60 protein-coding genes, 3 tRNA genes, 1 rRNA gene and 2 riboswitches (1 of these 66 cut by a window edge) are annotated in these 57,010 nt (G+C 52.7%); of the genes, 5 read left to right on the top strand and 59 right to left on the bottom strand.

The features are described 5' to 3' along the window. The 35 genes from ET33_RS15030 to ET33_RS14860 all read right to left on the bottom strand — a co-directional run. Positions 1-975 carry the 5' portion of an NADH-quinone oxidoreductase subunit N gene (locus ET33_RS15030; protein WP_036682823.1) on the bottom strand. Its footprint begins 540 nt before the window's first position, so only the first 975 of its 1,515 coding nucleotides appear in the window; the start codon lies at positions 973-975; its stop codon lies beyond the left edge, outside the window. A 4-nt stretch (positions 976-979) separates the two neighbouring features. Then, a complete protein-coding gene (locus ET33_RS15025) occupies positions 980-2,611 on the bottom strand; it encodes a complex I subunit 4 family protein (protein ID WP_036682819.1) in 1,632 nt (543 codons plus the stop codon). Then, the gene (gene nuoL, locus ET33_RS15020) at positions 2,601-4,496 is read right to left on the bottom strand and encodes an NADH-quinone oxidoreductase subunit L (protein ID WP_036682817.1); all 1,896 of its coding nucleotides are present in this window, start codon (positions 4,494-4,496) and stop codon (positions 2,601-2,603) included. The genes ET33_RS15025 and nuoL overlap by 11 nt, the downstream gene beginning before the upstream one ends. 113 nt (positions 4,497-4,609) lie before the next feature. Beyond that, positions 4,610-4,927 carry an NADH-quinone oxidoreductase subunit NuoK gene (gene nuoK / locus ET33_RS15015; protein WP_010499416.1) on the bottom strand — a complete coding sequence of 106 codons (318 nt, stop codon included), beginning with the start codon at positions 4,925-4,927 and terminating at the stop codon, positions 4,610-4,612. Between the two features lie 3 nt (positions 4,928-4,930). Beyond that, complete coding sequence (locus tag ET33_RS15010; protein ID WP_036682814.1) at positions 4,931-5,458, bottom strand: NADH-quinone oxidoreductase subunit J; 528 nt, start codon at positions 5,456-5,458, stop codon at positions 4,931-4,933. Next, entirely contained in the window at positions 5,458-5,901 is a 444-nt protein-coding gene (gene nuoI / locus ET33_RS15005) for an NADH-quinone oxidoreductase subunit NuoI (protein ID WP_010499413.1), read from the bottom strand. Before nuoI ends, ET33_RS15010 begins: the two co-directional genes overlap by 1 nt. Positions 5,902-5,946: 45 nt before the next feature. Next, a complete protein-coding gene (nuoH, locus tag ET33_RS15000) occupies positions 5,947-6,954 on the bottom strand; it encodes an NADH-quinone oxidoreductase subunit NuoH (protein WP_036682811.1) in 1,008 nt (335 codons plus the stop codon). Beyond that, positions 6,954-8,057, bottom strand: coding sequence for an NADH-quinone oxidoreductase subunit D (locus tag ET33_RS14995; RefSeq protein WP_036682808.1), 1,104 nt, complete (start codon positions 8,055-8,057; stop codon positions 6,954-6,956). The genes nuoH and ET33_RS14995 overlap by 1 nt, the downstream gene beginning before the upstream one ends. A 6-nt stretch (positions 8,058-8,063) precedes the next feature. Beyond that, on the bottom strand, positions 8,064-9,266 hold the full coding sequence (locus ET33_RS14990) for an NADH-quinone oxidoreductase subunit C (protein ID WP_036682804.1): 1,203 nt from the start codon (positions 9,264-9,266) through the stop codon (positions 8,064-8,066). Then, a complete protein-coding gene (locus ET33_RS14985; RefSeq protein ID WP_028550962.1) occupies positions 9,263-9,781 on the bottom strand; it encodes a NuoB/complex I 20 kDa subunit family protein in 519 nt (172 codons plus the stop codon). The genes ET33_RS14990 and ET33_RS14985 overlap by 4 nt, the downstream gene beginning before the upstream one ends. Further along, the gene (locus tag ET33_RS14980) at positions 9,766-10,131 is read right to left on the bottom strand and encodes an NADH-quinone oxidoreductase subunit A (protein ID WP_025852942.1); all 366 of its coding nucleotides are present in this window, start codon (positions 10,129-10,131) and stop codon (positions 9,766-9,768) included. Before ET33_RS14980 ends, ET33_RS14985 begins: the two co-directional genes overlap by 16 nt. 243 nt (positions 10,132-10,374) lie before the next feature. Beyond that, positions 10,375-10,782 (bottom strand): F0F1 ATP synthase subunit epsilon, encoded by a 408-nt coding sequence (locus ET33_RS14975; RefSeq protein WP_036682802.1) that lies wholly within the window; start codon positions 10,780-10,782, stop codon positions 10,375-10,377. Positions 10,783-10,927: 145 nt separating this feature from the next. Next, entirely contained in the window at positions 10,928-12,334 is a 1,407-nt protein-coding gene (atpD, locus tag ET33_RS14970) for a F0F1 ATP synthase subunit beta (protein ID WP_036682801.1), read from the bottom strand. 140 nt (positions 12,335-12,474) lie between these two features. Then, positions 12,475-13,332: an ATP synthase F1 subunit gamma gene (gene atpG / locus ET33_RS14965; protein ID WP_036682800.1), complete on the bottom strand. Its 858-nt coding sequence runs from the start codon at positions 13,330-13,332 to the stop codon at positions 12,475-12,477. A 154-nt stretch (positions 13,333-13,486) separates the two neighbouring features. Further along, entirely contained in the window at positions 13,487-15,001 is a 1,515-nt protein-coding gene (gene atpA / locus ET33_RS14960) for a F0F1 ATP synthase subunit alpha (RefSeq protein WP_036682799.1), read from the bottom strand. A gap of 16 nt (positions 15,002-15,017) precedes the next feature. Further along, positions 15,018-15,569, bottom strand: coding sequence for a F0F1 ATP synthase subunit delta (locus ET33_RS14955; protein WP_036682798.1), 552 nt, complete (start codon positions 15,567-15,569; stop codon positions 15,018-15,020). Continuing rightward, positions 15,566-16,051: a F0F1 ATP synthase subunit B gene (gene atpF, locus ET33_RS14950; RefSeq protein ID WP_036683143.1), complete on the bottom strand. Its 486-nt coding sequence runs from the start codon at positions 16,049-16,051 to the stop codon at positions 15,566-15,568. The genes ET33_RS14955 and atpF overlap by 4 nt, the downstream gene beginning before the upstream one ends. A 91-nt stretch (positions 16,052-16,142) precedes the next feature. After that, positions 16,143-16,358: a F0F1 ATP synthase subunit C gene (gene atpE / locus ET33_RS14945; protein WP_010500439.1), complete on the bottom strand. Its 216-nt coding sequence runs from the start codon at positions 16,356-16,358 to the stop codon at positions 16,143-16,145. A gap of 85 nt (positions 16,359-16,443) precedes the next feature. After that, positions 16,444-17,214, bottom strand: a complete 771-nt coding sequence (gene atpB / locus ET33_RS14940) for a F0F1 ATP synthase subunit A (protein WP_036682797.1) — start codon at positions 17,212-17,214, stop codon at positions 16,444-16,446. Between the two features lie 26 nt (positions 17,215-17,240). Then, positions 17,241-17,606, bottom strand: coding sequence for an ATP synthase subunit I (locus tag ET33_RS14935; protein WP_036682796.1), 366 nt, complete (start codon positions 17,604-17,606; stop codon positions 17,241-17,243). Beyond that, positions 17,607-17,843, bottom strand: a complete 237-nt coding sequence (locus ET33_RS14930; RefSeq protein ID WP_036682794.1) for an AtpZ/AtpI family protein — start codon at positions 17,841-17,843, stop codon at positions 17,607-17,609. A gap of 174 nt (positions 17,844-18,017) precedes the next feature. Next, the gene (wecB, locus tag ET33_RS14925) at positions 18,018-19,160 is read right to left on the bottom strand and encodes a non-hydrolyzing UDP-N-acetylglucosamine 2-epimerase (protein WP_036682791.1); all 1,143 of its coding nucleotides are present in this window, start codon (positions 19,158-19,160) and stop codon (positions 18,018-18,020) included. Between the two features lie 28 nt (positions 19,161-19,188). After that, positions 19,189-19,818 (bottom strand): uracil phosphoribosyltransferase, encoded by a 630-nt coding sequence (gene upp / locus ET33_RS14920; RefSeq protein ID WP_036682788.1) that lies wholly within the window; start codon positions 19,816-19,818, stop codon positions 19,189-19,191. 235 nt (positions 19,819-20,053) lie between these two features. Beyond that, positions 20,054-21,301 (bottom strand): serine hydroxymethyltransferase, encoded by a 1,248-nt coding sequence (gene glyA / locus ET33_RS14915; protein ID WP_036682785.1) that lies wholly within the window; start codon positions 21,299-21,301, stop codon positions 20,054-20,056. Between the two features lie 41 nt (positions 21,302-21,342). Then, complete coding sequence (locus tag ET33_RS14910) at positions 21,343-21,969, bottom strand: TIGR01440 family protein (protein ID WP_036682782.1); 627 nt, start codon at positions 21,967-21,969, stop codon at positions 21,343-21,345. A 34-nt stretch (positions 21,970-22,003) separates the two neighbouring features. Next, positions 22,004-22,462, bottom strand: coding sequence for a ribose 5-phosphate isomerase B (gene rpiB, locus ET33_RS14905; protein ID WP_036682780.1), 459 nt, complete (start codon positions 22,460-22,462; stop codon positions 22,004-22,006). 99 nt (positions 22,463-22,561) lie between these two features. Next, positions 22,562-22,642, bottom strand: a riboswitch (ZMP/ZTP riboswitch). A gap of 81 nt (positions 22,643-22,723) precedes the next feature. Continuing rightward, the gene (locus ET33_RS14900) at positions 22,724-23,308 is read right to left on the bottom strand and encodes a low molecular weight protein arginine phosphatase (protein WP_036682778.1); all 585 of its coding nucleotides are present in this window, start codon (positions 23,306-23,308) and stop codon (positions 22,724-22,726) included. A gap of 101 nt (positions 23,309-23,409) precedes the next feature. Continuing rightward, a complete protein-coding gene (locus tag ET33_RS14895; RefSeq protein ID WP_036682776.1) occupies positions 23,410-23,973 on the bottom strand; it encodes a manganese efflux pump MntP in 564 nt (187 codons plus the stop codon). Between the two features lie 154 nt (positions 23,974-24,127). Beyond that, positions 24,128-25,189 (bottom strand): L-threonylcarbamoyladenylate synthase, encoded by a 1,062-nt coding sequence (locus ET33_RS14890; protein ID WP_036682774.1) that lies wholly within the window; start codon positions 25,187-25,189, stop codon positions 24,128-24,130. 48 nt (positions 25,190-25,237) lie between these two features. After that, positions 25,238-26,068 (bottom strand): stage II sporulation protein R, encoded by an 831-nt coding sequence (gene spoIIR, locus ET33_RS14885; protein ID WP_036682772.1) that lies wholly within the window; start codon positions 26,066-26,068, stop codon positions 25,238-25,240. A 136-nt stretch (positions 26,069-26,204) separates the two neighbouring features. Next, complete coding sequence (gene prmC, locus ET33_RS14880; protein ID WP_036682769.1) at positions 26,205-27,128, bottom strand: peptide chain release factor N(5)-glutamine methyltransferase; 924 nt, start codon at positions 27,126-27,128, stop codon at positions 26,205-26,207. Continuing rightward, positions 27,121-28,200 (bottom strand): peptide chain release factor 1, encoded by a 1,080-nt coding sequence (gene prfA, locus ET33_RS14875; protein ID WP_036683139.1) that lies wholly within the window; start codon positions 28,198-28,200, stop codon positions 27,121-27,123. The genes prmC and prfA overlap by 8 nt, the downstream gene beginning before the upstream one ends. A gap of 172 nt (positions 28,201-28,372) precedes the next feature. Next, positions 28,373-29,473, bottom strand: a complete 1,101-nt coding sequence (ychF, locus tag ET33_RS14870) for a redox-regulated ATPase YchF (protein ID WP_036682764.1) — start codon at positions 29,471-29,473, stop codon at positions 28,373-28,375. Between the two features lie 166 nt (positions 29,474-29,639). Next, positions 29,640-30,359, bottom strand: a complete 720-nt coding sequence (locus ET33_RS14865) for a peptidoglycan recognition protein family protein (protein ID WP_036682761.1) — start codon at positions 30,357-30,359, stop codon at positions 29,640-29,642. A gap of 91 nt (positions 30,360-30,450) precedes the next feature. Continuing rightward, the gene (locus tag ET33_RS14860) at positions 30,451-31,137 is read right to left on the bottom strand and encodes a flagellar brake protein (RefSeq protein WP_036682758.1); all 687 of its coding nucleotides are present in this window, start codon (positions 31,135-31,137) and stop codon (positions 30,451-30,453) included. Between the two features lie 96 nt (positions 31,138-31,233). Continuing rightward, positions 31,234-31,322, bottom strand: a riboswitch (cyclic di-GMP riboswitch). A gap of 353 nt (positions 31,323-31,675) precedes the next feature. Between ET33_RS14860 and tadA the strand changes: the two genes are divergently transcribed. Together tadA and ET33_RS14850 are read left to right on the top strand one after the other, a co-directional pair. Then, positions 31,676-32,149, top strand: coding sequence for a tRNA adenosine(34) deaminase TadA (gene tadA / locus ET33_RS14855; protein ID WP_268808320.1), 474 nt, complete (start codon positions 31,676-31,678; stop codon positions 32,147-32,149). A 116-nt stretch (positions 32,150-32,265) separates the two neighbouring features. Next, positions 32,266-32,339: transfer RNA gene (locus ET33_RS14850), tRNA-Pro, on the top strand. A 43-nt stretch (positions 32,340-32,382) separates the two neighbouring features. Here ET33_RS14850 and ET33_RS14845 read toward each other — a convergent pair. The 5 genes from ET33_RS14845 to ET33_RS14825 form a co-directional block, all read right to left on the bottom strand. Continuing rightward, positions 32,383-33,534, bottom strand: coding sequence for a winged helix-turn-helix domain-containing protein (locus tag ET33_RS14845; protein WP_235206721.1), 1,152 nt, complete (start codon positions 33,532-33,534; stop codon positions 32,383-32,385). Between the two features lie 191 nt (positions 33,535-33,725). Next, the gene (locus ET33_RS14840) at positions 33,726-35,123 is read right to left on the bottom strand and encodes an ABC transporter substrate-binding protein (protein ID WP_036682748.1); all 1,398 of its coding nucleotides are present in this window, start codon (positions 35,121-35,123) and stop codon (positions 33,726-33,728) included. A gap of 79 nt (positions 35,124-35,202) precedes the next feature. Continuing rightward, the gene (locus ET33_RS14835; protein ID WP_051775352.1) at positions 35,203-36,030 is read right to left on the bottom strand and encodes a carbohydrate ABC transporter permease; all 828 of its coding nucleotides are present in this window, start codon (positions 36,028-36,030) and stop codon (positions 35,203-35,205) included. Continuing rightward, positions 36,027-36,953, bottom strand: a complete 927-nt coding sequence (locus tag ET33_RS14830; protein ID WP_051775351.1) for a carbohydrate ABC transporter permease — start codon at positions 36,951-36,953, stop codon at positions 36,027-36,029. Before ET33_RS14830 ends, ET33_RS14835 begins: the two co-directional genes overlap by 4 nt. Next, positions 36,950-37,570 (bottom strand): glycerol-3-phosphate responsive antiterminator, encoded by a 621-nt coding sequence (locus ET33_RS14825; protein ID WP_036682742.1) that lies wholly within the window; start codon positions 37,568-37,570, stop codon positions 36,950-36,952. Before ET33_RS14825 ends, ET33_RS14830 begins: the two co-directional genes overlap by 4 nt. 290 nt (positions 37,571-37,860) lie before the next feature. On the opposite strand from ET33_RS14825, the gene ET33_RS14820 reads away from it, so the two are divergent. Continuing rightward, entirely contained in the window at positions 37,861-38,343 is a 483-nt protein-coding gene (locus ET33_RS14820) for a GNAT family N-acetyltransferase (RefSeq protein WP_036682737.1), read from the top strand. A gap of 87 nt (positions 38,344-38,430) precedes the next feature. Here ET33_RS14820 and ET33_RS14815 read toward each other — a convergent pair whose 3' ends face one another. From ET33_RS14815 to ET33_RS14795, 5 genes are all read right to left on the bottom strand, one after another. Further along, positions 38,431-38,991: a hypothetical protein gene (locus ET33_RS14815; RefSeq protein WP_036682733.1), complete on the bottom strand. Its 561-nt coding sequence runs from the start codon at positions 38,989-38,991 to the stop codon at positions 38,431-38,433. 104 nt (positions 38,992-39,095) lie between these two features. Then, the gene (locus ET33_RS14810) at positions 39,096-40,229 is read right to left on the bottom strand and encodes a hypothetical protein (protein ID WP_036682728.1); all 1,134 of its coding nucleotides are present in this window, start codon (positions 40,227-40,229) and stop codon (positions 39,096-39,098) included. Continuing rightward, positions 40,226-40,738 (bottom strand): anti-sigma factor family protein, encoded by a 513-nt coding sequence (locus ET33_RS14805; RefSeq protein WP_036682725.1) that lies wholly within the window; start codon positions 40,736-40,738, stop codon positions 40,226-40,228. The genes ET33_RS14810 and ET33_RS14805 overlap by 4 nt, the downstream gene beginning before the upstream one ends. Beyond that, the gene (locus ET33_RS14800; protein ID WP_268808319.1) at positions 40,735-41,343 is read right to left on the bottom strand and encodes an RNA polymerase sigma factor; all 609 of its coding nucleotides are present in this window, start codon (positions 41,341-41,343) and stop codon (positions 40,735-40,737) included. Before ET33_RS14800 ends, ET33_RS14805 begins: the two co-directional genes overlap by 4 nt. Before the next feature lie 157 nt (positions 41,344-41,500). After that, positions 41,501-44,278 (bottom strand): discoidin domain-containing protein, encoded by a 2,778-nt coding sequence (locus ET33_RS14795; RefSeq protein WP_081890334.1) that lies wholly within the window; start codon positions 44,276-44,278, stop codon positions 41,501-41,503. Between the two features lie 193 nt (positions 44,279-44,471). Between ET33_RS14795 and ET33_RS14790 the strand changes: the two genes are divergently transcribed. After that, positions 44,472-44,544: transfer RNA gene (locus ET33_RS14790), tRNA-Arg, on the top strand. Between the two features lie 129 nt (positions 44,545-44,673). After that, entirely contained in the window at positions 44,674-44,826 is a 153-nt protein-coding gene (locus tag ET33_RS38915; RefSeq protein ID WP_010500474.1) for a hypothetical protein, read from the top strand. Positions 44,827-44,880: 54 nt separating this feature from the next. Here ET33_RS38915 and map read toward each other — a convergent pair whose 3' ends face one another. From map to rrf, 14 genes are all read right to left on the bottom strand, one after another. Further along, positions 44,881-45,624 (bottom strand): type I methionyl aminopeptidase, encoded by a 744-nt coding sequence (map, locus tag ET33_RS14785; protein WP_036682722.1) that lies wholly within the window; start codon positions 45,622-45,624, stop codon positions 44,881-44,883. Between the two features lie 514 nt (positions 45,625-46,138). Beyond that, positions 46,139-46,282 carry a small acid-soluble spore protein P gene (locus tag ET33_RS14775; protein ID WP_036682714.1) on the bottom strand — a complete coding sequence of 48 codons (144 nt, stop codon included), beginning with the start codon at positions 46,280-46,282 and terminating at the stop codon, positions 46,139-46,141. A gap of 17 nt (positions 46,283-46,299) precedes the next feature. After that, entirely contained in the window at positions 46,300-46,479 is a 180-nt protein-coding gene (locus ET33_RS14770) for a hypothetical protein (protein ID WP_010500478.1), read from the bottom strand. Positions 46,480-46,497: 18 nt separating this feature from the next. After that, positions 46,498-46,845 (bottom strand): hypothetical protein, encoded by a 348-nt coding sequence (locus tag ET33_RS14765; RefSeq protein WP_036682708.1) that lies wholly within the window; start codon positions 46,843-46,845, stop codon positions 46,498-46,500. 264 nt (positions 46,846-47,109) lie between these two features. Beyond that, entirely contained in the window at positions 47,110-47,475 is a 366-nt protein-coding gene (locus ET33_RS14760) for a type II toxin-antitoxin system RnlB family antitoxin (RefSeq protein WP_036682705.1), read from the bottom strand. 30 nt (positions 47,476-47,505) lie between these two features. Further along, on the bottom strand, positions 47,506-48,579 hold the full coding sequence (locus tag ET33_RS14755; RefSeq protein WP_036682703.1) for a type II toxin-antitoxin system RnlA family toxin: 1,074 nt from the start codon (positions 48,577-48,579) through the stop codon (positions 47,506-47,508). Positions 48,580-48,602: 23 nt separating this feature from the next. Continuing rightward, positions 48,603-49,499, bottom strand: coding sequence for a ribonuclease H1 domain-containing protein (locus ET33_RS37445; RefSeq protein WP_081890329.1), 897 nt, complete (start codon positions 49,497-49,499; stop codon positions 48,603-48,605). Positions 49,500-50,616: 1,117 nt separating this feature from the next. Then, positions 50,617-50,706, bottom strand: a tRNA-Ser gene (locus ET33_RS14745). Positions 50,707-50,753: 47 nt separating this feature from the next. Then, the gene (gene serS / locus ET33_RS14740; RefSeq protein ID WP_036682701.1) at positions 50,754-52,034 is read right to left on the bottom strand and encodes a serine--tRNA ligase; all 1,281 of its coding nucleotides are present in this window, start codon (positions 52,032-52,034) and stop codon (positions 50,754-50,756) included. Further along, positions 52,028-52,618: a pyridoxal 5'-phosphate synthase glutaminase subunit PdxT gene (pdxT, locus tag ET33_RS14735; protein ID WP_036682699.1), complete on the bottom strand. Its 591-nt coding sequence runs from the start codon at positions 52,616-52,618 to the stop codon at positions 52,028-52,030. The genes serS and pdxT overlap by 7 nt, the downstream gene beginning before the upstream one ends. A 40-nt stretch (positions 52,619-52,658) precedes the next feature. Beyond that, positions 52,659-53,540 (bottom strand): pyridoxal 5'-phosphate synthase lyase subunit PdxS, encoded by an 882-nt coding sequence (gene pdxS / locus ET33_RS14730; protein WP_036682696.1) that lies wholly within the window; start codon positions 53,538-53,540, stop codon positions 52,659-52,661. 120 nt (positions 53,541-53,660) lie between these two features. Then, complete coding sequence (locus ET33_RS14725; protein ID WP_036682694.1) at positions 53,661-54,953, bottom strand: D-alanyl-D-alanine carboxypeptidase family protein; 1,293 nt, start codon at positions 54,951-54,953, stop codon at positions 53,661-53,663. 130 nt (positions 54,954-55,083) lie between these two features. Continuing rightward, complete coding sequence (guaB, locus tag ET33_RS14720; protein ID WP_036682692.1) at positions 55,084-56,541, bottom strand: IMP dehydrogenase; 1,458 nt, start codon at positions 56,539-56,541, stop codon at positions 55,084-55,086. A gap of 185 nt (positions 56,542-56,726) precedes the next feature. Then, positions 56,727-56,843 (bottom strand): 5S ribosomal RNA (rrf, locus tag ET33_RS14715). Positions 56,844-57,010 lie beyond the last annotated feature (167 nt).

Here is a 57,010-nt window from a genome sequence, read left to right as displayed (position 1 = left end):
GTAGCCCGAGTTGGCAATCCCGGAGTAGGCCAGCAGCCGCTTCATGTTCGTTTGCCGCAGAGCAACGAAGTTACCGACGATCATCGCAGCAGCCGCCACGACCATCAAGGATAGCAAGACGTCCTTATGGAAGGGGAGATTCATCAGATCCCCGATCGCATAGACGTTATACACGAACCGGAACAGAATCGCAAATGCCGCCGCCTTCGACACGACCGCGAGAAATGCGGTAACCGGCGTCGGCGCTCCTTGGTATACGTCCGGAGCCCACATATGGAACGGCGCCGTCGCCACTTTGAAGCCGAAGCCCGCAAGCAGCAGGAAAAAGCTTAAATAAACGAGCGGGAGCATTCCATGGGACGCTTGCCCGAGTCCCGCGTTAATCTCCTTAATCACAATCGAGCCCGTCATGCCGTACAAGAAGGACATGCCGTACAGAATGACAGCTGACGATACACCGCCCAGCACAAGGTATTTGAAAGCCCCCTCGTTTGAGCGCTTGTCTTTTTTGCGCATGGCTACCAAAATATACGAGGTGATACTGAGCAGCTCCAAACCGACGAAGATGGTGATCAGATCGCCGGACGAAGCCATAATCATACCGCCGAGCGTCGCTGGCAGAAGCAAATAATAAAATTCGCCGACATGCGGAATTTCATCTTCTTTTACCGAGCCAATGCTCATTAGCGTAATCAGCCCGGCCCCCGCCAGCAGCACCAGCTTCAGGATGGCCGCAAAATCGTCGACCCGGTAGCTGAAGTTAAGCAGCTGCTTCGGTTCCGCAGGATTGAGCTGCCCGACCGCAAATACAGCAGCAATAATAATGCCCACCAGCGACAACCAGCCCAACCAGGTCCGGTTCATCTGACGCGGCAGCAGCAGGTCCAGCAGCGACAACACCACAGCGGCGGCGACGAGTGTCAGCTCCGGAGCCAGCAGACCCAGATCACTTAGCTCAAGACGTATCGGTTCCACCGGTCTAACCCCCTATCTTCGCGGAAACGCTGTGAATGAATTGATCGAAGCTGCTGACGGTCTGATGCAGCGGATTGCTCAGCACGCCCGGGTAAATCCCGAGCACCACGATGAAAGCGACAAGCGCAATCATCGGAATCGCTTCGATCAGCCGTGCGTCCCGCATCTCCGGCAGCGTCGTCTTCTGCGGTCCGTACGTGATACCGAGCACCCCGCGAAGCACGTAGACCGCAGCCAGAATGATCCCAAGCGCTCCGACGGCCGTAATGATCTTATACTTTTCGAACAAGCCCAGGAATGCCAGAAACTCGCCGATGAAGCCCGACAACCCGGGTAGACCGAGCGAGGCCATCCCGGCTACAAGCAGAATCCCGGAAATGAACGGCACCGATTTGGCCAAGCCGCCAAGCTGGTCAAGCTCCGTCGTCTGCGTGCGCTCATAAATGCTCCCGACAAGCAGGAACAGCAGCGCCGAGATGAGACCGTGAGAGACGAGCTGGAATACGGCTCCTTCCAGACCTGCCGGGTTAAACGCGGCAATGCCGACCAGCACGATGCCCATATGGCTGATACTGGAGTAAGCCAGCACTAGCTTGAACTCCTTTTGAACGAAAGCCAGAATTGCACCGTACACGATGTTGATCACACCGAGAATCGCCAGTACGGCAGCCCACTGCACCGCCTGCTGCGGGAACAGCAAAATCCCGAAGCGAATCAAGCCGTAAGCGCCCATTTTCAGCAAAATGCCGGAGTGAATCATAACGATCGACGGCGGCGCTTCCGTATGTACTTTCAGCATCCACGTATGGAACGGGAAAATCGGCAGCTTGATGCCGAAGGCCACAAGCATCATCAGGAACAGCACCCATTTCATCGTTTCGCTTAAATAGAACGGGTTGCCCTCCAGGTCGCCTTGATTCACATACGAATCCGCGCTCTGGAACAGATGCTCCATAATGACGTTGATATCCCCGGAATAATGAATTGAAATGCCGTTATCCCCCATCGTTTGGCCGAAACCCGCCGTACTAACGAGGATGAGAAAAGCGATCAGCATAATCGCCGAACCGATTCCGTTGTAGATCAAAAATTTATTCGCCGCGCGTTCCCGGTCCATATATCCCCAAATGCCGATCAGGAAGAACATCGGGATCAGCGTCAGCTCGAAAAAGACGAAGAACAAGAACAGATCCTGCGCCATAAAGACGCCGAACATACCGGTTTCGAGGAGCAGGAACCAAATAAAATACGATTTCCAGCGTTTCTTGATGTACACCGACGCCAGCGCAGCCATCGTTGCAACAATCGCGGTCAATAAGACGAGCGGCAGCGAAAGACCGTCAATAGCCATCGTATACTTGAACTCGAAGAAGTAAGCCGTCAATTGACTGAGTCCTTGCGTCTCTTTGTTCAGCGGAACGAGGATCCACGGTACCTCTTCTCTGAACTGCATGCCTTCGAGATTATGGTTGAACTGCCCGTAAAGCCAGGCGGACAGCACCAGCGGAATGAGCGTCGCGACAATCGCCGTCGCTTTGATCCACTGGCCCTGCGTCTTGGGCATAAACATCAGGATCAGCACACCGATGAGCGGTGAAAAAGCGATGAGCGATAAAATAGGAATACTATCCGACATCGATGAACCTCCTTCCCGCAATGGCCAGTATCAAAATCAACAGTCCGAGCAGCGTGATCAGCCCGTACGATTGTACCTGTCCGTTCTGCATCCGCGACCCGAGACGTCCGAGGCCGGTTACGGTATAGGCGGCTAAACGAACGACGCCGTCGACTACATAGACGTCGAACAGGTGCAGCAAAGACCCGATTCCCTGAAGCGGACGCACAATGATCGCCTGATACAGCTCATCGATGTAATACTTGCGGTTAAGCAGCCGGTACAGCCAAGGTGCGCCAGCCGTGACGGCATCGGCCGAAATCACGCGTTTGAGATAGACGAGATACCCCAGTCCGATCCCGAGCAAACCGACGACGTTGGACATCACCATGACGAACCAGGAAGCATGCTCTTCTTCGGCATGTCCGGTCAGCCACGAGCCCAGCCACGGATTGAACGGCGTAAAGACGAAGCCGGCTACGACGGCAAGAACCGCCAGCACGATAAGCGGGAAGGTCATGGAGCCAGGAGATTCGTGAACCGGACCGTGATTTTCCTTTTGCCGGGACTTGCCCATGAACACCAGAAAGAACAGGCGCGACATATAAAATGCCGTAAAAAACGCTGCGATCAGCCCGACCCAGAACAATCCGGTATGTCCGGTGTTATACGCTTCGGCAAGAATCGCATCCTTGGACCAGAAGCCGGACAGCGGCACGATCCCGCTGAGCGCGAGCGCGCCGATGGCGAACGTCCACGCCGTAATCTTCATTTTGCTGCCGACGCCGCCCATTTCGTGAATGTTCTGCGTGTGTACCGCATGAATGACGCTGCCTGCGCCGAGGAACAGCAGCGCCTTGAAGAACGCATGCGTGAACAAGTGGAAAATGCCTGCCGTATACGCCACAGTCGTGCCGATGCCCAATGCCATCATCATGTAGCCGAGCTGGCTGACCGTAGAATAGGCCAAGATCCGCTTAATATCGTTCTGCGCCGTACCGATCGTGGCGGCGAAAATCGCCGTAAACGCCCCGACCACAGCGACCACGGTCAAAGCCGCGGGCGATGCTGTGAAAATATCAAATGTCCGCGCTACGAGATACACGCCGGCGGCAACCATGGTCGCGGCATGGATCAGCGCACTGATCGGCGTCGGACCTTCCATCGCGTCCGGAAGCCATGTGTGCAGCGGGAATTGTCCCGATTTGCCGATGGCGCCGACGAAGATCAAAATGGCGATCCAAGTCGTCATATCGCCGGAAATTTTTCCGCCGGACAGCGCATTATGAATCGAGCTGAAGTCGAGCGCATGGTTCGGCATAACCCAGAACAGCAGCAGAATGCCGAGAAACAACCCGACGTCGCCGATCCGGGTGACGATGAACGCCTTCTTGGCAGCCGCCCGGGCTTCCGGCTTGAAATACCAGAAACCTACGAGCAGGAACGAGCAGACGCCGACCAGCTCCCAGAATATGTAGAACTGCACCAGATTCTCCGAGATGACAAGTCCGAGCATGGAGAACGTAAACAGGGCGATATAAGCGAAAAACACATTAATTCGCTCGTCCCCGTGCATATAGCCTTTAGAATAAATATTGACCAGCAAGCTGACTAAGGTCACGATGACCAGCATGAGCGCATTCAAATTCGTAACCTCGAAGCCCATGTTCAACGTAACGTTGCCAAGATGGAGCCATTGCAATTTGTTCCACGTGAAATCTTCGACGTTCCCGCCGATCCGTTCCCAGAAAATAAGGACGGACAGCGCGAACGAAGCGAACACGGCCACTATGCTGATATAAGCGCCCGTCTCCCGCAAGCTGCGCCCCACCGCCGTTAAAATGAGAAACGACAGCAAAGGGAACAACGGGATGAGCCAAGCGTATTGCGAATAAGCCGATACCATGGGCTTAAGTCCTCCTCCAAGAGATTGCCGCAAGCTTGCCTAAGAACACGATCTCTGATTTCTTGTCCGGATAACCCTTACCGGCCTCCGGACAAGCGCTTGCGGAAGCTGCGCTATCGCTTCATCGAGTCCATCTCGTTGACATCCGTTGTTCCTTTGTTGCGGTACAGCGCAATCAGTATCGCAATGCCGACAGCCACTTCCGCCGCGGCCACCGTAATGTTAAACAGCGAGAAAATTTGTCCGGTTAATCCGGGGTTGACGCCCAGCTTGGAAAAAGCGACGAGGTTCAGGTTGACGCTGTTGAGCATCAGCTCGACAGACAGCAAGACGATAACGGCGTGCTTTTTCGACAGCGCTCCATACAATCCGATGCAGAATAGAATCGCTGCCAGCGTCAAGTAAGGCGTAGCCAGTCCGGTAGCTCCCATCCCTCAGTCCTCCTCTCTCTTCGCCACGATGATCGCACCGATGAAAGCGACCGTCAGAAGCACCGACATCAACTCGAACGGGATCACATGGTTGGTAAACAGCAGCTTCCCGATCTCCATCGTATTATCCTGCATCGACGGGTATTCGCCGGAAGGAAGCTGCGATTTCTGGATCGCGTAGAAGATGATCCCGAACAGTCCCGCCGCCCCGACGAATAACAGTCCGTTATGCCACGGCCGCTTCGGCTCTTCTTCCTCTTCCTTCGTATGCTTGGTCATCATGATCCCGAAAATCATCAGAATGGAGATCGCGCCCGCATAGATCAATATCTGAACGACGGCCACAAATTCCGCTTCGAGGACGACATACAGCCCGGCCAGGCTGATGAACGTCAGTGCCACGGCCACGACCATGTGGACTACTTTGGTGAAGCTGAGCATGAAAATCGCCCCGCCGATGGCAAGCAGCGCACAGATGAAAAATGCGATATTTTCGCCGCGGGACAAAAAGTCCACGATATTTCCGAACATTATTTCGCCCCGCCTTTCGGAAGCGCCGAGTTATTCTCCTTGCGCACGTTGTTATTGTTCTCGTTCAGCCACTGCAGGTTTTTGAATAAATCGTCGCGGCTGTACGTACTCAGCTCGAAGTTGTTGGTCATCACGATCGCTTCGGTCGGACATACTTCCGTGCACAAGTCGCACAAAATGCAAATTTCAAAGTTAATATCGTACGTATCGATCACTTTTCCCTTTTTCTCGGGGTCCGGGTTCGGCTTGCCGACCAGATTGATGCACTCCGTCGGGCAAATGCGCGCGCATTGGTTACAGACGATGCACTTCTCGGGGTCAAAATGCTGGATGCCCCGGAACCGGTCCGGCATTTGAAGCGGAACGTCGGGATAAGCGTAGGTCACTTTTTTCTGGGTCATGGATTTAAAGGTCACGCCCAGTCCCTTCATGATGCCCTTCATAGTCAATCACCCTTTCATCCTCGGCATCCGGCTGCCGGGTCCTTGTTACATCGCAATCGCCATATAGATGGCCGTTACAAAAATATTAACCAGCGCCAGCGGCAGCAGTACTTTCCAGCCGAGTCCCATCAGCTGGTCCACCCGAATCCGGGGCATCGTTGCGCGCAGCCAGAACAGGAAGAATACGATGAACGCAAACTTCAGCAAAAACCAGATGATCCCCGGGATAAAATCGAGGAACGGAAGCGGCGCCTGCCACCCTCCCAAAAACACGGTCGTCGTCAAGCCTGCAATGGCGAACACATAGACGTATTCGGCAAGCATGAAAAACGCAAAGCGGAAGCCGCTGTACTCGACGTGGTAGCCTGCAACCAGCTCCGACTCGGCCTCAGGCAAGTCGAAAGGCGTCCGGTTCAGCTCTGAAATGGCAGCAACGATAAACACGGCAAAGCCGATAATTTGCGGCAAAAAGTTCCAGTGCCAGAACCCGCCCGCCTGTCCTTCCACGATCGTGCGAAGGTTCATGCTGCCGGACATCATCACGACGCCTACGATGGAGATGACCAGCGGAATTTCGTAGCTGATCATCTGCGCAGCGGATCGCATTCCGCCGAGCAGAGCGTATTTGTTATTGGAAGCCCAGCCGCCGAGCACGATGCCGATGGTCGAGATTCCGGAAAGTGCGACATAGTACAGCACTCCGACGTTCAGGTCGCTGCTGATCAGCCGGTCCGTGAACGGAATGGCGGCAATGACCGTAAACGCAGGAATAAACGTAATCACCGGAGCGAGGATGAAGAGCTCACGCTCGGCTTTTTTCGGAATCGTGTCTTCTTTGATCAAGAGTTTGAATACGTCCGCGACGGATTGCAGCAGTCCGAGGGGGCCGACGCGGTTCGGACCGATCCTCAGCTGCATCCAGCCGATGACCTTGCGCTCGAAGTAGATCGCATACGTCACAAAGCCAAGCACGATCAAAAGCAGCACGACGCCCCATGCGAAAAAAATGGCCGTATTCGTCCATGTTAACGGCTCTTGCAATAAATCCGGCATCAGCTATCTACCTCCCCGACAACGATATCGATGCCTCCGAGAATGGTGATCAGGTTCGTCATCGTTTCGCCGACCAGCAGCTTCGGCAGGATCTGCAGATTGACGAATGACGGTCTGCGGAATTTCAGGCGGTACGGCTTATCTTTTCCTTTGGAAATAATATGGCAGCCGATTTCGCCGCGCGGCGATTCGATACCGGCATAGACCTCCCCTTCGGCGGGACGAAGCACACGAGGCACCTTGCCCATGATCTCGCCTTCCGCCGGGAACTGCTCGACCGCCTGCTCCAGAATGCGCAGCGATTGGTGGATTTCCTCCAGCCGCAGCAAATATCTGGCGTAGCAATCGCCGCCCGTGCTTACCGGGACGTCGAAATCGAAACGATTGTAAATGCTGTAAGGCTGGTCCTTCCGCAGGTCCCAGTTTACTCCCGTACAGCGCAGATTCGCGCCGCTCAGCCCGTAGGCAATAGCCGTCTCCGCGTCATATTTGCCGACGCCCTTGATTCGGGCCAGAAAAATTTCGTTTCCACTCACCAAATCGTTATATTGGTCCAGCTTGCCCCTCATGTAAGGGATAAACTCGCGCACCTTCTGAATCCAACCTTCCGGCGCATCCCACTTGACTCCGCCGACCCGCATATAGTTGTACGTCAGCCGGGCGCCGCATAGCTCGTTGAACAGGTCGATAATAATCTCCCGGTCGCGAAACGCGAACAAGAACGGGCTCATCGCCCCGATATCAAGCAAATACGTGCCCCACCAAACCATATGGCTGGCAACCCGCTGGAGCTCCATTACGATCAGTCGCAAAAACTCTGCGCGCTCCGGGATTTCCAGCTGCATGAGCTTCTCCACGGCATTAACAAGCACGTAATTGTTCGTCATTGCCGATACATAATCCAGCCGATCGGTATAAGGAATAATTTGGGTGTAGGTTAAATTTTCGGCCAGCTTCTCCGTTCCCCGGTGCAGATATCCCATGACCGGGATCGCTTCCGTGATGATTTCGCCGTCGAGCTTGACGACGATCCGAAACACTCCATGCGTACTCGGATGCTGCGGGCCTACGTTCAGCAGCAGTTCTTCCGTTCTAATGGCCAAACTTCATCACACCTCCGGGTCGAGCGGCTCATAATCTTTGCGCAGCGGGTGACCGATCCAATCGTCAGACATCATAATCCGGCGCAGGTCGGGATGTCCCGGAAAATCGATTCCAAACAAATCGTAGACTTCTCGTTCGTTCCAATTGGCCGTTGGCCAAATCGGAGTCACGGAAGGAATGGACGGCGATTCCCGGTCCGTCTTCACTTTCACACAATAATTGCGCTTCGTTTCCAGCGAAATGATATGGTAGGCCACTTCCATATGGGTCTCCATATCGATCCCGGACAAATTGCGCAAGTAGTTCAGCTTCAGCTCCTCATGCGTCCGCAGCAAATCCGCCACGTCCGGCCAAGCCTCGGCTTTAACTGTAACATAGGGAATATGTCCGTCTTTTTCATTAATAAAAGCTTCCTCGACCGCATCGGCGCGAAAAGCTTTCAATATCGCCACAAGCCGGTCCAGCAGCGGCTGGTTCGGCGACGGCTCCTTCGGCGCCTCGGGCTCCGCCCCTTCCGTTTTCGCGGCGCGCGCGTTCGCCCGCGCGGCTCTCGCCTCGGCGGCGGCTTTCGCTTTCGCCTCCTTCTCGGCGTCGCTCGGCGCTGCGCGCTCCGCCTCCGGCGCGTCGCCGGGCTCGCCTGCGGCAGCCTTCGCGGCCCGCGGCTTCGGCGCCTCTGCGCCAGGCTCGCTGCCGCCGGCGTCCGCTTCGCGCGGCTGGGCGCCTTCGGCGCCTGCCTGCGGCGCTGCCGGCTTCGCCGCGGCGTACCCGCCCGGCGGCTCGCCTGCGCCGCCCGCTTTGGCGACGTCGGCGCCCGGCGCTGCCGTCGGCTCGCCGCTCATCGGCGCCGCCGCGGGGGCGGGCTTCGCCTCGGGCGCTTCGCCGCCAGCGGCTTTCGCGCCGCCGCTGTCTGCCTCTGCGCCTCGCTTCGCGGGAGCCTCTTCGCTTGCGACCGCTTCCCCGGCGGACGCTTGGCTTACGCTGGCTTTCGCCGTATCGCTCGCCTGCTCGCCGGCTGTACCCGCTTTCACTCTATCGCTCGCAGACGGCTCGCCTGCGTTCGCTTTCGTATTCTCGCCCGCCGTCGGCTGCTCGCTGGAAGCGGCTTCCGCTTGATCGCCCAACGGCTTTGCGCTGGCGTCCGCTTTCGCTTGCTTCTGCTCTTCGGCAGCGGCCGCATCAGCTTTTTCTCGCTTTTGCTCCTCGCTCATCGATTGGTCACCTGCTTACCGGTTTTTGCTTCATAGCGGATTTTTTCCTGCAGCTTGTTGATGCCGTAGATCAGGGCGGCCGGATTCGGCGGACAGCCGGGAATATATACATCGACCGGAACGACTTGGTCAACGCCCTTCACTACCGCGTACGACTTCACATACGGGCCGCCTGCCGTGGCACAGGAGCCCATCGCAATGACCCATTTTGGCTCCGGCATCTGCTCGTACAAGCGCCTCAAAAGGGGGGCCATCTTCTTCGTCACCGTGCCGGCGACGATCATCACGTCCGACTGGCGCGGGGACGTCCGGAAAATAACGCCGAAACGGTCCAAATCGTAATGGGACGCGCCCGTGCCCATCATTTCAATCGCACAGCAAGCAAGTCCGAAAGTCAATGGCCACAGCGAGTTACTGCGGGCCCACGCTTTCACCTGCTCCAACGTCGTCATGAATACGTTGCGTTCCAGCTCCTGCCGTTCCTCCGGCGAAATGCTCTCTAAATTGAAGTCCATTGCAGCACCTTCTTCTTCCAAGCGTAGAGTAAGCCTATGATCAGCAGGCCAACAAATATGCACATCTCTACAAGCGCAAACAAGCCTAATTGCTTATAAGCAACGGCCCATGGGTACAAAAAAACGGTTTCCACATCGAAGATGACAAACATCAGCGCAAAGAGGTAATACCGGATGTTGAAACGGACATGACCCGTACCTACCGGCTCGTTACCGCTTTCATAAGTCGTATACTTTTCCTCCACCGGTCTGTAGGGACGGAGCCAGCGACCGATTGTAAGCGCTGCAATTGGAAGCAATACCGCTAAGAAGAGAAAAATCGTTACGACCACGTAATTGTTCATGTACATCGCGAACGAACCGCCTCCCTTATTATATTAGGTCCCGCCTGCGTCTTGTTTTGCAGGACAGTTGTTAATGTTATGCCTTCCCAATTATAACAAAAGCCATTTGGGGTGTCTAACATTTTCATCCACTTTCACAATGCCTTCATAAGTCGGGAAGCCTAATCCCATACGATTCGTTCAACGTACCGGAAGAACTAGAAAAAAAAGACGGAGGAACCGTGTTCCCCCGTCTTTTTGGTTCAACTATTACTTTTTCCCAGAGACGTCAATTCGATTCACTGCACGCTGCAAAGAGAGTTCCGCCCGCTTGAAGTCGATATGGTCTTTTTTAGCTTGAGACAACCGACTTTGCGCCCGTTCTTTCGCTTTCTGTGCACGATCGACATCGATCTGTTCCGGCAGCTCGGCGCTTTCCGCCAGTATAACCACCTTATCCTTGCGCACTTCCATAAAACCGCCGTTCACTGCGATAACCGTGTCTTTCGACCCTTTCAGTTTCACAGTAATCGGAGCGATTCGTAATGGAGTGACCAGCGGAATGTGATTCGGCAGAATTCCAAGCTCCCCTTCAACGCCCTTTACGACAATCATGTTCGCCTGTTCGGCGTACACTTTACGCTCGGGGGTGACGATTTCCAACAGGAATGTGCTCACTTGGATTCCCCTCCTAAGAGTTTGCCTAGGGGCAAACTACTTCGTAAGCATAAGCTGGGCTTTCGTAAGAAAGCCACATCGTAAGCATTAGTCTTGCCGCCGAAGCCCGATTCTTGAATCGGTGCTTCAGCCACGTTCTATTTCATTACAGCGTTTTTGCTTTTTCGATCGCGTCTTCAATCGTACCCACGTTGTGGAACGCAGGCTCCGGAAGGTTGTCGTGCTTGCCTTCGAGGATTTCTTTGAAGCTGCGGACGGTTTCTTTAACCGGTACGTACAAGCCAGGGATCCCGTTGAACGCCTCAGCCACGTGAAGCGGCTGGGACAGGAACAAACGGAGACGGCGAGCGCGGTGTACGACCAATTTGTCCTCGTCGGACAACTCGTCCATACCCAAGATCGCGATAATATCGAGCAGCTCTTTATAGCGCTGAAGAATCCGCTTCACGCCTTGAGCGGTATTGTAGTGCTCTTCGCCGAGAATTTCCGGCGTCAAAATCCGGGAAGACGAAGCGAGCGGGTCTACCGCAGGGAAAATACCGGCGGCAGCGATGCTGCGCTCAAGGTTCGTCGTTGCGTCCAAGTGAGCAAATGCCGTTGCCGGAGCCGGGTCGGTGTAGTCGTCCGCCGGAACGTAGATCGCTTGGATGGAAGTAACGGAACCTTTTTTCGTCGAAGTGATCCGCTCTTGCAGCTGACCCATCTCGGTAGCCAGCGTCGGCTGGTAACCTACCGCGGAAGGCATACGGCCGAGCAATGCGGAAACCTCGGAACCCGCTTGGGTAAAGCGGAAGATGTTGTCGATAAACAGAAGCACGTCGCGGCCTTCTTCGTCACGGAAATATTCCGCCATCGTCAAACCGGACAATGCCACGCGAAGACGCGCACCCGGCGGTTCGTTCATCTGTCCGAAAACCATCGCGGTTTTCGAGATAACGCCGGAGTCTTTCATCTCGTGGTAAAGGTCGTTACCTTCACGCGTTCTTTCGCCTACGCCCGCGAATACGGAGATACCGCCGTGCTCTTGAGCGATGTTGTGGATAAGCTCCTGCATCGTAACGGTTTTACCTACGCCCGCACCGCCGAAGAGACCGATCTTACCGCCCTTCGCATAAGGAGCCATCAAGTCGATAACTTTAATTCCCGTTTCAAGGATTTCCGCCTTCGTCGACAAGTTGTCGAACGCAGGAGCGGCTTTATGAATCGGGCTGACGTTGGTACGGTCGACTTCTGTCGTTCCGTCGATCGGATCGCCAAGCACGTTAAATACGCGGCCCAGCGTAGCCGGTCCTACTGGTACGGAAATCGGAGCTCCGGTATCGACGGCTTCAACACCGCGTACCAAACCGTCCGTGGAAGACATAGCGACACAACGAACCAGGTTGTCGCCGAGGTGTACCGCAGCTTCAACCGTCAGGCTGATGTCGTGCTCGCCTTGTTTTTCGGCTTTCTTTTCAATCTTAATGGCATTCAAAATCTCAGGGAGGTGTCCACGTTCAAACTCAATGTCAACGACCGGCCCTGTGATATTCACAACGCGCCCTTTGCTCATGTTTTCCCTCCTCAAAGTTTTGCCTATGGCAAAACTGTCTTCGTAAGCATTCGCTTAAGTTTTGCCGTAGGCAAAACTGCATCGTAAGCATTTATCCGAGCCTTGCCGGAGGCAAAGCCATTAACATACCCTAATTCGATCTAGGCGTGAGCGTTCGCACCGGCGACGATCTCGGAAATTTCCTGGGTAATTGCAGCCTGACGCGCGCGGTTGTAGGACAACGTCAATTCGTTGATCATCTTCGTCGCGTTCTTCGTCGCGCTGCTCATTGCCGTCATTCTTGCACCGAACTCGCTGGCCTTTCCGTCCAGTACCGCACTGTATATGAGCGTCTCGGCATACTTGGGAAGGAGCACTTCCAATACGCCTTCGGCAGACGGCTCATACTCGTAGGCTGCTGTTGTTTCGACAGATACGTCTTCCATCGGGAGAAGGCGTTTGATGGTCGGGATTTGGGTCATCGCATTTTTAAACTGGTTGTAGACCAAAAATAATTGGTCATACGACCCGTTTTCGAAATTAGCTACCGCCGCAGCGGCAATCGACTTAATATCCGCGAACGTCGGCGAATCGGAAAGCCCGGTGACTTCCTCCAGAAGCGGAACGTTCTGCTTCTTGAAAAAGTCTCTGCCTTTGCGTCCGATCACGAAGATCGAATATTCGGCAGGAGAGTTGTGCTTTTCCCGAATTTCCGCCATCACCTTCCGCAACACGTTCGCGTTGTAACCGCCGGCCAGACCGCGGTCGGACGTGATGACCAAATAACCGGTCTTCTTCACCTCGCGGGTTTCGAGCATCGGGTGCTTCACACCCTTCGTTCCCGCAGCGATGCTGCCGACCACTTCCTTCAGCTTATCCGCGTAAGGACGGGCGGATTCCGCCGCTATTTGGGCTCTTCTAAGCTTGGAAGCCGAAACCATTTCCATGGCTTTGGTTATTTGTTTCATGTTTTGCTTGGATCTGATCGCGCGCTTAATCTCGCGCATCCCTTTTGCCATACCTGCTCACCTCTCTTTCGAGGCTTCTCCGCTTGCTTCCGCAGGCCCTGAACGGCCAGAAGCTTCCGCAAGGAAGAACCTTCATCGAAACGCTTGTTTCAGGCTTATCGTAGAGCACCGGGTTTCTTCACCAGATTCCCGGGTTAATTATATATTATTCGGAAACCGAGAAACTTCTTTTGAACTGTGCGATCGCGTCCGTCAATGCTTTCTCGTTGTCCGCGGTTAAGTCTTTCGTGTCGCGGATGCTTTGGAGAATTTCCGGACGGCTGGAGTCCAAGTATGCCAGGAATTCGAATTCGAAACGAAGCACGTCTTTTACCGGAATATCGTCCAGATGTCCTCTGACAACCGTAAAGAGGGAAGCCACTTGACGGTCCAGACCCATCGGCTGGTTAACGCCTTGCTTCAAAATTTCAAGCGTGCGCTCACCGCGGTTCAAACGGCTTTGCGTCGCTTTATCCAGGTCGGAACCGAACTGTGCGAATGCGGCAAGCTCGCGGTATTGAGCCAAGTCGACGCGGAGCGTGCCGGCAACTTTTTTCATCGCTTTCGTTTGTGCGGAGCCGCCTACCCGGGATACCGAGATACCGACGTTAACCGCCGGACGTTGGCCGGAGTAGAACAAGTCGGACTCCAAGAAGATCTGTCCGTCCGTAATCGAGATTACGTTGGTTGGGATATATGCGGATACGTCGCCTGCTTGCGTTTCGATAAACGGCAGCGCGGTGATCGAACCTCCACCCAGCTCGTCGTTCAATTTTGCAGCGCGCTCCAGCAAACGGGAATGCAGATAGAAGACGTCGCCCGGATAAGCTTCCCGGCCCGGAGGACGGCGAAGCAGCAAGGACAGCTCGCGGTACGCGGCCGCTTGTTTGGACAAGTCGTCATAAACGATCAGGACGTGCTCGCCTTTGTACATGAAGTACTCGCCCATCGCGCAGCCTGCGTAAGGAGCAAGCCACAGCATCGGGGACGGCTCGGAAGCCGAAGCGGTAACCACGATCGTGTATTCGAGCGCACCTGCTTTACGCAGCTGCTCTACTACGCCGACAACCGTGGATTGCTTTTGTCCGATAGCAACGTAAATACATTTTACGCCGTTACCTTTTTGGTTGATGATCGTATCGATCGCGATGGCGGTTTTACCCGTTTGACGGTCGCCGATGATAAGCTCGCGCTGACCGCGGCCGACAGGGATCATCGCGTCGATTGCTTTAATCCCGGTTTGCATCGGTTCATGAACCGATTTACGGGCCATAACGCCCGGAGCCGGAGACTCGATTGCACGGAAATTCGTCGTGTTGATCGGACCTTTGCCGTCAACCGGTTGACCGAGCGGATTCACGACGCGGCCCAGCAGTTCCTCGCCTACGGGAACTTCCATGATGCGGCCAGTACGTTTCACTTGGTCGCCTTCGCGGATGTCGGTGTAAGGTCCCAAAATAACAATACCTACGTTGCTTTCATCAAGGTTAAACGCATGTCCCAATACGCCGTTGGGAAACTCGAGCAGTTCGCCTGCCATGACGTTCTCCAAGCCGTGAGCACGGGCGATACCGTCACCGACCTGAATAACCGTACCTACGTCAACCACTTGAATCTCGGATTTATATTGTTCAATCTGCTGCTTAATCAGCGTGCTGATTTCTTCCGGTCTGATACTCAAATTCCCTCACCCCTATCTACAGTGCTTGAGATTGATTCAACGTTTTGTGCAGACGCTCGAGCTTGCCCGCCAAGCTTCCGTCGTACAGACGGTCGCCGATGCGGACTTGAATGCCGCCGAGCAATCCTTTATCGAGAACCGATTCCACACGGATTTGTTTGCCGGTTAATTTGCCGAACGTTTCGGCTATCGTGCCGAGCTCCGCTTCGCTGAGTTCCACCGGCGTGTATACGGTGGCGCTTGCTTGACCGAGCGCATCGCTGGCGATTTTGCTGTAAGCTTTCGCGAAAGCTTCCAAAGTCTCTTCCCGGCGGCGCTGGATGAGCAGCTTTAGCGTGTTAATAACGACTTCGGATACGTCCGCATCGAAGATTTGCTTGATCAACCCGATCTTTACATCAGCCTCGATGCCCGGATGCTTGATGAGCTTGAACAGGTCCGGATTCTCGTTTAAGACCGCAATGACCTTTCCGAGCTCTTGCTCGAATTGAGCAACCCGGTCGGAATCCCTAGCAACATCGAATAATGCCTTGGCGTACCTTTTGGCTGCGATCAGATCCTGGCTCATCGGTTGCCCCCTACTTCTTTCAAGTAGTGTTCAACCAACTCTTCCTGGGACTTCTCGTCAACTTGCTTCTCGATAATTTTGGAAGCGATCATGACGGACAAAGCGCTGACTTGACCTCGAACGGCCGCAATCGCTTTGTTTTTCTCGCTCTCGATATCCTGAAGCGCTTCGTTTTTCAAACGAGCTGCCTCCGATTTCGCTTGCTCCACGATTTCTTCGCCTTGTTTGCCGCCTAATTTGCGGGCTTGCTCGATAATCTCGTGAGCTTCCTTGCGAACATCCTGCATCGCTTGCTTTTGTTCGGCCAGAAGTTGCTCCGCTTCACGGCGATTTTTGTCCGTAGATTCGATTTGCTCGGCAAGCATGCGCTTGCGCGCTTCCATGATTCCCATCAAAGGTCCGAAAGCGTATTTATTCAATAGCCAATACAGGATCAGAAAGGCTATTATTGCGAATACAAAAGATTCCCAGTGCCAACCCATACCACCCATCTATGCCACTCCTTTCAGTCATTTCAGGCAAAACGAAGGCGTGGATGGCTCTTGCCTTCCGCGCCAAACCGATTTCATTCAATTAAGCACCGAAGAAGATCAGGAATCCGAGTACGACACCGATGATCGGAACAACCTCGACGATACCAACACCGATAAACATGGTCGTTTGCAGTGTACCGCGGAGCTCAGGCTGACGAGCGATACCTTCGACTGTTTTGCTGACGATCAAACCGTTACCGATACCTGCGCCAAGTGCGCCCAAACCGATTGCTAAAGCTGCTGCCAAAAATCCCATTGTTAAAATCCTCCTCAACTGATAACTAATTTTTTTTGTTTGATTTCCTTAAATTCGCAGACCGACACGAAGGCGAGTATCTAAATTAATGCTCCTCATGCACGGTAGCTTGCGAGATATAAACCATGGTAAGAATGGTGAACAAGAACGCCTGAATGCCGCCGACGAAAAGACTGAAGCCTTGCCATGCTGCAAGCAGCGGAGTTCCAAAAATGCCCGCCATAAGAATTGTGGCGATTAGCACCTCACCCGCAAAAATGTTCGCGTACAAACGCAGACCGAGCGTTAGAGGCTTGGAAAGCTCCTTCATCACATTCAGAGGGAAGAAGAACCAAAACGGTTCGAAATAATGCTTCAAATAATGCTTCGTATTCTGCTTAAGTCCCAAATAATGCGTCAGTACGAATACGATGACAGCCAAGCCAAAGGTTACGGAAACGTCGGCCGTCGGCGATTTCCACCAAGCGACCTCGACTCCGTGACCGCCGTGGGCGGTTTTGATCATCTCTTCGGAAACGATCGTATAGCCGAACAGCGATAGCGGTTGGTCATGCGTTGTCACGATACCGAAGGGAAGACCCAACAGGTTGGCTACGAAAATAAACATAATCAAGGTCATACCTAGCGAAACATAAGGCTTCACTCTGTTTAAAGGCATGGTGCTGGCAACGATGCCATGTACGAACTCGACAACCCATTCCAGAAAATTTTGCATTTTGGAAGGATTGGTGACGGACAGGTTTCTTACGGACAACCTGGCCAGAGTGAACACGATGATGCAAGTGATGATAATCGCCAAAAACGTGGAGATATCGATGTTCAATCCACCGAGCTGCCATACCGGAAATTTATGCATTTTAACATTTCCCTCCTTTCCATGCACTACGATTGATTGCTTCTAAAAAATATACCCATCAGGAGTGTTACCAATTGGACAAAGAATAATCCAATAATGGTAAAAACAAGGTTGAATTGCGGCAGCTTCACGGCGATCATCACCGCGATTAGCGCCATGCACATCCTGGAGACCGTTCCCAAATTGACTCGCTTGCCCATGTATTCGTTTGCGTTCCGGGAAACCGATTCAATTTTCATGGCCAAAAGCCAGGCGTTGATCAGGCTAACCGTCAGACCGAGCATCAATCCGCACACGTATGTCCGGTAAGCCGGCAAGAAGGCCCATACCAGCAGCAGAGCAGACAAAAAATACAGCGTAACACGAACAACAGACTTTAACTGGTTCTTCATTTATTCCCGTTTGTCCTCCAGAAACCGTTTTAGTACCAGTATGACCGTAAAGATACCGATTGCAAAACCAATCAATACCCCGACGACCAACCAAGTCTTTGTACCGCCACCCCAATGTTTGTCGGCCAAGCTCCCTATGAAATACCCAACCGTTGTGCATACGACAATGTCGATACCCAAAGCGCTGACCAGTGCGGCCGCGCGCCAAGGCTGATTGTACGGATCCTTTTCATTCATGGAATGCCACCCTACAATCCTAGTATATTTTATCGAAGCAAAGTCAATTTTGTCAATTGTGCAACTTGGCAAAATTTCTATGACAAAACTCACAAAAACGTTGATATATCAAGGTTTTTTTGGCCCTCAAACCAAACAGTGCAACTGTACGCTGTAGCGTTTGTCAATATATTGTCACGGTTGGAACGGTTCCGGCCTGTCCGGCGTATGTCCAAAATGGTAAAGGATGGCCTGAACGATCCGTTCGGACGCCTTTCCGTCACCGTATGGATTGGCTGAGCGGCTCATTTTCTCATACAGCGCCTCATCGCTGAGCAGCGTTTTTGCCCGCTCATACACATGCTGCTCGTCCGTCCCCACCAGCTCGAGCGTCCCGGCGTCAATGCCTTCCGGCCGCTCGGTCGTTTCGCGCAGCACGAGCACCGGCACGCCGAACGAAGGAGCTTCCTCCTGCATCCCGCCCGAATCGGTCAGAATCAGATGCGCGTGCCGATAAAAATTGTGGAATTCCAGCACGTCGAACGGCTCGACCAGTTTGATCCGGTCGTGCCCACCGAGCATCTCGTGTGCAGGTTCCTTAACGGCCGGACTCGGATGCACCGGATACACGATGACAATATCTTCAAACTCGTCAACCAGCCTGCGCACGGCGCGGAAAATTTGCCGATGCGGTTCGCCCTGCGACTCCCGGCGGTGAGCGGTCATCAGCACGAGGCGCTTGCCCTTGGCCCAGTCCAACACCGGATGGGTGAACTGCTCCTGTACCGTATATTGAAACACATCCGTCACGCTGTTGCCAGTGACATAGATCGCGTTCTCGGGCTTATTTTCTTTGCGCAGGTTGCCGGCAGACCAATTCGTCGGCGCAAAATGCATGTCGGCCAGCACACCCGTAAGCTGGCGGTTCATCTCTTCCGGATACGGCGAAAGCTTGTTCCATGTGCGCAATCCGGCTTCCACGTGCCCCACTTGAATCTGCTGCAAGAAAGCCGCATAGCTAGCTAGGAACGTCGTCAGCGTATCGCCGTGAACGAGAATGATGTCCGGCTTCTCTTCCTTGAACACGGGATCGAGTCCCTGCAGCACGCGAATGGTGATTTCGTTCAGCGTCTGGCGGTCCTTCATGACGTCCAGATCGTAATCGGGCTTGATTTTGAAAATTTCGAGCACTTGATCAAGCATCTGGCGATGCTGCGCCGTCACGCATACGAGCGACTCGATCTGCTCCGGGTGCTTCTCCAGCTCTTTCACTAGCGGAGCCATCTTGATCGCTTCCGGTCTTGTCCCGAAAATCGTAATGACTTTAGTTTTTTTCATGCTTTGCGGTTTCCCCTTCCCGAAGACTTTATTTCGTTCCGAATAACCGATCGCCCGCGTCTCCGAGCCCCGGCACGATATAGCCGTGGTCGTCCAAATAATCGTCGATGGCCGCTACGTAAATATCGACGTCCGGATGGGCCTGCTGTACGGCTTGTACACCTTCGGGAGCGGCGATCAGACACATCAGCTTGATCTGGGTGCAGCTGCGCTTCTTGAGCGCCTCAATCGCCGCATTCGCCGAGCCTCCCGTGGCCAGCATCGGATCGATCACGATCAGCTCGCGCTCCGTAACGTCCGTCGGTAGCTTGGCGTAGTATTCAACCGGTTCCAGCGTTTCCGGGTCCCGGTACAATCCGATGTGACCCACTTTAGCCGCCGGGACGAGCTTCAGAACGCCGTCCACCATGCCGAGCCCCGCTCTCAGAATCGGAATAAGCCCGAGCATCCGCCCGGAAATTACCCGGCCTTCCGCCGTCGTGACGGGCGTGCGCACCTCCACCTTCTCCAGCGGAATATCTCTTGTGATTTCATAGGCCATCAGCGTGGCCACCTCGTCGACAAGCTCGCGAAAATCTTTCGTTGTCGTATTTTCGTCCCGTATGTACGTTAACTTATGTTGGATCAGCGGATGATCGCAAACAAATACTTTTCCCATGCCTTGCTCCCCCTACTAACGCTATGAAGCCAAACCTCGTCTATTATACCACAACTATAAGAAGTAATCCCAAATCGCGTGAAAAATATGCAGCTTCGACAAAAATGATCCACGTGGAACAAATAAAATCGGCACGCGGTAAGGGCAGCAGGCCTGTTGTTAGCCCGGCTCCGAGCACAACACAAAAGAACCGGTCCCTTCGAAAGGAAGGACCGATTCTTTTGCCAAAAGCGAATTAGTATTGAAGCCCCGAATAAAGCGGGAACTGTGCCGTCAAGTCTTTGACCATCCCGCGCACCTTGTCATGGACCGCCGCGTCGGACGGATTTTTCAGGGTAAGAGCGATGATCTTCGCGATCGTTTTCATCGCTTCTTCGTTCATGCCGCGGGACGTTGCCGCCGGTGTGCCCAGACGGATGCCGCTTGTCACGAACGGGCTGGTCGGATCGTACGGGATCGCGTTTTTGTTGACGGTGACGCCGATTTCATCGAGCAGATGCTCGGCTTCTTTACCGGTAATGTTCAAGCTGCGCAGGTCGATGAGCATCAAGTGGTTGTCCGTACCGCCGGACACGATGTTGATGCCTTCGGCCGACAAAGCTTCGGCCAATGCTTTGGCGTTGTTGATGACGTTTTGCGCGTACGTCTTGAACTCCGGCTGGAGCGCTTCGCCGAACGCTACGGCTTTCGCTGCGATGATGTGCATCAGCGGACCGCCTTGCGTGCCCGGGAAGACCGCTTTATCGATCGCCGCCGCCCAAGGCTTGCGGCACAAAATCAACCCGCCGCGCGGACCACGAAGCGTTTTGTGCGTCGTTGTCGTGACGAAGTGCGCATACGGTACCGGATTCGGATGCAGACCGGCTGCGACCAGACCTGCGATATGCGCCATGTCCACCATGAAGAGCGCGCCGACGTCTTCGGCGATTTTGCCGAGCGCTTCAAAGTCGATCGTACGCGAGTACGCGCTTGCGCCGGCTACGATCAGGCGAGGTCTATGCTTGAACGCCGCTTTGCGGACATCGTCGTAATCGATGCGGGCATCTTTCTCGGATACGCCGTACTCGACGAAATTGTACAGAATGCCGGACGCATTCACCGGGCTGCCGTGCGTCAAGTGACCGCCGTGGGACAAGTTCATGCCGAGAATCGTATCGCCAGGCTTCACCGCCGCAAGATAGACGGCCAGGTTCGCTTGCGCACCGGAGTGCGGCTGTACATTCGCATGCTCGGCGCCGAACAATTCTTTCGCGCGGTCGCGGGCGATATCCTCTACGATATCGACGTATTCGCAGCCGCCATAGTAGCGTTTGTGCGGATAGCCTTCGGCGTATTTGTTGGTCAGCACCGTACCCATCGCTTCAAGCACGGCTTGGCTGACAAAGTTTTCGGAAGCGATCAGCTCGATTTTGTCGCGTTGACGGCCGAGCTCCAAGTTCATCGCCTCAACGATTTTCGGGTCCTGTTTGCGCAATTGTTCCATAATGAATAAGTCCTCCTCATAGTTAAAATAATTTATGGTTATTATGACTGTTCATCGCAGCTTTCTTCTCCACGAGGCGGCTCTGCCGTATAAACGGCGCGGGCTCCGCCGATCAGCTTCGGACGGGTAACCGCCATCAGCACGGGCGCCTCGCCGATCTGCCGGATCGACGGCCGGACCGGTACGGCTACGCGCTTCAAGTGCATCCCGATCAACGTGCCTCCGATATCGATGCCGGCATGTGCCGCCACGGTCTCTACGACGACGGCGTCAGCCAGCTTCCGGTAGGCATAAGAGGCCATGGAGCCGCCGGCTTTCGGTACCGGGATGACGCTTACCTGCTCCAAGCCGTACCGCCGCATCGCTTCCCGCTCCATCACAAGCGCCCGGTTCAAATGCTCGCAGCATTGATACACCGGAAAGAAACCGGTTTCTACCCTCACGGCTTCCACCGCTTCATAGATCTCCCTGGCGACCGCTTCGCTGCCCCCGGTGCCGATATGGCGGCCAAGCACTTCGCTCGTGCTCGTCCCGATCACGATGAGCTGGCCCGGCTCGATTTTCCCGGCCTGAACGAGCTCCCGGACGATCGTTTCGACTTGCGTACGAACGGCGGAGACTAGCGAATCCGCTTTCTTCCCGTTGTTAACGTTCGGCTGTTCGGTCATCGATTGCACCCTCTTTTCCTGCCGTGCGGCAAATTTAAGGATGTACGGCGTACTTGTCTTCGAGCGCCTTGACCTTGTTCACCCGATTCCGGTGGCGTTCGCCTTCCGAAAATTCGGTTTCGAGCCAGATCTTAACGATTTCCTGCGCAACCCCCGGGCCGATGACCCGCTCGCCCAACGCGAGCACGTTCGAATCGTTGTGCTCCCGCGTCGCTTTGGCGGAAAACAAATCGTGCACGAGCGCGCAGCGGATACCCGGCACTTTGTTGGCCGCGATGGTCATGCCGATGCCTGTCCCGCAGATGAGAATGCCTTTGTCCGCATCACCCGTCGCCACTTTCTCGCACACAGCCAGCGCATAATCCGGATAATCGACGGAATCGGCGCCACTGCAGCCATAATCTTGAACCTCGTGTCCCAATGATTCGATCAAAGGCTTCAGCTCGTCCTTCAGCCGGTACCCCGCATGATCCGCACCCATTGCAATTTTCATTTTCGTGAATTCGCCTCCTCGCTAATGTCGATTTCATTATAACCTAAAACCGCGACAAAAACGAAAAAAGAGCATGACGCATGCGTGTCCGCTTGCGATGCTCTTTGCCCAGGCGACCGGCCGTATGTCCCGATGCTCCACTGTGGTTGCCCCCACTCGTCGCCAGTTACACCGGGATTCCTTCATGTATACGTCCATCATATCCGATTCTGCATCCGGTGTAAAGCCTATCTTACCGCTTGCGCGGTAACGCAAGAAGCTTCAATTAGCTTCTTTCAGCTTAGCCGCGAGTTTAATTAGACAGGCGTGAATTTCGACTGCACAGCTCTCGTACTGCTGCAGCGAGCCGCCGAACGGATCGGCGATGTCCGGAGTGGGCAGTTCCCTCTGCAACATTACAATACGGGACCGCTCTTCGTCCGTCACCGGCTTCGCCAACGCTTGTTTCAGCTGGATATCGGTCATCAGTCTTTCGACTTCGGCGATTTTCGCCGCGGCTGCCGAATCGGCTTCTACGTATTCCCTCAAGGTATGAATCTTATCCACGGCGTCCGGAAACCGTTGAATCGTATATCTTTTGTGCGCGGAGGTCATCGTCAGGATCAAATCCGCCCACTCGACCGTCAATTGCGAAAGAGCAGAGGAACGCTGAGGCCCTGTGCCGCCGTTTGATTTTAACACGGTCGCTGCGTGCTCGGAGATCGGAGTCCCGTCATGGGCGGCTACCCCGGCGGATCGCACCTCGATCCCCGCCAGCCCCTCGTCCGCCAGTATTTTTCGCATCAATCCTTCCGCCATCGGACTGCGGCAAGTATTGCCGGTACAAACGAACAAGATCCGGTTCATCGCTTTCTCCCCTCTTTCATATCTAAAATGGTTCTCCCCTATATATTACCTCAAAACCATCGGATTTACCTCTAAATCGCCCTAGGGAAGATGCGGATCGGTCACAACAAAAATCGAATGCCGAACGCAAGCAGGATGACGCCGCCCAGCGCTTCGCCATACTCTCCGACCCATTCACCAACCCTTCGGCCGAGCACCAGCCCGACGACCGACATGAGTCCGCCTGCCGCGCCGAACATGAGAACGGTCATGAGGACATCCCCTGCGAACATGCCGAGCGAAACGCCAACCGAGAACGAATCGATACTGACGCTTAGCGAAAACAGCATGAGACCCCAAAAAGATCGGTGATCGTACGTCGGGGACGCTTCCGCACGTAAGGAGCTGTAAACCATATGCGCTCCGAGCAGCAGCAACAGGACGCCTCCGCAGATCGTGGCGACTTTGCCGATCAGCGCGCTGATATAGCCGCCCGTCCACATTCCCGCCAGCGGCATCAAGATATGGAACAGGGCGGTTACGATGCTAATTTTGGCAATATCGAGCTTGCGGATGCCCCTCATGCCGATCCCGAGCCCCAGTGACAACGCATCCAACCCAAGGGCCAGCGCCATAAGCCCGATGGAAATGAATTGTCCCCATAGCAGCGGCGATGCTAGATCCATGCTTCCCCTACCCCCTGTCCTCTTCTTAACCAACATATGCGGACAAGAGGGTAATCATGAATGCCATAATATGCCATGAGCGGAGGAATGCGTAGAAGGTGAGCGAATCTCTTTGTAGGGTACACGGGCCAGAAGAACTAAGCTGGAGAAATGATTACACCGTTAAAATGCGGCCCCCGGCAGCTTTGCGCAGCCGGTTCATAATGGCGGCCCCGAGGCCTTCTTCGGGGCAAGCTTCGGCCGCGATGAAGCCGATCCCGGCTTCGTCGAACTCGCGCAGTGCCGCGTATAGCCCATGGGCGACCGTTTCCAGGGCGTCCATGCGGCCGCACGGCACGACATAGTCCGCGCGGAAGCGGTCCGCGTGCTCCGCGTAGGTCAATACGCCGGTGCGCTCGCCCCGCGCACGGGCTTCGTCCAGCTCGCGCTGCATGCAGGCATGCACCAGCTCGTCCGATTCGCCCTGCACAAGCACCATCGTCCCCCGTGGCGCGTAATGCGCATATTTCATACCCGGTGCGCGCGGAGCGTCGGGCTCGCGGTGCTCCGCCTGCGGCTCGATCACGGGAATGCCCGGCAGCGCTTCGCGAAGCTGACCCGCCGTCACCCCACCGGGCCGCAAAATATAAAGCGCATCGCCCGCAAATTCCACCACGGTCGACTCCAGGCCGACCCCGGCCTCTCCTCCGTCGACGATTCCCGCAATGCGGCCCGCAAGATCGCCCAACACGTGCGCGGCGGTTGTCGGGCTCGGCCGGCCGGAACGGTTCGCGCTCGGAGCGGCGATCGGACAGCCGGAGGCTGCGATCAGCGCGAGCGCGACAGGATGGCCCGGCATGCGCAGCCCGACCGTGGAAAGTCCCGCCGTGACGAGCGGGGACAGTGCGCCCGACTTTACCGGCAGCACGACGGTCAGTGGTCCTGGCCAGAAGGCGTCCAGTAAACGCAAAACGGCCTCCTCCGGCGGAGCGACGAGCTCCTCCAGCTGAGACCTGTCCGCGATATGAACGATCAGCGGGTTATCCGACGGCCTGCCCTTGGCTGCGAAAATGTCCGCAACGGCCTCCGTGTTCCGGGCGTCCGCCCCGAGGCCATACACCGTCTCGGTCGGAAACGCGACCGTTTGTCCGTCCCGCAGCAGCGCGGCCGCTTCAATTAATGCTTCTCTAGAAGGGGCTTCCGCGCTCACTTTCCACACCTTTGTTTCCGTCGTCATGTTCGTTATCTTCCTTTCCTGACAGACCGGCCCGGACGGGCCGCCGCATCAGGCAAACCACGAGCCGACTTTGTTCATGAGGTCCCATAAGAGGAAGCGCACTTCCGGCTGCGGGGCTTCCGCCGGGGCCTCGGGTTGAGCTTTCGATGGAACGGAAACTTTGTCGCTGTCCGCCGCTTTTCCGTTCCGGACCTTGGCGTCGCCTCCGGCGTTTCCGCTTTTACTCTCCGGCTTACTTTTCTTTCCGGTTTCGGCAGCACCCTGTTTCGAAGCCGGAGCATGTTCGCTTTGCGCCGATCCGCCATTTTCCGCAGACTCTTCCGCGGCGGCAGCATACGCCGTGTTGTTCTTTTTCACGACACCTGTGTCTGCAAAGCATAGAGGCGGGAACAGCACGCACCACCAGTTCTGCCCTTCGGCGGCGCCGATGGCGATGCGCAGCGCTTCGTAATCTCCTGCGGGATACACTTCGTTGTTATATACTTTAACCGGGAACGGGACCATGCCCAGTTCCACACGATACGTATAGTCAAAGCCGTTCTTGCGCAGCGTTTCGCCGACAAGCTTATCGAGCTCGGGCAGATGACTACGCAAGGTTCGGCGGGCCGCTTCGATGCCTTGAGGCTCGGTCACCCAGCTTTTCATCTGCTCCATGACGGCGTCACGCACCTCGCGCTTTACCCATTGATCGGCCGGAGCGTCGGAGTTGGCCAGAATGCGCAGACGGATCGCTTCCTTCGGAATCGAGCTTCCCGTTTCCATTTCGCGTTCCGCCGTAGCCAGCATCGCATTGGAACGGTTCGTTTCCCAGCAGGCCAGCATCACCATAAGCGCAAATGCCAAGTACGCATATCGTTTCCACGCAAACCGTTTGACCATCTCCGAACAGCCCCTCTCGAACTCTAGCATTTCTAGTTGTCAGTATGCTCGGGTTTGAGAGAGTTTATACTCGGGCGAAAAATAAAGTTCTGCATGCTGTGCTTGTAAGGCGGGTGCAGGCCTAACCTGCCTGTCTTCAAGCGTGATTCTTGCTTCGATAAGCGATCACATGCCGGTCGATCCCGGCCAAATCCGGTACAATCTGCACCTCGTCCCAATCGGCCGCCCGCTCCAATAAACGGCGCACCTCGTCCGCCTGCCCTTGGCCGACCTCGAAGCCGACCAGCGCGGGCATCGCCGGCAGCTCGCCCAGCTGCGCCGTCAGGCGGCGGTACGGCTCCAGCCCGTCAGCTCCGCCGTACAATGCCGTCCGCGGCTCGAACAGCCGCACCTCGGGCTGCAGCCCCGCCTCATCCGCCTCCGGAATGTACGGCGGATTAGATACCACCAGATCGAGCCGCTCGCCGCGCTCGATCCATGGGCCGAGCAGGTCCCCTTCCACGAAGGCGACCCGCTCGGCTACCCCGTTGCGCTCGGCGTTCGCTCGCGCCACCGCCAGCGCGTCCGGCGCGATGTCCGACGCCGTCACGCGCCATGAAGGGCACTGCACCGCGAGGCTCACCGCGATCGCGCCGCTGCCTGTGCCGACGTCTGCGACCGTCGGCGAAGCCCCAACCCCGGCGCCCGGCCCGCCCGCGGCCCCGCCGAAGAGCTGCTGCCCGAGCCGGACCACCTGCTCGACCAGCAGCTCCGTCTCCGGCCGCGGGATGAGCACCGCCGGCGTCACCGTAAAGGGGAGCCCGTAGAACTCCTGCTCCCCGATGATATACTGCACCGGCTCGCCGCTCGCCTTACGCTCGAGCAGCCGCTGCCAGTCCACCTCCCGCTCTCGCGGGAACGGCTCCGGCCAGCGCAGCAGAAGCCCGCTGCGGCTCTCGCCCAGCAGGTGCTCCAGCAGCCGGCCGGCGTTGGCCTCCGGCTCCCGCACCCCGCGCTGCCGCAAAAAAGAAGAAGCCTCGGCATAGGCTTCACGTATCGTTATCCGCCGTTCGTTACGCACCGGCGTATTCTCCTTTTTCCATCTGCTCGGTTTGAGAGGCGATCGTCAGCGCTGAAACGATCTCGTCCATATCGCCGTTCAGCACAGCATCCAACCGGTGCAGCGTCAGGCCGATGCGGTGATCGGTCACCCGGCTTTGCGGGAAGTTGTACGTGCGAATCCGCTCTGAGCGGTCGCCTGTACCGACCTTGCTCTTCCGTTCGGCGCCATACTTCTCCATCTCTTCCTGCTGCATCTTGTCGTAAATGCGCGCACGCAGCACCTGCAGCGCCTTCTCTTTGTTCGAGTTCTGCGACTTGCCGTCCTGACAGGTCGCCACGATCCCGGTAGGGATGTGCGTTACCCGAACGGCCGATTTCGTCGTATTGACGGACTGTCCGCCTGCACCGCTCGAACAAAACGTGTCGACACGGATGTCCGAATCATTGATTTCGATGTCAAAATCTTCCATCTCTGGCATAACCGCAACGGTCGACGTCGACGTATGAATGCGCCCGCCCGACTCCGTCGTCGGAATGCGCTGCACGCGGTGCGCCCCGCTCTCGAACTTCAGCTTGCTGTAAGCACCCTTGCCGTTCACCATGAAAATAATCTCTTTGAAGCCGCCGAGATCGTTCATGTTGATGTCCATCACTTCCGTACGCCAGCCCTGCGCATCAGCAAACTTGGAGTACATCCGGTACAGGTCGGCCGCAAACAGAGCCGCCTCGTCCCCGCCGGCCGCGCCGCGGATTTCCACGATGACGTTCTTGTCGTCGTTCGGGTCCTTCGGCATCATGAGAACCTTAATGCGCTCCTCAAGCTCCGTTTTGCGCTCCGACAGCTCGTCAAGCTCCATTTTAACGAGCTCCTTCATTTCGTCGTCAAGCTTTTCGTTCTGCATCGCCCGCGCCGCTTCGTATTGCTCGGAGACGCTTTTATACTCCATATAAGCGTCATACGTCTCTTGCAGATCGGACTGCTCTTTAGAATATTCCCGCAGCTTTTTCGCGTCCCCCGCAACATCCGGGTCGCACAGCAGCTCACTCAACTTTTCATAACGGTCGGCCAATGCTTGAAGCCGGTCCAGCATCGTCATTCACCCTTTCTTTTGTTCCGTTTTTCGTAAGTTTGCCCGTTCCGGTTCCTTTGCGGCTCCCGTGGAGCCCACAGCCGTCTCCCGACTGCTGCCCCTCTCTCCGTTTCACCGCGAATCGCGCGGCCGAAGCAAGAGACGGTCCCCCAAGTCCCTCAGCCCAGCCTCGCTATACGTTGAAACGGAAGTGCATGACGTCGCCGTCCTGAACGACATATTCTTTGCCTTCCAGACGCAGCTGTCCTTTTTCCTTCGCCGCATTCATCGAGCCGGACCCAACCAAATCTTCGTAGCCAACGACTTCCGCCCGGATAAACCCGCGCTCGAAGTCCGTATGAATCACCGCCGCCGCTTGCGGGGCTTTCGTACCCATGCGGATCGTCCATGCGCGCACTTCCTGTACGCCGGCCGTAAAATACGTGTACAAGCCAAGCAGCTTGTAAGCCGCTTTAATCAGCCGGTTCAAGCCGGATTCCTGCAGCCCCAGCTCCTCAAGGAACATCGCCTTGTCTTCGCCTTCCAGCTCCGCGATCTCCGATTCGACCTTCGCGCTGATCGGTACAACTTCCGCGCCTTCCTGCGCCGCGTATTCGCGCACCTTCTGCACGTACGGATTGCCCTCGGCGTCAGCAACTTCCGATTCGCTCACGTTGGCCGCGTACAGCACCGGCTTCATCGTCAGCAGATGCAAATCGCGGATCAGCAGCTTCTCTTCATCGCTGAGTTCCACGCTGCGCGCCGGTTTATCGTTATAGAGCGCTTCTTTGATCCGTTCGAGCGTTTCGACCTCTTGCGCGTATTTTTTGTCGCCGCCCTTCATGTTTTTGCGGGAGCGATCAATGCGCTTATCGACGGAATCCACGTCCGCCAAAATCAGTTCGAGGTTAATCGTCTCGATGTCGCTGATCGGATCGACCGTGCCGGAAACGTGCGTGATGTTCTCATCCTGGAAGCAGCGCACGACGTGTACGATCGCATCCACCTCGCGGATGTGTGCCAAAAATTTATTGCCCAGTCCTTCGCCTTTGCTGGCGCCTTTGACCAGGCCCGCAATATCGACGAATTCGAATGCCGTCGGGACGATGCGGTTCGGATTCACGATCTCGGCCAACCGGTCAAGACGCTCGTCCGGCACCTCGACGACACCGACGTTCGGATCTATAGTACAAAACGGGTAGTTCGCCGACTCCGCTCCGGCTTGCGTAATCGCGTTAAACAACGTAGATTTGCCAACGTTCGGCAGTCCGACGATCCCTGCTTTCAATGCCATGAAAAGGACAACTCCTTCAGTGTATTTCTAAGCAAATTCCTAACTTAAAATTATACTACAAAACCGGCCTTTGTGTCACCTCATGCCCGCACAGCAAAAAATACCGGCTTCGCGTTCCGCAAGGCCGGCTCTATTCGTACACTCGCTCCGTTCTCTCGTTTGCAGCCTACTCTTCCGGTTGGCCGGAAGCCTTTCTAAGCTCGTTCGCCAGCCGGTGAAATTCCGCCTGGCCTTCCGTATCATCAATCGCCAAATACGCCGCAGACAAAAAACGGATCAAGTTATTCGCATCCTCCACGCTAAGAAGAGCATCCGGCGGGTCCGGCGTAACGCTGGAAGCATACTCGTCCGCCACGTCCTGCAGAAAATCGTCAAACGTCTTGCCAAGCAGTCTTAGCGGCTCCTTGGGGTCCGTGCGCCGTGTCGGATCAAGCATGTAGTGGCCGGCAATATCCGTCTCCGGGTTCAAGCCATATCGGTAGCAGGCATACGCCAATACCCAAACGTATCGTTTATACGCTTCTGCCAGATTGATACTTCCGCCGTAACAAAGCTCGACCGCACCGGCTGCATCGTTGGCATCCGCACCGTAACGGTCGTTGTCCGTCGTTACGTTATACACAACGTGATACGCCTTCTCCGGAGCCCCCGTCAAAAACGGGATGCACTCGATAATCTCCCGGTCGTCCACAAATAAATGCGCCGAAGCCGACATGTCGTTTCGGGTCCGTTCGTAATACGCTACGTTGGATACAGCCGTCGCACCGGGATTACCCGTATCGTGCGCCACCATGAAGCGGCACGGGTCCAGAGCAAGAACCGGGCGGCGTTGGCTCGGCCCCGTCAAATACCGGGAAACGATCTCGTATTTCATCGTAAACGCCATGCTGTTCACCACCTCGAAGCTTTTATCTTTAAGATATGCTTCAAGTTGCCAACCAGTCCGGCGCGTTTGCCGATGAAGGCTGCGCCTTTTTTTACTCTTCCCGCTTCAGCGCAAAATGCGTCTCCACCTGTTTTTTCAGGATAAATGCGCGCAGCGAATTGGCCTTATCTGCGGCCAGCTCGTCGAAATGGGCCCCGTAATAGCAGCCGAACTCCACCGGCTCCGTCCGTATAATTTCCGCACGGCAGTGCATAGAGAAGCCAAGGTCGAGATGCAGCTGCACCAGCGCGTCCCGGTCCAGCTCGACGGGCTCTTCTATGATGAAACCGATCCCGCTGAGACTGATGTTTTTAACGGTAAGCGGAATCTGCCCCTCCGGCACCTGCCAGGAACCGTCCTCGTTGCGGTACGATACGAGAGCGCCCTTTTGATTCACCTCGACCCGGGGATGTTCGCGCTTTTCCGCGAATCGGCTTAGATGCTGGGGCGGAATGATGACCATAACCGCGCCCTGATCCTTGGCAACGACCGTCGACTCGAACGGGTAAAAGCCGCCTGGCGAATAAATCGTCAGCTTGACCGCATCGCCCAGTTCGAACGCTTTGTACTCCGACATTTCGATTTCGAGAATATCCCCTTCGACGTACGTCAAGATCCCGGTGGACACGAATTTCTCCTTCTCCACTACGATTCGGCTGTTCATCATAACCGTGCCGGAGCTGCGGTATTTTTCTTTGGAATTGTCAAAATGCTTGCGGGAAACAGCCGGTGTGTTCATCCGCTACGTCACCATCCTTGGTTTTAAGTGATGTCCTTGGCGCAAAAAGGCCGTCTCCCCCGTAACGAAAGAAACAGCCGGCTGATTCCGCGTTTTTTCGGCGGCCAGGCTGTCGTAGTCCGTCTGTAGACCTTAGACCCTAAGCTTTGCGTCGCTGCCTTTCGGCAGGTTTGCCATGAACGAATAGTTGCAATACTTTATTATCATTATCGTATATGTCAAATCAATCAATTATAGGACAATTTACCTAATCGATACTTTATTTAGTATACCGATCCCCCCTATCGTCGTTCAATGGTATCGCCATAATTTCATTTTTTATTAATAATTCACAATGGGGATAACTTTGCTATTCACATCTTCAACAACTTGTGGATAACTACAAAATTCGTTTTATTTCTTGCTATTTTGACTCGTTTTATCTAAAATGAATTGAAAATAGTGCTTTTTATCCACAATCTTATCCACAGCGTGTTAACAACGAATATTTGTTCGAGAACGCACTGTGCATGCACATATGATAATCGAGGTGTCCAGCTTGTCAGCAGCATTATGGGAAGAACATTTGCCTTTTATGAAAGCCGCGATCGAAGAAGCGCAAAAGGCGGAAGCGATACGCGAAGTGCCGATCGGGGCGGTCGTCGTACTCGGCAACGAGATCATCGGCCGCGGCCATAATGTCCGCGAAACGACACGGGACCCGCTGGCGCATGCCGAGCTGATCGCGATTAAGCAGGCGAGCGAGCATCTGGATGCCTGGCGTCTGCTGAACTGCCGGCTCTATGTTACATTGGAGCCTTGTCCGATGTGCGCGGGTGCGATCGTGCAAGCCCGAATCAGTCAAGTCGTCTTCGGTACCCCGGACCCCAAGGCCGGCTGCGCAGGCACGCTGATGAACCTGCTTCAAGAAGACCGGTTCAATCATCGGGTCGATGTGATCGGCGGGGTTATGCAGCAGGAATGCGGAACGATGCTGACGCAGTTTTTCCGCAAGCTGCGGGGAAAAGAGTAGACGCCGGCTTCTACATCACACTGCCACAATTTGTGGCGGCAAAAAAAGAGGCCGTCCTCTTTACATTTTCTTAGGACAATGATAGAATAAAAAAGCTTCGTGCTTAGGCACACCGACGAGACGTGGCTCAGCTTGGTAGAGCGCTTGGTTCGGGACCAAGAGGTCGCAGGTTCAAATCCTGTCGTCTCGATACCTTTAAGACAAGAATTGCGGTCAATTAGACCGCAATTTTTTTATTTTCTTTTACGGAAAATATGCGCTGCGTCGTTTTTATGAAAAGACGTTCCAAGATACGCGGCAAACTGTTCAAGACAATCGAGCACACTCTCTTTCATCGAAGTCGTTACGGAAATGGGATCTTCCCACCACCAATTTTTTATGGTCAACGGGGCGCCGTTTTTATGCTGCTGAGGCTCGAATCGGGCTACGATTCGATCGCCATAAAGGACTGGCAGCACATAGTATCCGAATTTCCGTTCCTCGGCCGGCTTATAAACTTCCCACCGGTATTCGAAATCAAATAACGCTTGGATCAGATTGCGATCCCATAGCATATTATCCAGAGGAGCAAGAATACTAGAGCGTTCCTTCGCCGGACTTTCCGATAAAGCTTTGTTCAGAAGTTCCAAGTCCGTACTTCGGATATACAGAGGATGCTCCAGATCTTCCACATGAATTTCAACGATTCTGTTCCCGCTCAACAGTCTCTTAAAAGCTTCGTTTCGCTGCAGGCTCTTCATTCCGCTAACGCCAAGCCAGCCGTCGCTGGGCCGGTTCCACAGCATGCCTATACTTCCGATACGGCGAAGCACATTCCAATCATAGTACTGCTCGTCAGACTGGAACGGTTCCTGTTCGCAATAGATTTCTTCGGCAATATGTCTCTCCGCCAAATCATAATATTTGCGGGTATTGACCTTATGATGGATCACAAGAAGTCCCGCATAATTCATCCCTTCCAACGCGGCCCGGGCTAGTCTGGTCGGTCCCCATCCCCAGTCGATTTTTTCGTCAAAATGAAGATCTCCGGAGCAGAGAGCTCCCCGTTTCTTGATGTCTTCGTATATTTTATCCACCGTACTTTGTCGGGCGGCGCACCAAGCCTGATATTTTTTTCGAAATTTCGAGAAATAGGGCCAATCCTCTACGGGGAAGATGGCCATGTTTTTATCCCAGTGATCAATCAGCTTACGTTCGTTATATAACAGGTCCCGAAGCATGCTGCGATCGAAATCCTTGATCCGGCTCTGAAGCACGAGCTCCGGATTCATCCCAACCACATTGAGAGGGTCAAACTGGATGCATCCTACGCGACGGATATAAGGAACGATTCCCTCCGGACCGGCAAATTGAAAATCGCCGTGCAGTCCGTGATAATGTAACAAAAACCTTCTGGCTTGCGATTTGGTTAGCAGTATAGGGGTCAATCGTTTCACCTCGAATCGCAAATAACGAACTTATGTTCCTATATTATATTCCACTTTGTTCCAACTTGGCAAGCCATTTTCTCAGACTGAATAAAAAAGAGCTTTGCACCGGCATTCCGTCCGGCTTCAAAGCTCTTTGGTGCTAATCCTTAATTCTTCCCATTCGCCCGGTTATAATCCGCCAATGCCTTGTTGATCCGGGTAGCCATGCTGGTGATGGCCTTGTCGATGTCCTTCTTGTCGGTGACGTAGGCCAAAATTTCTTCTTTCATCGCGGTACTGATTTCGCTGGATACCGCATTCATCGGCTCTTGTGTATCCGGCGAGGAAGCGTGCAGTTGGTTGATGGCCGTCTTAAACAGCGGATTTTTGTCCAGATGCGCTTTCATATCCGGGAGGTCGTACGTCTTCAAATTGACCGGAAAATAGCCCGTCCCGGAGTGCCATACGAACTGGGTTTCCGCAGACGTACTGTATTTCATGTATTCTCGGGCCGCATCAATCTTGGCTTTGTCGCCGCGGTCCATCGTGTATAATGCGGAGCCTCCGACAGCAACGCCGCCCTTATCACCGGCATCCACTTTCGGAAGGAACGCCGTTCCGACTTCAAATTTCCCGCCGACGGCATTCAGCACGCCTTTGAGCCCGGCCGTCGAATTCATGAACATGGCGAGCTTGCCTGCCGCGAACTCTTCGTTCTGATTCGTGTCCGCTCCCGTCTGGATTCCGCCGTATCCGACCGCTTTTTTCCACTCCGTCATCAATTTCTTCATCGTCCCGTTCGAGTCGAACTCCACGGCGGTCATCGTATTGGTGCGGCCGTTTTTGTTATTCCCGATATAGCCGCCCTGCATGCCGATCCAGCTGGATAGATGGTACAATTCCGGCGTTCCGGAAAAGCCCCACTGGCTTGCTTGCGTACCGTTCTTCTTCGTCAGCTTGGCGGCAAACTGCCCCAGCTCGTCGATGGTCGCCGGAGGCTGTTCGGGATTCAAGCCCGCTTCCTTAAACAAATTTTTATTATAGTACAGCAGAATGGTAGAGTTGGCAAACGGCACACCGATGAGCTTGCCATTGTAGCTGAAGGAGGCGACAACGTTCGGCTCCAGATCCGCTATGCGAAAAGAAGAATCTTGGTCGGCCAACGTCTGCGCCGGAACAACGTAAGGGATATCCTTCATATAAGCCGTTTCCGAAGCAGGAGACTGCACGATATCCGGCAAGTTTTTGACATCCTTGGCCTGTACCGCAGCTCTTACTTTTTTCATCAAATCGCCGTAGCTGCCTTGAAAGACAGGCGTAATGACGATGCCTTTCTCCTTGCCGACCGTATCATTGAAGGTCTGCGCCACTTTCTTGACGACCTCTTCGTTGGCGCCGCCCATCGCGTGCCAAAAGGTCAGGTTCACGGGCCCTGTACTCGCCGTCGACGGTGCAGCGCCGCTGTCAGGTGTCGCCTTGGCGCTCGGATTCGTGCCGCCTCCGCATGCGGTCAATACGTTAAGAGCTGTCAATACGCTGACTAGGGTGATCATGGGCTTTTTCATTTGGTTATCCTCCTTGAGTAGTAGGCTAGATTGCGAATCGGGATAAAATAGGATCACGGTCGGGTGCAGTAGGGCATCCTTATCCTTTTAAGCCGCCCGACGTCACGCCGAAGACAAGCTGCTTTTGGAAGAAGATGAAGACCAGGACGGACGGAATGAGGATCACGGTCACGCCGGCCATAATCGGTCCGTACACCATCCCTTCGGGGAATTGCAGCATCGTAATGCCGACCTGCACGGTTCTCATTTGTTCCGAGTTCGTCACCAGCAGCGGCCACAGGTATGTATTCCAAAGACCGATAAACGATGTGATCGTAATCGAAGATAAGACAGGCACGGACATCGGCAGCAAAATTTGCGCAAAAAACCGCAAATCGCCGCAGCCGTCCACAAACGCCGCATCTCTGTAATCCCTTGGCACGGTCATAAAGTGCTGCCGCAGCATAAACATGAACACCGCAGCCACAAGCATGACGATCATGACGCCGCCGTACGTATTGATCAGCCCCATCTGGGCGACCGTAATATAGTTGGTAATGATGAGCATGTCCCCCGGGATCATCATTGTCCCGAGGATCAGCAGGAACCATCCTTTCTTCCACCGGAACTCCATAAACGCGAAGGCGTACGCCGCCAAACTGCTCGTAATCAACCGCCCGATGGTGCCGATAACCGCGATCAGGAACGAGTTCCACATAAACGTGAAAATTGGCGTCGAGGAGAAAACCGTTTTGTAATTATCCAAAAATAACGTGCTGGGAAACAGCCTGGGCGGATAAGAGCCGAGATCGGAAGGACTCATCAGGCTGACTCCGATGCAATAAATGAGCGGGAAAATGACGACCAGGCCCGCCAGCATGGAGATCGCGATCACTCCCCAGTCGTACAGCCGCTTCGCTGCCATCATGTGTAATGCACCCCTTTCTTCTCGTACGCGAAGGTGATCAGCGTAAAGATCATGACGATGAAGAAAATGATGACGGCAATGGCGCTTCCGTAGCCGTACTTGCCCTTCTCGAAAGCTTCCGTGTACATCCAGTACACCATCGTCTCCGTAGCGCCCAGCGGCCCGCCTTTGGTCAGAATCGATACGGGACCGAACACCAGCAAGGAGCCGATCAAATCGGTGCACAGCAGAAAAAACAACGTCGGCGAGATAAGCGGCAGCTTGATTCGAATGAGCTTCTGTATGTAGCTGCTTCCTTCCATTTCAGCCGATTCCAGCAGCTCCTGCGGAACGTTCCTAAGGGCAGCCAGCAAAAACAAGAAGCTGAACCCGATGCTCATCCACACCGAGATGATCGCAATTCCCGTGAGCGCATATTTTTCATCGCCGAACCAGTTCAAGCCCAGTCCGGTAATATAGTTGAACATCCCGATTGTCGGGTTCATGAGCAGTTGGAAGATCATGACCGCCGACGACATGGAGACGGCCATCGGCAAGGCGAACATCACTTGGTAGATGCGGCTGCCTTTCCTAGCCTTCTCCGCCAGCAGCGCTAAAATCAGCGTGATTAACAGCGTAGCGGGTACCGTTAGAATGGTGAATTGCAGCGTATTCAGCAATGCCCGGAGCAGCCGCTCATCCTGGAAGGCTTCGACGAAGTTTTCCAATCCCACAAATTCCACTGGATTGCCGAGCATGTCCACCAGCGTAAAACCCAAAACCATCGTTTTGACAAAAGGGTAATAATTGAAGAGAAGCACCAATACGATGCAGGGCAAAATAAACAAATAGGGCTTCAGCATCCGGCCGATTTTGCTGCCGGTCTGCTTGCGGGCGGCTTCTTTATACGTTGGCTTGGAAGCGTAAGAAGCGTCCGGATTCATCGAGATTCCTCCCCTCCCGGGCCGCCGTCCGGCAGCACTTCTCCGATGGGTTCCCTCCATAATTCATGCGTCCCCATCGACACGGCTACCGCCCCGCTTTGCAGCGCCTCCTTGATTTGCTCCCGGGTTTGGATCAAGCCGCCCGCAATAATCGGGATATTCGTCTCCTGCCGGTACACGCGAATATATTCCGGCAGCAGCGCAGGCATGATCTCAATTGCATTCGGCTGGGTTTCCTGCACCGATTTGAGACCCGATTTGACCGAATCGCTATCGAATAAAAACACCCGCTGAATCGTAAGCAAGCCCTCCTTCTTGGCGAGCTTGATCAGCTGATTCCTCGTCGTCACAATGCCGTCAGGCTTGACGCAGGTGGCCAGAAAAGCCATCCCTTCGCTATCCTGACTTAGTCCCCCGAGCCGTTCAACGTGAAGAAATACGGGAATCCTGTTCTTTTTGTACAAGTCTACAAAGCTTTTAATATTGCCGATGTTGCCGATCGAAAGCACCACCGCGCCGACCTGAGCCTTCGCAGCCTTCTCCAGCGTCTTATGCTCCTTAACCGATGCAATCATCCGGCTTTGACGCAGCCTTTCCAAAAAATCGAGATCCTGCATACCCTCAGCCCGCCTTTCCGACACAAAAAAACCTTAAATAGACTTTTTCAACCCTGCAGCTTCGGGAAAAAATCTAATTAAGGTTTCTCCATGTGACTCCAACCTATCGGATTTATTTACTTGTTCGGTTACAGCATACCTCTTGTATGTTAGAGCAAGTTTAACCCGGTCTAAAGATATTGTTAACGCGGGCATCGGCGGCAAGAGAAAATCGCTATACTCGTACTTTCCGTACCGTTTCATTTATAATAAAAACGAGAGCTTCATGATCATGGAAAAGGAGAGCCGAAATGGATATTATCGTTTCAAAAGCCGCGGCGGAGCAAAAATCCGTCGTGCGAAATTTGCTGGAGCTGTATAAATACGATTTTACCGAATTCGATCCGGAAGATGTGAACGAGCACGGCTTATTCGAATATCCGTACCTGGATCATTATTGGACGGAGGAAGGAAGACATCCTTTCCTCGTTCATGTGAACGGGAAGCTGGCCGGGTTTGCCTTGATTCGGGAATTGGGATCGGATGAACGGGTGTATTCGATCGCTGAATTTTTCGTCATGAAAAAATACCGCCGGCACGGGGTCGGGCGGAAGCTGGCTTTTGATTTGTTTAACCGGTTTCCGGGTCAATGGGAAGTGGCGCAAATGGAGGAGAACGAGCCGGCCCAGACGTTCTGGAGACGGATCATTGACGAATATACGAAGGGCAGCTATCAAGAGATGACGAGAAACGATTGGGAAGGCCCCATTCAAACCTTTCGGTCGCTCCCATAAAAAACAGCGGCCTTCTCCTTTTCAGCATTTTGGAGAGATAGCCGCTGGTCAAATGTCATGGACCGTGAATATACGGTCCATTTTCAATTACCCGTTGATCTCGATCGGGTTGTGATGCCTGTCTAGCAGCTCCGCTTGGATATCCTGCGGCAGCACCACGGTCACGCTCATATCCGGATAGTTGGAATGGAACCCCCGTCGCACAGGCGGCTGCTGAAGCTGAACGTACATCGTATCGCCGATCGTATGAATGGAATACGCTTTGTCCTGCGTGACGGAATCCCCTCTGTCTTTCGCGATTCGCTCACGGTAGCTGCCGAACAGATGCATTGTCCGCCCGGACGTTTTGTCCACCTTCACCTGTTGGCCCGCCGTCTGCACGACGATCCGCTTCACCTCGGCCGCTACGGCCTCTTTCGCTTCCGGCAGCTCGACCGTCCGCTCCACTTCGCTAAGCAACTGCCGGACTTCGCCAATGACGCCAAGGCCGGACAATAAGGTGAAGCCCAGGCAGCCAAAGAACAGCACGCCGACGAAAAACACGCTGAGAAAATCGTAGCGCACCCCGCTGTTCTCCTTGCGCGCGACGAACAAATAGACGACGATTTCAAGCCCGAGCAGGACGAACAGAAGCGGCCACCAAGCCATAAGCGTATCGTATGCGGCAAACCCTCTCAGTTAGGCCGCTACCAGCACGACCCCGAGAAAGATAAGCGACAGTCCCATCGACAGCGTTCCTACGCGCCATGGTTTCATGAGCGCTTCCCCCTGCCCTTTTTATTCCCGAGCAGAAGCCGGATGCCCCCGCCAATCAGCAGCACCGAGATGACGAACGTCTGGAAATACTGGTCGAACCATCGCATGACCTGCCGCTGCAGTTCTTCCGGAAGCCAGATATCCAGCGTGCTCAGCAGCACGCGATCGAGTAAATAGTACACCCCGAGTGCTAGCAATCCGTACCCGACCCACCGCTGATGGTGCAGCAGCCAGCCAATGACCGGTACATCCCTTAATTCCTCACGGCCGACCTTGGACACCATCTGCAACGCGTCGAAGAAGCTGAAAAACCACAGGATCGGAATCAGAAACATGAACAGCGACAGCCGCATCACATCCATGATATAGATGCAGAACAGAAAGGCCGCCATGAGCTGCAGGCCGCGCTTTTGCAGGCCCAGATACATATGCCCCGCCCCGGGGAAAATCGAGAGCAGCGTAGCGAGCGTTTTATTCTTCTTGCCCGACTCCCGGCTTTCTTGAAATTCATCAAAGATCGTCCGGTCCGTCAGGACCTCTCCCCGCTCCTTCCGTCCATACTGCTGTACACAGTCGAACATGCAGTACAGCCAAATGACCGGCAGCGCGCCGAGGAATACGAAGAATACGTCGCGGTGCGTAATGACGCTGAGGAAGAAGATCATCACCGTCAGACCGAAGAACAAGACCATAAAGCCAAGCCCGCGCTGCATCAGCCCCAGGTAGAGATGACCGAGCCCAGGAACGAAAGAAAGCGCAATGGTGCGAAACCGGTCGTTCATCGGAGCCGCGGCATCATGCGGCCAAGACCGGTAGCTTCCCTCTGCAGGTCCATACGGCTGGCCTTCTCCGCTCGTAGGCTGCCAGCGGGCAGGGGGACGGCCGCCCCGGGTGAGTAGGAAGAACACCATATCGAAGACGTTTATGACGGCAATAGCAAGGGCAACTAACAGAATGTAGAACGCGTCGTTTCCCCTTGAATGTATAGCGACAAAGAACGTCAGCAGCGCCAGGCCAAAAAATCCGAATCCGTATACTAACCCCCGGAATGCGCGCCCCATATACAAATGGCCTAGTCCGGGAATGAACGACAGCAGGAACGCCGCCACCGGACTTTTATATGTGTTCATCGGGTACCTCCTCTTTCATGTTTCGGTTGGATGGAATCAAGTAAGCCGATCGTTTTCTCCAGCAAGATTTCGGAGAACGGAACATAGGCTTCCGTCCGATCGGAAGCGGAATAGGACATACGGCCGGGCTCCGGATGGCCCATGAGCGAGCGGAACACGCCGGTACTCATTAAGAGCAGCGTGATGGCCGCAGCAACAGCATAATGGAAGAAGGGACTCTGCGTCCAGGGAATACGCTGTTTGCGTTCTGCCGATTGGTTCGCCGGATGATTTTCGGCCCCAGGAGCCAGCGCCTGCTTTTCCGTCCAACGCTGCATGACCGCAGCGGCAAAAGCGTCCGTATCCGGTAGTGCCGGCAGCCGGTCCGCCAGTTGCCCGATACACTCCATGTACAGCTCCAGGCAGGCGTCACAGTCGTCCAGATGCGCCTCGCAGCGCTCCCTCTCCTCCGGCGGCAACTCATCGTTCACATACTGCATCCAGATGTTCAGCGGCCTGTGTTGATTCATTCCCACTCCTCCTCCTTCCAAACCTTCCGCATATATTGCTTTGCCCGGTACAGCTTCGATTCCACCGTTTTGATCGCCACCTGCTGCTCTTCGGCGATCTGTTGATAGCTTTTTTCCTCGATATAAAAGGCGACCACGACATCCCGGTAATTTTCCGGCAGACGATCCAGACGCTCGCGAACATATGTGCTTCTCTCGCGCCGGATGACCTGCGTCTCTACGGGACTGCTCTGGAGCGGTTCGGGAGGCGTGCGTCCCTCCCAGTCATCCGTTAAGTCTTCTTTCTTGCGGTCCTGCGACCGTTTGAAATCGATCGCTTTATTGACGGCGATTCGCGTGAGCCAGGTTTTAAGACCTTGGTACCGGTACTGGGGGAGAGACGCATATATTTTCAGCAGCGCTTCCTGCGTGACGTCTTCTGCATCTTTCGTCGAACGCAATACCCCGTAGACCGCTTGGAACAAATAACTTCCATATTTGTCCACGAGTTCACGGAACGCATCCGCGTCGCCCGATACGATGCGCGCAATCCATGCTTCTTCTGTAATCGTTCTCCCCCTCCCTTCTCTGCGAATAGACGAACCCGGTGAAACCAAACCCTGCATGATTTTTTAAAACTTTAAAAAAAAGATCTCTTTATTGTAACGATCATCCCGGACGGGGACAATGGAAAACAAAACAAGAGCCGGACAACGCCCGGCTCCTGTGACCTACTATGAATTCATAAATGCGGCCTCAAGACGCTCCTCGGCCCCATTCGTCCTAATTGCCTTGAGATGATTGCTGAGGGATCGGCGTATCCAGCGAACCTCCCCCTACCGGATGGTAAGCGATATTTTGCAGCGCTTGCTCGCCCAAGCGCTCTTTCAATTGCTGCTTATATAGGCTGACCGGAGTCACATGCTGCCCATGCGACTCCCAGTAAGCATCCTTACGCGGCCTTGTGTCGTAATCCGTATCCGGCAAAAATCCGGGAACCTTCTCTCCTACGTGACCGATCGCATAGTTTTGGGCCGTCGGCGGCTGCTGGCTCGTCAGCTTTCCTTCGGTATTCCATGTGACATAGTTCGCTCCCGCCCAGCCGTGGCCGCTTCCCAGCCAAGCCCGATCCCGGATCATGATCGGGGACTTGATATTGTCGAACAGCCCGCCGACCGACCAGCGGTGATGCGGCTCGCTTGTGTTGTAGTCGATCCGGCTCTCGCCTTCGAGAAATACGTTTGGCCCCTGCACGCGGCTGTCCACCACATAACCGTGCCTTGCCGTCTCCGCATACGTACGCTGCACTAAATTTTGCTGCCCTTGAATGTAGTAGGCGTAACGTCGTCCGCCTGTAATAATGCTGACCATATCGAACACTTTGGAGTCCTGTACGGTTACCCATTTCGCGTTGCGTCCCATTTGCACCAAGGCATAGGCCAAGTGATATCCGGTCACGTCCCGGACCCAAGCATTTTTCACACTGTTCATCATGACAAAGCGCTCGGTATGCTTCTCATCGGCATAATACGGATCGGTCTTGCCATTATCCATGGCCGTATCGATGACGGACGGGTCAAAAGCCGAATCCGCCCGCATCTTCTCCACGCCTACCTTTTCGATCCGCTCGTCGTCATTGTATTTATAGAGCTGTCCGCCGCCCCAACGAAGCTCGATGCTGTTCGCTAGCGGCGCGTCCACCGTAATCTCATTGCCGTTAATGCCGGTAATGACGCGGTCAAAATCGAGGTTGAACGGTCCCCATTGACTGACGGTGCCTCCCGGCCGTTTATAAATATAATCCATGCCGATTTCGGTAATAAAACGGGCATTGCCGATCCGGCGCACGATGACTTTATCACCTACTCTATAGGCGCTTGCGTCTTTCACATGGAACGTTTTCGCTCCAGAAGGGACATACAAGTCCGTAACGTCCGTCATGGAACCGTTGTCGATAACCGGCCCTTTGGATGAGCCGATTTCGATCAGATTGCGCGGTTTGTTCCCCGAGCCGAACAGGAGCGTACCTCCCTCGTACTGCCCTTCCCCACGCAACACGACGCCGCTCGTTCGTACGTACAGCGTGCCTTCGATCTCGTAGCGCCCCTTTTTCAGCAGTACCGCTCCGCGAAATCCGTCGGACCCGACCGGCATTTGAGATACCTGATCGATCGCTTGCTGGATTCGCGCCGTAGCGTCGCCTTCTCCCGGCTCGACAGCTACCCGGGCCTGCACATCCGGAAGTTGGACCCCGCCGCCCATATACCCGGAGCCCGAGAAATCGATCACCCGGTTGCCTTTATAGTCCGGGACATACCCAAGCTTGCCGTCAGGCCCCATATACGCAATGCTGCTCTGCCCGCCCGGAATCGCAGCCGAATCCATTGCCGTAAAATAAAACACGTCATAGGCCGGAGGCAAGCCTTCTCTTTGCAGCGTCAGCCGGATCTCGTAGCTTCCGGGTTGATCGGCTTTGAGCGGAAGCTTCACGTTCTTCGTCTCCGACTTGTTCACAGCTACTTTCGGAATAACCGCAATAGACTGACCGTTCCGGACCACGCTCCCGCTCACGTCCAACTTCACGTTCGCCTGCACCGATACGGCCGGAAAATCGTCACCGGGCTGAAGTACCGCAGGTTGGCCGGTCTCCGTTTTCATACGGGGATGAGTGAGCGAAGTATTCGCAATCACAGCTTCCGCCAAAAACTCGTTCGGATCTTTGACCAAGATCCAAAGATCCGGGGTAGTCAGCATCAGGTCTTTGTTCACCTTCACTTCCGTATACACCGTGCTCACTCCGACTTGAAGCGCCGTAACGGTTCCGTTCTGCTCCACCGTGATGAACTTCGTATTCGTTTTTAACGTTTTATTATATTTGGACAAGTCGACGATATCGCCGTTCTTTCGCTTTCCTTTCAATTTCAGCGACAGTGTCCTCGACTCGCCCTTCTTCAGCTCAATGGCTTCGTTTACCGCATAAGGCTGACCGTTCTCCTTAACGAAATAAACGCTTGCCAAGTCCGCCGGAACGGCCGGTTCCTCCGGATTCGGTCCCGGACCGTCCCCATTCTCCCGGTAAACGCCCCATTCGAACAAATTGACATTGCTGTTCCTGCTGAGCGTAATATCCAGCTTCACGTACCGTGCGGAGATATCCTTAAACCGGATTTTATCCTGTGCGATCAAATCGCTCTTCTTGGACGCAACCTCTTCCCAAGTCGTACCGTCCGACGACACAAGTGCGCTTACGGCCGACACCATGTCCACACTCCGAAACGATATCGTAAATGTATTGAACGTCTCCGCCTTACCCAGATCCGCCGAGATCCACACGTTCATATCCTCCCGGTCTTTCGCCAGGGGCTGCCAGAATGTCGAGGCATCGCCGTCGACGGCGGCTGTCCCCGGTCCGGTGGAGCTTGCTTGCGAGCTTGTTTGGACCGGCTTATTCCTTACCAGATTGACAGGCTGTTCTGCCGCCTCCGTTTTTATAGCCGGCATTCCAAGCGTTACGGCCAGGATAAAAGAAAGGGGGAGACCTATCCACTTGCGCCAAGCCATCATGCATCCCTCCGATTTCATCGAATTTTTGGAAAACGCTTGTAAGAAGAACATACCAAACTTTTCCTTGTACAGAAAATGTGCTAATTTATGCTCTGCCTGTATATTTTTGTGTTTCGCTCTGCAGCCCGTCAACGGAGATCGACTTTATTCCCTTTGCACGGTATGGTATAATGAGTATTACTTGAATTGAGTCCCCGTAGCTCAACAGGATAGAGCAGTCCTCTCCTAAAGGACCGATAGAGGTTCGAGTCCTCTCGGGGACGTATATACTTATGTAAGATCCGATAACATTAGAAAAAGAGGCCGAAGAGGGCCTCTTTTTGCTTTTCTGACCGCGCAATTTGTGCATTAAAAAACGTCCCTCAAGCCATACTAGCGTTGAGGTGACGCCGATGGTCAGCAGGAACGATTCGGACGAAGAGATTTACATTTTCAACAACGAAGCGATCAACGATGTCAAGCCGGACGCCACCGGCGAACTGGGCTCTTCGAAACAGACGGATGTCTCTGAAACGCCAAAAAACGAACCAAACGAGCAAGTTTGACAACGGCCAAGAGCCCGCAGTACGATTTCGTTTCGTGCCGCAGGCTCTTGTTCTTCATTCGGTTAAAATGAGCGGACCGTCGCGGGTAATGGCAACCGTATGCTCGAATTGCGCCGACAGGCTGCCGTCATACGTTCTGGCGGTCCAGCCGTCGAAGTCGATAAACATCTCATGCTTTCCCGCGTTGATCATCGGCTCGATCGTGATCACCATGCCTTCCTGCAGCAGAAATCCGCGCCCCGGCTTGCCGACATGCGCAAAGGAAGGTTCCTCGTGCATTTCGCGGCCGATGCCGTGTCCGACTAAATCGCGAACGATGGAAAAGCCCGCTTGCTGAGCGTGCTGCTGCACCACATGCATGACGTCCCCGATTCGATTGCCGACAATGGCTTTGGGGATGGACAAATCCAGACACTCCTTCGTAACGCGAACCAACCGCTCCGCTTCCTCCGATATTTTTCCGACGGCATACGTACGGCAAGAGTCGGCCATCCACCCATCGTAGCTGCAGACAATATCCATCTTTAAGATATCCCCCTCCTGCAGCGGCTCTTCGCTAGGAAAGCCGTGGGCAATGACATCGTTCACGGAAGCGCAGGTGGCGAACGGATATCCTTTGTAGCCTTTGGTCACTTGTTTTGCCCCTTGTTCGTTTATGAATCGTTCGGCAAAATCATTGATTTCAAGTGTCGTCAGCCCGGGACGAACCATCTTGGCGATTTCTTGATGGCACTTCGCCAAAACGGCTCCGGCTTTGGCCATTAAAGCAATTTCTTGCGGCGTTTTCAAATGAATCATCAGACCACTCCTCCCTCCGACAATCTTGATTGCGTGCGACGTGGAGGAAACCCGATGCACGGCAGGCAACAGTCGGTTTCTAACTATTTTACGACGATTCCCCTTGTCCTGCCACTCAGGTCGAGATAAGCTCTTGTTCGTTTACAAATTCATGCAACGCCTTGTGCATTATGACGCAAAAAGTGATTAATATCACGCAAAAAATGCATTCTCTTTTGTTGCGCCCTATGGTAAAATAAGGTTTCAATCACAAAATCGAGGTGGACATGATGCCGGCAAACAGCTGCTATTACATCATTTATGATGAATACTCCATTTCCATTTGTACCATGTTGGACGATGTATGTGATGCGATAGCAGGCGGGTCTTCGTTATACGGATATGCGGATAACGAAGAGATGGCTCACTTGTTATTGAACGAATGCTTTCTTAGGGTGGAGAGAGAAAAAAACAATCTATAACCATGTAGTATAAAAACAACAGCCTCTTACAAAAAGTAAGAGGCTTATTTGTGTTACCCTTCGCCGTTTTTTTGACGGCTGTGGTTTTGATTTTTTACTTTTTTCGAACCGGACAAGGGGACATTCGGCTGACGGCTCTCTTCCCGGTTATGTCGGCCGCTTGGAGGGTTGACTGCTTGTGGAATATCTTTAGGCATCGTTAGACCTTCTCCCTTCAGTCGATATCGGACATCGGCTCATGAGGCGGTTTATCGTGGTTCAGGGCATCTTGGTGCCGATGATCGTTTGTTTGCTGCTGTACTTGTTGAGCTTGATGGCTGGTTACCGTCGTTTTGTCCAAATCCTTCACGACATTTTGCAAATTTTTATCGACACTGCTTTTATTTTGAGTCATGACTTGACCTTCCTCCATTTAGCTATGCGTAAAAGCATGAAGCTGCTGAGCACATTCGTGGATATGCCTTACATAATCGTCCACAAGCGTTTGAATGACGTCGGTCCGCTCGTCGACAGTCGTCCCTTCCCTCTCAACGTCGACCAACTCCACCTGCACTTCCCGCGAATCGACATATGTGCATTTAAAATCGAAACTGTAATTGCTTCGTCCGGCTGTTGCGATATGAATCCGAATGACGTTCGCCTCCGCTTCATCCGCCTTCACTTCCGCACGGTCCGAGGCGTTCAGGACGGTCGGCAGCGTTCTCGCCCAAGCTTTCACCAAACGTTGGTTGTCCACTTGCAAGCTGTCCTTTTTGCTCATGAGTCACACCTCCATGGTTGTTAACATGCGAAGTCCGCGACCTTCTTATACCAAGGACGAAGCAGCAAAAAAAGCCATCAAAAAAACGACCTCTCTCAAGGTCGCTTTCACATTTTGGTAGTCTTAGTCATAGCGTTTAATATGAGCTTGACCGGAATGTCTATCTTGATAACACTCTAGATCATAAAGACAATATTTACTTTTACCACGTCCATAACCGCAACAAAAAAGAGTGTTCTTGATCGAACACCCTCAAAATACTATTCAAATAACTATTCCCTTTTCAAGCATTTTTTTTTGATACGTATTCAACACTGAATTTTCTAGGTAGTCCTTGTGATTTCTAAAGTAATCACAAGAAAACTTTCTTAGTTCATTCTTCTTATCAAGATTCAAATTTTTAAATGAAGTTTTTATTAATTCTTTACCATCAAAGAAAGCTTCATAAAATCGATCAGAAGAGTTACCAGAACATAACAAAAAGTCAAAAACAATTTTAAATGCATTCTGATATGCAGATAATTCTTGCGTAAGTTGGGATAATTGAGTTAAGGGTGTTTCATACGATGTGGATATGACAAAATAAGGGTACTCCTTATTTTCAATCTGTACTAAATCGTATGTTTTCATTTCCTTCACTCCCTTCAACAAACGCAATGTTTATATTGTATAATATTCATCTATAATTTGAAAAGTGCTTTTTATTATGCCTTTTACGTCACCAATATTCTCAATAATTTGGGTTAGATCAACAGGATGACTTGGGTCTCCCCAGTGAAACAACGAATGCCTGTTTGAGTTATAAAAGTTGTATGCTCTTTCGACATACTGAACTTTAGCTTGACTGTTAAATGTAGTGATAAAATTAGCTTCTAATATATATTTACCCGTTGAAGGTACTTTAGTATACATTGAAAAACGATTGTTTTCCAAAATAATTCTGTGGTTAGTCATTATTGTTTTCAAATGCCCTTCTAAGGCTCTCAAGGCAGGGAAGGCAAGGTAAGTATAGTCAAACATGTCTCCTTCTAACTGAAGATTGTAAATCGCTTGATGTAACACTTTCTTAAGCTTGGGACTGTGCTTGTCATGGCTATTAGGAAACCATCCTACATAAACTTGCTCAATGTTTTCTTTCTTGATCTCAACATTATAGTAGTTATTAAACACAGAAGGTATTTCGTTCAATTCAAGCAACTCAGTTATATAAGAAACTGCCTCACTAAATAACATCAATGGTCTACCTTGAATCATAACCTTCTTAGTTGTGTAGTAATAGTGGGCAGTTATCTCTTCCATGTAACTACCACGCATTTTGTGCAATTCGTGATTCCCTCGAATATCTTCTGAGTGGCTTTCACTTTGATAATAAGTACTTTCCTTCAATAATTCAACTATTCCCCTAAAGTCATCTAATTCAATATTAGGTGCCACAAAACATTTGGATTTTGAATGTACATCCCCAATTGCACAAGAAGGGTCTTCAATAATATAACGAGATATTTCTTCTTTTATTTTATGGTGACCTCCACCAGATATATCAATAGTTGTGCTTCCATTTTTGTTAAAATGAAAATCTATATACACAGAACCATCTTCTGTGACTATATCTACTCTCTGTCTAGTTCCCCCCTTATGCAGGAAATCGGATATTGTAGCCTCCTTTCCATTCAAGGAATAATACTGTTGTATTGATTGAATTAGGTTGTCTCTATTTAAATTTAGGTTTTTCAAAACCGTATCCCCTTATATAACGTCTAGAATTGAATAAAGTATTTAGTAAACTCTCCTTGAGCATTGCCTATTTCTAATGACACAATTCTTTTTGAGGAGTCAACCATGGCATTAATAAAATCAATTTGTTTTATATCTTTTTTGTCAGCTTTCCACAATGCTTTTGACAGCTTCTTTAGTTTACCTTCGGTAATCTCTATGTCTGCAATTCTAAAGGTAAATGAGTTTTTTGTTGCTTTCTCTCTTTTAGTCATTATTTGCTTAAATATTTCTAAATTTTGATCTTTTTTATTCTCCTCTGCTTTATTGGGAGCATTTGTATAGTTTTTGATAGCCTTTTTTGCCAGTGCATCAGCTATTTCATTATACTTATCTCCAGAATGAGCTTTTATCTTTTTGAACAATATTTTAATATCCTCTTTGTGTTCGTTTATAAATCTGACATACTCTTTTGTTCCTTCCCTATTAGTATCCCAACTACCAGTTGCCCATTTTTCAATTCCTTCGTAATCAAAACATATTAGGATTTCAGAAAAGTGATTGTTAATCGCCCATTTTATTGCTTCCATTGAGCCGAGTAGTTCTCCAGCGACATTTCTCATGCCGATAACATTTGAATCGGAACTAACTCCAGATAATGTAGTTCCACTCTCATCCAAAAAAACACAGGCATACGAAAATAGCTTTAGTTCGTCTGAATAACTTCCATCAATATAAACTGTTACTGAGTTATCATTACTAAGCATATCAGACGTAATTTCTGTGGATGATTTTATGTAAGCACCTGCATCAGAAAGAGATAAAAAACTTTTATACTCTGCACCACTAAATCCTTGTATTTGTTTTTTGCATTCATCCCAACTTTCATAAATTCCAGGTGCTCTGCCTTTTCTAACAGCATAGAACTTTTTTGAGGACAATGCTCCACCCTACTCTCTAGTTTTTTATTCAAATTGCAAACTTACTATAACTCTCTAACCAAATTAGCAATATTATACCATATATCCCATTTAAATTTCGACAATATTTAAAATAAATACCCTCGCTTAATTAGCTCTCTTGATTCTCATATTTAGAAACCTACAATAAAATGTATTAGGCTTCATTTCTACTTTCTGCATTGCTTTAACCGCTGCAATTAAACCTTTTTACCAATTATCATGAACTGTAATGAACTCTTTTGTTATCTCTGACCAATTTTTCTTTTGAGCTCTTCAAATCCTCTCCGCTTGCCGTTACTTCGTCTTGTTCTGTTCTTGCTCTGCTTACGTACAGCATACTCCAATAGCTTTCACCCATTGCTCTTAAATTTATGGCTATAAATTAATGACTCATTTTCAAGCACAACAATATCGGCATTGACTTCTCTCGATAGGTAGCTCCATTCAGCTATAACATGGTCATTATCCCATTCTACATAATCGAGCGAATCATGATGTTGCCTTCTCTAATAACAAGTCGATATCTAAAGTTGTTTAAATCCTTCCCGATTGTTTGTCCATAGAGATATACGTATCGCCTATTCCCAATTCCCGCATCTTCTGTTTTCTAAATACGTTCAGCGACTTTAGTCGCTTGTCTAGTGTTTAAAATAACTTATCAAGGTTCCTATCACATCTGACGGCTTCTCGGCTTCCTTAGCACTAGTAGAGAGTCGTTTCTAAGACATAAGGAGTTAGGCGGTTTATAAGTCGCTATGAAATGTCCAAATTGTTCTTCTTTGCCCACGTTTACGGGCTGTTTAACTTCATTTTCACTCATTAGGCATTGATTCAGTTGGATTTTAGTCCAAAGGGGTAAAAAAAAACGCACTAAACCATTTGTCAACAGTCAGTGCATCTCTTATGTGAAGCTAAAATAACAATTTAAAGGAATTCATTCATAACACCGGAGAGGGTGGGATGCGTCCGCTACGCGGCCGACTGCGATGTATCCCTATCGAAGCTTATGCTCCGACGAACCTCCGGTTCTCACCCCACCTGTCTGCTCCCCCATACAAAAAACGACCCCTTATTTGGGGTCGTATACTTGTATGTATGGCGGAGAGGGTGGGATTCGAACCCACGGTGCCCTCACGAACACGGCGGTTTTCAAGACCGCTGCCTTAAACCACTCGACCACCTCTCCGGGTGACACCAAGCATTGTATCATAAATCAAAAAGCTTTATCAAGCTCTATTTCTTGCTGATCCGTGTAACATTCCCCATATAAGGCTGCAACACTTCCGGAATCAGCACGCTGCCGTCTTCCTGCTGATAATTTTCGAGAATCGCCGCGACCGTCCGGCCCAGCGCCAGACCCGATCCGTTCAGCGTATGAACGAATTCCGGCTTAGCTTTCGCATCGCGACGGAAGCGGATGTTCGCACGGCGTGCCTGGAAATCTTCGAAGTTGCTGCACGACGAGATTTCACGGTACGTATTACTGCTAGGCAGCCATACCTCCAGATCGTACGTCTTCGACGAGGAGAAGCCCAAATCGCCCGTACAAAGCGCCATAACGCGGTAAGGGAGCTTCAGGAGCTGCAGCACCTTTTCCGCCTCGCCAGCCAGCTTCTCGAGCTCCTCGTTCGATTGCTCCGGCAGAACCATCTTCACGAGCTCTACCTTGTTGAACTGGTGCTGACGAATGAGTCCGCGAGTGTCGCGCCCGGCCGAACCGGCTTCGGAACGGAAACAAGCGCTGAACGCCACGAAATATTTCGGCAGATCCTCCAGAGCCAAAATATCGTCCCGATGGTAATTCGTCACCGGCACCTCGGCGGTCGGAATCATGAAATAGTCCGATCCTTCGATCTTGAACACATCTTCTTCGAACTTCGGCAGCTGCCCGGTCCCCGTGAGGCTATCACGGTTTACGAGATACGGAGGAAGCATTTCCATATACCCGTGCTCGTCCGCATGCAGATCCATCATAAAATTCATCAGAGCCCGCTCCAGGCGCGCCCCAAGCCCTTTATAGAACACAAACCGGGAACCCGTAACCTTCGCGGCCGATTCAAAATCCAAAATATCCAGCTCTTGCGCCGTTTCCCAGTGAGCCTTCGGCTCGAACGAAAAGGATGGCACCTCGCCAACCCGGCGAATCTCCACGTTATTCTCTTCCGAACCGCCTACCGGCACGTCCGCTTGCGGCATATTCGGAATCGCCAGAAGGATGGCATCCAGCTCGGCTTCCAGGCCGCGGATTTCCTCATCCAGCCACTTGATACGATCGCCGACAACCTTCATCTCTTCGATCAAGTGATCGGCGTTTTCTTTCGCCTTTTTCAGCTGCGCCACTTCTTGCGAAACGACGTTTCTGCGGTTTTTCAATTGCTCCGTTTCTTGCAAAAGCTCTCTGCGCTTCAAATCCAGACTTGTAAAACGGTCCAGCTCCTCCAGGTTTTTGCCCCGGTTGGCCATCCCTTGTTTCACCTTGTCCAAATCCGCTCGCAGCAATTTTATATCTAACAAGGAGATCCCTCCTGCTTCGTCTCACGTACCATGTCCAAAAAATAAGCGTGCATTCGTTCATCGTCGGTCAGCTCCGGATGAAACGATGCAGCCAGCAGATGCCCTTGACGGGCCGCAACGATCTGGTCACGGTACGTCGCTAACACTTCCACGCCTTCGCCCACCTGTTCGATCAGCGGCGCACGGATGAATACCGCACGCACATCGTGATTGATGCCCTTAATATCCAAATCCGTCTCAAAGCTTTCCCGCTGACGGCCAAAAGCATTGCGCGCGACTTGAATATCCATCAGCCCAAGGTGAGCCTCTTCCTGCCCTGCAATATGCTTTGCCAGCACAATCAGTCCTGCGCATGTGCCGAAAAGCGGCTTGCCCTGCCGCGAAAATTCGCGTAGGGCATCTATGAATTGATAGGTTCGCATCAGTTTGCCGATCGTCGTGCTCTCGCCGCCCGGAATAATGATTCCGTCGACCTCCGCCAGCTGCTCCGTCCGCTTCACCTCGACGCCGGTGCCGCCGGCTTTTTCGATCATGCGGATATGCTCGGCTACGGCGCCCTGCAGCGCCAAAACACCTATGTTCATCCCTTTATACCTTCTTCCCGAGAAACAAGCTCCAGCCGGCTTACCAGCCGCGCTCCTGCATCCGTTCGGATACATGCAGCTTGGAAATTTCGATCCCCTTCATCGGCGTGCCGAGATTTTTCGAAATATTGGCAATCAGCTCATAATCCGTATAATGTGTCGTAGCCTCAACGATCGCTTTTGCGAACTTCTCCGGATTTTCCGATTTGAAAATACCCGAGCCTACAAATACGCCATCGGAGCCCAAATGCATCATGAGCGCGGCATCCGCAGGAGTCGCTACACCGCCGGCCGCAAAGTTGACGACCGGCAATTTTCCGGTTTCGTGCACTTGCAGCAGCAGCTCGTAAGGAGCGCCCAAGTTTTTGGCTTCCGCCATCAGCTCGTCCTTAGACAAGCTTTGGATTTTGCGGATTTGGCCGGTGATCATACGCATATGACGAACAGCCTCGACAATATTGCCTGTTCCCGGTTCGCCTTTTGTACGGATCATCGAAGCACCTTCTCCGATCCGGCGAAGCGCCTCGCCGAGGTCTCTTGCGCCGCACACGAAAGGAACCGTAAATTCCCTTTTATTGATGTGGAACACTTCATCAGCAGGAGTCAATACTTCGCTCTCGTCGATGTAATCCACGCCCATCGATTCGAGTACTTTTGCTTCAACAAAATGTCCGATACGTGCCTTGGCCATAACCGGAATGGAAACAACCTTCATGACTTCTTCCACGATGGTAGGGTCGGCCATCCGGGCAACGCCGCCAGCCGCGCGAATATCCGAAGGAACTCTTTCCAAAGCCATAACGGCAGAAGCGCCCGCAGCTTCAGCAATGCGCGCTTGCTCTGCGCTCATGACGTCCATAATGACGCCGCCTTTTTGCATTTCAGCCATACCTTTTTTAACGCGGGATGTACCTGTTTCCATATCCGATTCCTCCTGGGAACATATCGTTAATATTACTTCCATCCACTTGAAATTAGGACAAACTACTAAACAATTATTTTACAGCAAGCGCTTCAAATTAACAACCCGTTTGCCTTGATTTTATCCCTTTTTGGCGCCGCTGAACAGATCGACGAAGAAGTCTTTAACGGCCCGGAAAAATAGCCGGAACCAACTGCCCTTTTCCACTTGCTCCGAGGCGACGAGGTTGGTCGTATAATCTTTGCCGCCATATGTTATTTTCACCGTTCCAAGCACTTGTCCTTGGGCGATTGGCGCAACGAGCTTGCTTTCATCCGATAGCGGCTCCGCCGTGGGTTGAAATTGCTCTTTCGGTGTGCCTTTTTTCGCGATAATTTTAAGCTCCGATTGCGTAACGACCGGAACTTCCGTAGCCACACCTTTTTTAATATTCACTGTTTTCAGCTCTTTTATTTCCTGCTTCGCATTCAACACCGGTACGAATTCGAAATTGTTGAAACCATAATCCAGCACTTTCCGCGTTTCGATAAAACGGTCCGGTTCCTTCGGCGCCCCCATAACGACGCTAATTAACCGCATTCCGTTGCGTTCAGCCGTACCCGTAAAGCAATACAGCGCCTCTTTCGTACTCCCTGTCTTTAGTCCATCCAGCCCTTGATAAGCGTACTTCTTGAAGTTAACGTTGTCCTTGTTTCCTTCGAGCATCCAGTTCCAGTTGATCATCGGCGCCTTGTCCTTCTCGCGGAACTTCCTGGACGGGGTCGCCGTATATTTTAATACTTCCTTATGATCCTTGATGATATTATATGCGATAATTGCGGCATCTCTCGCCGTCAGCATCGTCTCGCCTTGAATTCCGGTAGGCGCATATTTCCCCATATCCGCTCTAGGCAAGCCGGTTGCATTAATAAAATGAGCCTTATCGGATAATTTCATCTCTTTAGCTTTATCGTTCATCATTTTTGCAAAATCTTCTTCCGTGCCGGCGATTCTTTCTGCCAACGTGACGGAAGCATCATTAGCCGAATAAATGGACATCGCTGCAAAAAGATTATCTACCGTGGATTGTTCGTTTGGAGCGAGCAATCCGCCAGAGCCGATAACACTAGCGGCATACGGGCTTGTGTTCACTGTTTCCGTTTCACTAAGCTTTCCGCTTTTAATAGCTTCCATCACCAAATATTCAGTCATCATCTTCGACATACTGGCGGGAGGGTAAGCTTCGTCCGCATTCATTTCATATAAGACTTGCCCGGTACTCGCTTCCATGAGAATCGCAGATCTGACATTGAGCTTCAAATCTACCGGGGCGTCCGCCGCAAATACAGAAGCGGATTGTACCAGAACAAGAGTGGCGTTCAGCAAAAGAGTGGCAGCTACGATCGAACAAATGCGTTTTACTTTAAAAAACAACCAACTCACTCCTAAAAAAAATTTTATAAAAATAACGTACGTTTAATTGTACCACAAGCCTCTTTCGCTTTACAAAAGCAAAACGGAAGCCCCAGGCTTCCGTTCTTTTTTGCACGACCCGTTCGTGGAACTACAACGAATAGTTCGGCGCTTCTTTTGTTATTTGAACGTCATGCGGATGGCTTTCCCGAAGGCCCGCCCCCGTAATGCGGATAAAGGACGTATCGTTGATGAGCGCCGAGATATTTTTAGCCCCGCAGTAGCCCATCCCGGAACGCAGGCCGCCAACCAGCTGGTAAAGCGTGTCGGCCAACGGTCCTTTATAAGCAACTCGACCCTCGATACCTTCCGGTACAAGCTTGCTTTCGTTCTCTTGGAAATAGCGGTCTTTGCTGCCTTCTTTCATAGCACCAATCGACCCCATTCCCCGATAAACCTTATAGCGGCGGCCTTGGAAAATTTCCGATTCGCCCGGGCTCTCTTCCGTACCGGCGAATAAACTGCCCATCATAACGGCGCTCGCGCCGGCTGCGATCGCTTTAACCACATCGCCCGAATATTTAATACCACCGTCGGCAATGATCGGTACATTGTACTGCCGCGCAGCCGTCGCACAATCGTAAATCGCCGTAATTTGCGGTACGCCAATACCTGCAATTACCCGTGTCGTACAAATGGAGCCTGGTCCGATTCCGACCTTCACCATACTTGCTCCGGCCTCGATCAGATCTTTCGTCGCTTCGCCAGTCGCCACATTGCCCGCGCAAATTGGCAGGTCAGGATACTGCTCGCGAATTTTACGAACGGTATTAATAATATTGATATGGTGTCCATGCGCCGAGTCAACGACGATCAGATCCGCACCGGCTTCAACCAGAGCCGCCGTACGCTCCATAACATCCTTGGATACGCCTACCGCGGCGCCTGCCAGCAGACGGCCTTGTTTGTCTTTTGCCGAGTTCGGGAACTGAATGGCTTTCTCGATATCCTTGATCGTAATCAGGCCCTTAAGAATCCCGTTCTCGTCGACCAGAGGAAGCTTCTCGATCTTATGCCGCTGCAGAATGCCCTCTGCTTGTTGAAGCGTCGTACCGACAGGAGCCGTGACGAGATTTTCTTTCGTCATGACTTCTTTAATTTTGATCGAATAATCATGAACGAAGCGCAGATCCCGGTTTGTTAAAATACCGACAAGCTTATTGTTCTCATCGCAAATCGGCACGCCGGAAATCCGATATTTAGCCATCAACGCTTCGGCATCGTAGACATGATGCTCCGGAGTAAGGGAGAACGGATTGGTGATTACGCCGCTTTCCGAACGCTTTACGCGATCCACTTCCTCCGCTTGCTGCGCAATCGTCATATTCTTGTGGATGACCCCGATTCCGCCTTCTCGAGCGATAGCGATTGCCAAAGCCGATTCCGTTACCGTATCCATAGCCGAGCTTACAAAAGGAATGTTCAGATTGATGTGGTTTGTCAGTTTTGTCGATATGTCGATTTCCTTACCGAACACATCCGATTTTCTCGGTACCAGCAATACATCGTCAAATGTCAAACCTTCTTTGGCAAACTTAGTCTCCCACACAAAAATAATCCTCCTTATTTTATTACATGCTGTACATGCCGCAAGATATTAATAGCAATCTTATCAAAAGCCCATTTTTAGTGTCAAGCAAAAAGTCATGAAGTTTCCATGGCAATTTATTATTTAGTATGCCAATTTCTATAAGAAAAAGAGCCTCTCCGGATAAAATCCGAAGAAGCTCTTGTGCTTGGCGACGTCCTACTCTCCCAGGACCCTGCGGTCCAAGTACCATCGGCGCTGGAAGGCTTAACGGTCGTGTTCGGGATGGGTACGCGTGGTTCCCTTCCGCCATCATCACCAAACGGATGTCGATGTTTCTGCCACGAAACATCTTTACTTAACTCAAGGCGACTTGCACCCTGAAAACTGGATCGAAACAAAGCGTAAATGAATCGTATTGGATAAGCCCTCGACCGATTAGTATTCGTCAGCTGCACACGTTGCCGTGCTTCCACCCCGAACCTATCAA

Origin of the sequence: Paenibacillus tyrphae, from assembly GCF_000722545.1 — a bacterium.
Taxonomy (GTDB): domain Bacteria; phylum Bacillota; class Bacilli; order Paenibacillales; family NBRC-103111; genus Paenibacillus_G; species Paenibacillus_G tyrfis.
This window is presented reverse-complemented; position numbering and strand designations above follow the sequence as displayed.

What these genes read in the sequence shown, in the direction of transcription:
- ET33_RS15025 (WP_036682819.1), bottom strand. Translation starts at nt 2,611, where the DNA reads ATGTCGGATAGTATTCCTATTTTATCGCTCATCGCTTTTTCACCGCTC.
- nuoL (WP_036682817.1), bottom strand. Translation starts at nt 4,496, where the DNA reads ATGGTATCGGCTTATTCGCAATACGCTTGGCTCATCCCGTTGTTCCCT.
- nuoK (WP_010499416.1), bottom strand. Translation starts at nt 4,927, where the DNA reads ATGGGAGCTACCGGACTGGCTACGCCTTACTTGACGCTGGCAGCGATT.
- ET33_RS15010 (WP_036682814.1), bottom strand. Translation starts at nt 5,458, where the DNA reads ATGTTCGGAAATATCGTGGACTTTTTGTCCCGCGGCGAAAATATCGCA.
- nuoI (WP_010499413.1), bottom strand. Translation starts at nt 5,901, where the DNA reads ATGAAGGGCATCATGAAGGGACTGGGCGTGACCTTTAAATCCATGACC.
- nuoH (WP_036682811.1), bottom strand. Translation starts at nt 6,954, where the DNA reads ATGCCGGATTTATTGCAAGAGCCGTTAACATGGACGAATACGGCCATT.
- ET33_RS14990 (WP_036682804.1), bottom strand. Translation starts at nt 9,266, where the DNA reads ATGAGCGAGGAGCAAAAGCGAGAAAAAGCTGATGCGGCCGCTGCCGAA.
- ET33_RS14985 (WP_028550962.1), bottom strand. Translation starts at nt 9,781, where the DNA reads ATGGACTTCAATTTAGAGAGCATTTCGCCGGAGGAACGGCAGGAGCTG.
- ET33_RS14980 (WP_025852942.1), bottom strand. Translation starts at nt 10,131, where the DNA reads ATGTACATGAACAATTACGTGGTCGTAACGATTTTTCTCTTCTTAGCG.
- atpD (WP_036682801.1), bottom strand. Translation starts at nt 12,334, where the DNA reads ATGAGCAAAGGGCGCGTTGTGAATATCACAGGGCCGGTCGTTGACATT.
- atpG (WP_036682800.1), bottom strand. Translation starts at nt 13,332, where the DNA reads ATGGCAAAAGGGATGCGCGAGATTAAGCGCGCGATCAGATCCAAGCAA.
- ET33_RS14955 (WP_036682798.1), bottom strand. Translation starts at nt 15,569, where the DNA reads ATGAGCCAGGATCTGATCGCAGCCAAAAGGTACGCCAAGGCATTATTC.
- atpF (WP_036683143.1), bottom strand. Translation starts at nt 16,051, where the DNA reads ATGGGTTGGCACTGGGAATCTTTTGTATTCGCAATAATAGCCTTTCTG.
- atpE (WP_010500439.1), bottom strand. Translation starts at nt 16,358, where the DNA reads ATGGGATTTTTGGCAGCAGCTTTAGCAATCGGTTTGGGCGCACTTGGC.
- atpB (WP_036682797.1), bottom strand. Translation starts at nt 17,214, where the DNA reads ATGCATAAATTTCCGGTATGGCAGCTCGGTGGATTGAACATCGATATC.
- ET33_RS14935 (WP_036682796.1), bottom strand. Translation starts at nt 17,606, where the DNA reads ATGAAGAACCAGTTAAAGTCTGTTGTTCGTGTTACGCTGTATTTTTTG.
- ET33_RS14930 (WP_036682794.1), bottom strand. Translation starts at nt 17,843, where the DNA reads ATGAATGAAAAGGATCCGTACAATCAGCCTTGGCGCGCGGCCGCACTG.
- wecB (WP_036682791.1), bottom strand. Translation starts at nt 19,160, where the DNA reads ATGAAAAAAACTAAAGTCATTACGATTTTCGGGACAAGACCGGAAGCG.
- upp (WP_036682788.1), bottom strand. Translation starts at nt 19,818, where the DNA reads ATGGGAAAAGTATTTGTTTGCGATCATCCGCTGATCCAACATAAGTTA.
- glyA (WP_036682785.1), bottom strand. Translation starts at nt 21,301, where the DNA reads ATGGAACAATTGCGCAAACAGGACCCGAAAATCGTTGAGGCGATGAAC.
- ET33_RS14910 (WP_036682782.1), bottom strand. Translation starts at nt 21,969, where the DNA reads ATGACCGAACAGCCGAACGTTAACAACGGGAAGAAAGCGGATTCGCTA.
- rpiB (WP_036682780.1), bottom strand. Translation starts at nt 22,462, where the DNA reads ATGAAAATTGCAATGGGTGCGGATCATGCGGGGTACCGGCTGAAGGAC.
- ET33_RS14900 (WP_036682778.1), bottom strand. Translation starts at nt 23,308, where the DNA reads ATGAACCGGATCTTGTTCGTTTGTACCGGCAATACTTGCCGCAGTCCG.
- ET33_RS14895 (WP_036682776.1), bottom strand. Translation starts at nt 23,973, where the DNA reads ATGGATCTAGCATCGCCGCTGCTATGGGGACAATTCATTTCCATCGGG.
- ET33_RS14890 (WP_036682774.1), bottom strand. Translation starts at nt 25,189, where the DNA reads ATGACGACGGAAACAAAGGTGTGGAAAGTGAGCGCGGAAGCCCCTTCT.
- spoIIR (WP_036682772.1), bottom strand. Translation starts at nt 26,068, where the DNA reads ATGGTCAAACGGTTTGCGTGGAAACGATATGCGTACTTGGCATTTGCG.
- prfA (WP_036683139.1), bottom strand. Translation starts at nt 28,200, where the DNA reads ATGCTGGACCGGCTTCAAGCATTGGCCGACCGTTATGAAAAGTTGAGT.
- ychF (WP_036682764.1), bottom strand. Translation starts at nt 29,473, where the DNA reads ATGGCATTGAAAGCAGGGATCGTCGGACTGCCGAACGTTGGCAAATCT.
- ET33_RS14865 (WP_036682761.1), bottom strand. Translation starts at nt 30,359, where the DNA reads ATGGCGTTTACGATGAAATACGAGATCGTTTCCCGGTATTTGACGGGG.
- ET33_RS14860 (WP_036682758.1), bottom strand. Translation starts at nt 31,137, where the DNA reads ATGAACACACCGGCTGTTTCCCGCAAGCATTTTGACAATTCCAAAGAA.
- ET33_RS14840 (WP_036682748.1), bottom strand. Translation starts at nt 35,123, where the DNA reads ATGAAAAAGCCCATGATCACCCTAGTCAGCGTATTGACAGCTCTTAAC.
- ET33_RS14835 (WP_051775352.1), bottom strand. Translation starts at nt 36,030, where the DNA reads ATGATGGCAGCGAAGCGGCTGTACGACTGGGGAGTGATCGCGATCTCC.
- ET33_RS14830 (WP_051775351.1), bottom strand. Translation starts at nt 36,953, where the DNA reads ATGAATCCGGACGCTTCTTACGCTTCCAAGCCAACGTATAAAGAAGCC.
- ET33_RS14825 (WP_036682742.1), bottom strand. Translation starts at nt 37,570, where the DNA reads ATGCAGGATCTCGATTTTTTGGAAAGGCTGCGTCAAAGCCGGATGATT.
- ET33_RS14820 (WP_036682737.1), top strand. Translation starts at nt 37,861, where the DNA reads ATGGATATTATCGTTTCAAAAGCCGCGGCGGAGCAAAAATCCGTCGTG.
- ET33_RS14815 (WP_036682733.1), bottom strand. Translation starts at nt 38,991, where the DNA reads ATGGCTTGGTGGCCGCTTCTGTTCGTCCTGCTCGGGCTTGAAATCGTC.
- ET33_RS14810 (WP_036682728.1), bottom strand. Translation starts at nt 40,229, where the DNA reads ATGAACACATATAAAAGTCCGGTGGCGGCGTTCCTGCTGTCGTTCATT.
- ET33_RS14805 (WP_036682725.1), bottom strand. Translation starts at nt 40,738, where the DNA reads ATGAATCAACACAGGCCGCTGAACATCTGGATGCAGTATGTGAACGAT.
- ET33_RS14800 (WP_268808319.1), bottom strand. Translation starts at nt 41,343, where the DNA reads ATGCAGGGTTTGGTTTCACCGGGTTCGTCTATTCGCAGAGAAGGGAGG.
- ET33_RS14795 (WP_081890334.1), bottom strand. Translation starts at nt 44,278, where the DNA reads ATGGCTTGGCGCAAGTGGATAGGTCTCCCCCTTTCTTTTATCCTGGCC.
- ET33_RS38915 (WP_010500474.1), top strand. Translation starts at nt 44,674, where the DNA reads ATGGTCAGCAGGAACGATTCGGACGAAGAGATTTACATTTTCAACAAC.
- map (WP_036682722.1), bottom strand. Translation starts at nt 45,624, where the DNA reads ATGATTCATTTGAAAACGCCGCAAGAAATTGCTTTAATGGCCAAAGCC.
- ET33_RS14775 (WP_036682714.1), bottom strand. Translation starts at nt 46,282, where the DNA reads ATGCCTAAAGATATTCCACAAGCAGTCAACCCTCCAAGCGGCCGACAT.
- ET33_RS14770 (WP_010500478.1), bottom strand. Translation starts at nt 46,479, where the DNA reads ATGACTCAAAATAAAAGCAGTGTCGATAAAAATTTGCAAAATGTCGTG.
- ET33_RS14765 (WP_036682708.1), bottom strand. Translation starts at nt 46,845, where the DNA reads ATGAGCAAAAAGGACAGCTTGCAAGTGGACAACCAACGTTTGGTGAAA.
- ET33_RS14760 (WP_036682705.1), bottom strand. Translation starts at nt 47,475, where the DNA reads ATGAAAACATACGATTTAGTACAGATTGAAAATAAGGAGTACCCTTAT.
- pdxT (WP_036682699.1), bottom strand. Translation starts at nt 52,618, where the DNA reads ATGAACATAGGTGTTTTGGCGCTGCAGGGCGCCGTAGCCGAGCATATC.
- pdxS (WP_036682696.1), bottom strand. Translation starts at nt 53,540, where the DNA reads ATGGAAACAGGTACATCCCGCGTTAAAAAAGGTATGGCTGAAATGCAA.